This window comes from Nocardia sp. FBN12, from assembly GCF_050320175.1.
In the GTDB taxonomy this organism is placed as follows: domain Bacteria; phylum Actinomycetota; class Actinomycetes; order Mycobacteriales; family Mycobacteriaceae; genus Nocardia.
This window is the reverse complement of the sequence record NZ_CP190048.1, coordinates 2329493-2386084: the sequence shown is the minus strand read 5'-3', so window position 1 is coordinate 2386084 and position 56592 is coordinate 2329493. Positions and strand designations below refer to the sequence as shown.

Sequence of the window (56592 nt, the reverse complement as noted above, 5' to 3'; positions counted from 1 at the left end):
TGGCCACGGCCGGGCGCACCGTGCTGTTCTCCGCGGGCATCATCGCGTTGAGTCTGGGTGCGCTGTTCATCTTCCCGAACGGGGTGCTGCGGTCGGTGCCCTACGGTGGCATCTCCGCGGTGATGCTGGCCGCGCTGTTGTCGGTGACCGCGCTGCCCGCCGCGTTGAGCATCGCCGGGCACCGGATCGACTGGCTGGGCTGGAAACGCTTCTCGCGCAGCAAGACCGAAGCCCAGATCGATGCCGGGTTCTTCTCCCGGCTCGCGCAGTGGGCGATGCGACGGCCGTGGGCGGTGGTCATCCCCATCGTGCTCGGTCTGCTGGCGCTGAGTATCCCGTTGCGCCACATCGAGTTCGGTGGGATCAGCGAGAAGTATCTGGCCGCCGACAACCCGGCGCGGGTGGCCCAGGAGGACTTCGACCACCTGTTTCCCGGGTTTCGCACCGAACCGTTGAAGCTCATCGTGGTCGGTGCCTCACCGCAGCAGTTGAGTGATATTCGATTCGAAGCCAATCAGGTGCCGGGGCTGACCGGACGGTTCGAACCGGCGGCGGCGACCAAGGACAACGTCAACGTGCTCTCGGCCGGGCTCGGGGACAAACGCGACGCCGACCAGGTGATCGACGCGCTGCGTTCGCTGCCCGCGCCGCCGGGCGTGCAGGTGATGGTCGCGGGCATCCCCGCGCTCGAACGCGACAGCATCAACGGGCTGATCGACGGGCTGCCGCTGCTGTTGGCGATCCTGATCGCGGCGGCACTGGCGTTGATGATCGTGGCCTTCCGGTCGGTGATCCTGGCGGTGAAGGCCGTCGCGATGAGCGCGCTCAGCCTGGTGTCGACCCTGGGGGTGCTGACGTGGATCTTCGTAGAAGGACACGGGTCCGGGGTATTCCAGTTCACCCCGGGACCGTTGATGTTCGCGGTGGTGGCGCTGATCGTGACGGTGATCTTCGGCTTGTCCACCGACTACGAGGTGTTCCTGCTGTCACGAATCGCCGAGAAACGCGCCGCGGGTGCTGACGCCGCCGAGTCGATCCGCTACGGCGTGGCCCACACCGGCGGGGTGATCACCTCGGCGGCCGCGATCCTGATCGTGGTGACCGGGGCGTTCGGCTTCTCCGATCTGGTGCTGATGAAATACATCGCCTACGGGATGATCGTCGCCCTGATCATCGACGCCACGATCATCCGGATGGTGCTCACACCGGCCCTGCTGAAGATCATCTGGAAGTAGCCGCCGCAGAACTGCTGATTGCCGCAATCGCGGAACCCGTTGGTAGCGACCAGGGCGACACCCTTGGTCGCCATCGCGGCGTTCGCCTGGCTCGGAGACGGAGTGCCCGCGAAGACTATGCCCTTGGCGCCCGCCGGTGCGGATTCCGCTGAGCTGACACCGATTCCGGCACTCGCGAGCGTTCCGGCCAGAGCGATGGGGGCGGCGAATTTCGAGGCTGTGGGCATGCGGCTCACGGTAGGAACGGCTCGTACACGACCACATCACTCTCGCGCAGTACCTCGGTCCGATACCGAGGTACTGCGCGAGATGGGTCAGGTGGCCGGGATGGCGCCGCCGTCGATCAGGATCCCGGTGCGGGCGAGGCCGGGTAGACGGTGGGCTACTTGCCGATGATGCCGAAAGGGTTGCCGTCGGTGTCTTCCAGGACACAGATGCGGCTGCCGGGGCTGACTTCGCGAGGGGCGGTTCGTTCGGTCGCGCCCGCGGCGATCGCCGCTGCTCTGGCCTTGTCGACATCGTCGACTCCGGCGTAGGCGACCGGGCCCGCTGCTACGTCACCGCTGGGGTCGAGGCCGATCTGGACGTCGCCTACCGCCCAGCCGACGTAGTACGGCTCGTCGGTGTGGGGGTCGCCGTACAGCGTGGTGTAGACGGCCTTTGTCGCGGCCAGATCGGACACGGGGATGACGACGCTGGCGATGGTGGGGCTCATCGGATCTCCTCTGCGATGGGAGCGGGCCACCTTCGGGGGCGACGAGTAGACCGATCGTCGCGCGACGATGACCGCAATGGACGAACAACCTCGGCGCCCAGCCTACTCAGGCGTGCCTACTCAGGCGTGCTCGGCCGTCCGCCGCCGAATCCGCGTGTCGAGCGAAGGCTGCGTTCGAATCCGGTCCGTCAGTTCTGACCGCGTTCCGGCAGGACGAGTTGGGCGCCGGTTGCCGGATGGTCGAAGACGTCGACGGGGTGGCGGTAGACGGCGGTGAGCAGTTCGCTGGTGAGGATCTCGCGTGGGGGGCCGTCGGCGGCGACGCGGCCCGCGTCCAGGACGGTGACGCGGTCGGCGTAGGCGGCGGCCACACCGAGGTCGTGCACGACGACGACCACGGCAGTGCCCTCGGCGGCGCGTCTGACGGCCAGGCGGAGGACGGCTTCCTGATGGCCGAGGTCGAGAGCGGCGGTCGGCTCGTCCAGCAGGAGGGTCGCGGTGTCTTGGGCCAAGACGCGAGCCAGGGCCACGCGGGCGCGTTCGCCGCCCGACAGCGACGGGAACACCCGCGTGGCGAGGTGGGTGACGTCGGTGGCGGCCAAGGCCGAGGCGATGAGCGAGTCGTCGTTGTCGGCGGCGGGCGTGTGCAGCCAGGGGGCGCGGCCCATGGCGACGACGTCGCGCGCGGTGAAGGGGAAGCCGACGGCATGGGATTGGGGCAGGACCGCGCGACGGCGGGCCATGTCGGCGTGGGTCCAGTGGGACAGCGCGTGGCCTTCGAGCTTCACGGTGCCCGCGCTCGGTTCCAGTTCACCGGCGAGGGCGGCGAGCAGGCTGGATTTGCCCGCGCCGTTCGGACCGACCAGCGCGACGATTTCGCCTGCCGCCACCTGGAAATCGACCGCTTCGAGAACGGTGCGGGTGCCGCGCCGCACGGTGAGCCCGGTGGCGCGCAGGGTGACCGTGCCGGGTTCGGGACGCGTCGGCACGTCCGGCGTTCGGGCGAACAGTGAACGCCAGGAGGTGCGGCGACGGGCTTGGTCGTCCCTGTCGTCGGTACCCGGTGTGACGACGGCGTGATCGCGGGTGCGGATCATCCCCAGCCTCCCGCGCGGGCTCGCGTTCGGCGGAGCAGCCAGAAGAAGAACGGCCCGCCGATCAGGGAGGTGAGCATGCCCAGCGGTAGGTCGGCGTTGCGGACCAGGGTGCGGGCGACGACGTCGGCGCCGAGCAGTACGACCGCGCCGAGGATCGCACTCAGTGGGACGAGTACCCGGTGGCCGGGGCCGACCATCATGCGCACGAGGTGGGGCACGATCAGGCCGACGAACAAGATGATGCCGCTGAACGCCACACCCGCGGCGGTGAGCACGGCGACCACCACGATCACCTGCCTGCGCAGCCGTTCCACATCGACACCGAGGTGGCGGGCCGCGGAATCGCCGAGTGCGAGCAGATCCAGGCGTGGTGCGATGAGGATGGCGGCCAGGATGCCGACCGCCGCCAGCACTGCCACGACCGCCACCGACGGCCAGGTGGCGCCGTTGAGGCTGCCGAGCTGCCAGAACACGATCTGATCCCGTGCGGCGGGGGTGGCGACGAACAGCAGCAGCGCGATCAATCCGCCCGCGAAGGCGTTGATCGCGACACCGGTGAGGATCAGCGTCACCACTTCGGTGCGCCCGCCCGACCTCGACAGCACGTAGACCAGCGCGGTGGTGATCAAACCGGCGACGAACGCGGCCGCGGCCACCGACCAGGAGGCGACGAACGCGCCACCGACCACGATGACGGTGCCCGCCCCGACCGCGGCACCCGCCGACACCCCGATAACGCCGGGTTCGGCCAGCGGATTCGCGAACACCCCCTGCAGCAAGGCGCCCGCTGTCGCGAGCGAAGCCCCGACGAGCACGGCCAGGGCGACACGGGGAAACCGCACCTCCCACAGCGTCACCTCACCGGCCGGATGCGCGGGCATGGGCCCGATGTCAAGACCGATCCGGTGCGCCACGCTGCCCAGTACCTCGGCGGCGGTCGTCGGCACCTGTCCGAGCACCGCCGACACCACGGCCAGCGCGACCAGTGCCAGCAGCGCGACAGTGAACACGACGGTGACGCGCGTGCCGCGGTGCGTGGTGGGTGGCAGGGGATCGGGGGTGGCGTCGGTGATCCGCGAGGTTTCCGTGGACGTCGTCAGGTCGGGCGCATCGCTCATGCGGATTTTCCGTAGACGGCGTCGGACAAGGCGGACACGACGCGGCCGGTGTTGGGGCCGAAGCTGAGGATCACCGCGTCGGACATGTCGACCACGCGTCGGCTGCGACCCGCCGGAGTCTGGGCGATGCCGGGCACCTTCTCCAGTCCGTCGACGCCACCGACCGATTTCAGTCCGTCCGACATCACCAGCAGTACATCGGGGGAGGCGGCGATCATCGCCTCACTGGTGATGGTGACGAAAGGTTCGTTGACGCCGGCAGCGGTGCCCGCGTCCACTCCGCCGATCGCGGCGATCAGCGAATCGGCACCCGAACCGCGGCCGGCGATCATGGTGATCGCGGTACTGCGCAGGTACAGGAACGCGATCTTGGGCTGCGGATCCTGCTCGGGCACCCGTGCTGTCGCGGTGGCGATCTCCGCGCTGGTGCGCGCGCCGAGCTGCTTACCCGCTTCCGGTACACCCAGCGCGGTGGCCACCGCCTCGATCTGCGGGACGACACCGTCCATGCTGCGATCCGGGTCGAAATACACGACGGTCACCCCGGCTGCCCGCAACTGCTCACGCACGGCGGGTGCCGCGCTGGTGGTATCGGTGAGGAACACCGATGGACGCAGATTCAGCACCGCTTCGACGCTGAGGCTGCCATTGCCACCAGCCACGTTGGGCACCGCCGCGACGGCGGGAAACGAGGCGGACGTGCTGCGGCCGACCAGATTCGCGCCAAGACCCAGCGCCCACACCGTCTGGGCGAGGGTGCCGTACCGGTCGACGGCGATGATCCGCGAAGTGTCGGCGATCGTCACGTCGGAGCCGTCATGGGACTTCACCGTCACCGGCAACCGCGACGTCGGCGCGGGCCCGATCGGCACGGGGTCGAGGTCGGCGAGCTGGGCAGTCACCGGCCCGCCCGAATTGGCAGTCGATGCAGGATTGCTTCCGGTGCAAGCGACGGCGCCGGTCAGCACCGTCGCCGCGAGCATCGCCATCAGCACACCACGCGGTCTCATGCAGGTAAGGCTAGCCATCATTCGGAACGGGCGCTCACATCGTCCAGTGCCGCCGCGATCGCCCGCGGCAACTCGAGGGTCTCGGCGGCCAGCACACCGGTGAGCTGGCCGATATCGCGGGCACCGACGATCATGCTCGCGATGCCCGGCCGGTCACGGATCCAGGCCAACGCCACCGCCAGCGGCGACGTGCCGAGCCCGTCCGCGGCCGTGACCAGCGCATCGACCACCCGGGTCGCGCGATCGTCGTCGAGCCTGCGCCGGATCTCGGCCGCCGTCGACTCATCGGCGCCCCGCGAATCCGCGGGAACACCGTCGCGGTACTTGCCGGTCAGGATTCCCCCCGCCAGCGGTGCCGACGCGATGATGCCGACCCCGTGGTGGCGGGCGGCGGGAATCACATCGTTCTCGGTGCCGCGCGCGAGCAGCGAGTACGGGGTCTGCGCCGCCGAGATGGGCGCGATCGCGGCCAGACTCGCCAGCTGCCAGGCCGCGAAGCCGCGCACACCCGCGTACCGGGTGCGGCCGGTCCGCACCGCGGTGTCCAGGGTGGCCGCGACCTCATCGAGGGGCGTGTACGGATCCCAGGCGGCGATGCTCCAGATGTCGAGATGGTCGGTGCCGAGTTCGAGCAGAGTCCGGTCGAGTTGTTTGAGCAGCGTGCGCCGCGACGCGTCGACCACGGGGCCCACCGCCGCCGGCGCGGGCACCGAATCGCCGACCCCGGCACCGGGCGCGTGCATCACCACACCGGCACTGCCACTGAGCACCAATTCGTCACGCGACACCAGATCGCCGAGCAGATCCGCCAGGATCCGCTGCGCCGCACCCTCGCCGTAGACGGGGGAGAGGTCGACGAGCGTGCCACCGGCCTCGGTGAACGCCGCCAACTGCACCGATGCCTCGTCGGCATCGGTATGTGTTCCCCAGGTATGGGTCGCCAACCCGATTCGCGACACCCGAAGTCCGCTGCGTCCCACCGTTCGCTGTTCCATCACCGCGCCCGCGCATTCGTCACGGCGACAGCCTAATGCGCGCACCAGCACAACCTCGTTCGGCGACCCGCGCCGCGGCGCGGCGCAACCCGATCTCGGTGACGCCGACGGCGACGACCGAGGGCGACGACGGGTAGGGTCGCTGCGAGATCGTGGCCGTGATGGCCGGATATGAAGCAAAAGCCCAGGAGGACGCCGTCTTTCGGGCGCGAGTCAGCAGGAGGACGCGGTGGGCGAGGCGATGACCTGGTTCCAGGCATTGGTACTCGGATTAGTGCAGGGACTCACCGAGTTCCTGCCGATCTCGTCCTCGGCGCACCTGCGCATCGTGTCGGGCGTGTTCTTCGGCGACGACGCGGGCGCGTCGTTCACCGCGGTCACCCAGCTCGGCACCGAGGCCGCGGTGCTGGTGTATTTCGCCAAGGACATCTGGCGCATCCTCATCGCCTGGTTCACCACGCTCGGGATGCGCTGGCGGGAACGTTCCCAGCGCGAGGTCGCGGTGGGCGACCGGGTCACCACGAAGCTGCCGGTGATGGATCGCAGTGCCCGTGACGCCCACGAACGCGACACCCAGCGCGAACTCGACTACCGCATCGGCTGGTACGTGATCATCGCCACCATCCCGATCGGGGTGCTGGGCTACCTGTTCAAGGACGAGATCCGCACCGGGGCCCGCAATCTGTGGCTGGTGTCGTTCATGCTGGTCGCGTTCGCGCTGGTGATCGCGGCGGGTGAGCATTTCGGCAAGAAGGAGCGTTCGATCGAGCAGCTCACCACCCGCGACGGCATCATCATGGGTCTGTCGCAGTGTCTGGCGCTGATCCCCGGTGTCTCGCGTTCCGGTGCCACCTCGACCGCGGGTCTGTTCCTCGGCCTCGAGCGCGAAGCGGCCGTGCGGTTCTCGTTCCTGCTCGCCATCCCCGCGGTGACGGCATCGGGCCTGTTCAGCCTGCCCGACGCGTTCGAACCGGCCGGTGAGGGACTCAATGCCAGCGGGCCACAGTTGCTGGTCGCCACCATTGTGGCGTTCGCCGTCGGGTACGCCTCGGTGGCCTGGCTGTTGAAGTTCGTCGGCAAGCATTCGTTCTACTGGTTCGTCGGCTACCGGATCATCCTCGGCGTGACGATGCTGGCCCTGTTGTCGGCCGGCGTCGTCTCCGCGACCTGAGGATGACGCTCTTCCATGGTTAGGCTGGTCCCATGACGGTGATCCTGCTCCGGCACGGAGTGTCCACCTCCAACACCGCGCGCACCCTCGCGGGCCGCGCCCCCGGCGTCGAACTCACCGAGCGCGGCACCGAACAGGCCGCCGCGGTGGCCGACCGGCTCGCGATGCTGCCGATCGAACACATCGCCAGCTCACCGCTGCTGCGCTGCCAGCGCACGGTGGCGCCGCTGGCCGAGAAACTCGGTCTCGAACCCGATCACGACGAACGTCTCATCGAGGTCGACTACGGCGACTGGACCGGGCGCCCGATCGCCGAGCTGGTCACCGAACCGCTGTGGCGGGTCGTGCAGGGCCACGCCTCGGGTGCGGTGTTCCCCGGCGGGGAAGGGCTGGCCCAGGTTCAGCAGCGGGCGGTCGCCGCGATCCGCGATATCGAACGCACACTGGCCGAGAAGGCGGGCCGGGATGTGCTGTGGGTGGCGTGCGCGCACGGCGACGTCATCAAATCGATCCTGGCCGACGCACTCGGTCTGCACCTGGACAGTTTTCAGCGGATCGCGGTGGAACCGGCCTCGATCAGCGTCGTCCGCTACAGCCCGCACGGGCCGTCGGTGTGGAAGTTCAACGACACGGGCTCCGACCTTTCCGCGCTGGCCGCGAGCGCACCGCCGACACCGACACCCGGTGGAGAGGTGCCGACGGACACAAACGCGGATAATGGGAATGCGGGGCACCGCGATTCTCCTTAGAGGAGTGTGTTCGTGAGTGTCGATCAGGGTCACGTATCAGGAGGTGCATGTGTCACGCGCAATCCATGTATTTCGCACCCCCGATCGTTTCGTCGCCGGGACCGTCGGTGAACCGGGCGATCGTTCGTTCTACCTGCAGGCCGTGCAGGAGCCGCTGGTGGTGAGTGTGCTGCTGGAGAAGCAGCAGGTGAAGGTGCTCGCGGACCGGATGGGTTTGCTGCTCGACGAGGTAGCGCGCCGCTTCGGCGCCGAGGTGCCACCCGAGGGGGAGGACGTGCGCGATGTCGCGCCGCTGGTCACCCCCATCGACACCGAATTCCGGGTCGGCACCATGGGTCTGGGCTGGGATTCCGACGCCAACGCCGTTGTGGTCGAGTTGCTCGCGATCACCGAGACCGAGGTCGACGAGTCGGTGGTGCTCGACGACACCGACGAAGGCCCCGACGCGGTGCGGGTGTTCCTGACCCCGATCCAGGCACGCGAGTTCGCGTTGCGGTCGGCGCGGGTGATCGCGGCGGGGCGCCCACCGTGCCCGCTGTGCGGGGAACCGCTGTCCTCGCGCGGGCACATGTGTGTGCGCACCAACGGGTACAAGCGCGGCGAGATCTTCGGTGCTGCCGAGCTCGAAGAGGAGTGATCGCGTGCCGGTGATCACCGAAGGCGAACTCGACATCGTCGGGCGGATCGGCGTCGCCAGCAATCTCACGCTGGTCTGTGAGATCGCCGCACCCGAACCCGACGGTGCCCCGCTGCGGGTGGTCTACAAGCCGGTGCGTGGCGAACGACCGCTGTGGGACTTCCCGGACGGCACCCTCGCGGGCCGCGAAGTCGCGTCGTACCTGATCTCCGAACACCTCGGCTGGGGTGTCATCCCCGAAACCGTGCTGCGCGACGGGCCGTTGGGGCCGGGCATGGTGCAGCGCTGGGTCACCTCGGTCGACAACCGCACCGACAACCGGCAACGCCTCGACCTGGTCGACCTGTGCACGCCGGGGACCGTGCCCGAGGGATTCTGCGAAGTGCTGCGCGCGCTCGACGAACAGGGCAACGAGGTCTCGCTCATCCACGCCGACGATCCGCGCCTGCAACGCATGGCGGTGCTGGATCTGTTGCTCAACAACGCCGATCGCAAAGGCGGTCACGCGCTCGAAGGTGTCGACGGTCAGGTCTACGGCGTCGACCACGGCATCTGCCTGCACACCGAACCGAAACTGCGCACCGTGCTGTGGGGCTGGGCGGGGCGACCGGTGCACGAGTCACTGATCCCTGACATCACCACCTTCGCCGCGAATCTGCCCGGTGCCGTTGCCGATTCGCTGGCCATCCACATCACCGACGCCGAGATCACCGCACTCACCGAACGCGCGAAAGCGTTGCTCGACCATCCCGTGATGCCGATCCCGAACTCCTCGCGCCCGATTCCCTGGCCCGCCTTCTGAGCGCAGGGTCGGCAACGAAAATCGGTCGTGCTCGCACCGGTGCGGTTGCTACCGTTCAGCTATGAAGGTCGATTCACGTATCGCCGCCGCGGCCGCACGAGCTCCCCGCTCGCCGGTCGCTGCCGCCTGACCTTCTCTCCCACGCCGGCGACCGGAAACGGTCCGCTGGCGCGCGTCGGTACAGTCGCGTTCGTCATGGTCGCCGCTTCCGGTCGATGTCACATCGATGGAGCAACCACCATGATCACCACAGACCAGACCGTTCAGACCTTCCTCGACTTCTTCGGCGAACGCGGGCACGAACTCACGCCGGGCGGAACGCTCATCCCCTCGCCGGCGGATCCGGTGCTGTTCACCACCTCCGGCATGCACCCGCTGACCCCGTATCTGATGGGCCGACCCCACCCGCTCGGCCGCAGGCTCACCGGTTCGCAGCGATGCTTGCGCACCACCGACCTCGACGAAGTCGGCGACGACACCCACCTCACCGTGTTCGAGATGCTCGGGTCGTGGTCACTCGGCGACTACGGCGGATCGCGCAGCCTACGGTGGGGATTCGAACTGCTGCGCGACGGCTTCGGCATCGACCCTGGGCGGATGCACGTCACGGTGTTCGGCGGTGACGACCACGTCGAGCCCGACCACGAGTCGTGGCGCACCTGGGAGGAACTGGGTGTGCCGGTCGAACCGACCACCGACGAGAACTGGTGGGACAACGGCCCGACCGGGCTCTGCGGGCCCGACTCCGAGATCTTCGTCTGGACGGGCGACGAACTACCGCGGGGCACACCGACATCCGAGGAACGGTGGGTCGAGGTGTGGAATCACGTCATGATGCGCTACGTCCGGCATCCCGACGGCAGCCTCGAACCGATGCGACAACCCTGCATCGACACCGGCATGGGGCTGGAACGACTGGTACGGATCCTGCAGAACACACAGTCCGTCTTCGAGATCGATATTCTCCGGCCCTGGCTGTCCACCCTGTCCCGCATCTGGGGTCCGCTCGACGAGCGGTCGCTGCGACTGCTGTCGGACCATCTGCGATCGAGCATCGTTGTCCTCGGCGACCGGGTCACGCCGTCCCCGTCCGGCCGCGGTCACATCCTACGGCGCTTGATCCGGCGCACCCTGACCACATTGTGGCGCGACGATCCGACCCGGACCCTGTTGGACCTGCCGATCGAGCTGGTGGACCACACCCTCGGGCACTTCCGGCAATCCGTGCCCTCCCGGGACGTGCGCACCCTCTTGCTCGCGGAGGAACGCAAATTCGATCTGCTCCTGCAGCGCGGTCGAAAGGTCTTGTCCCACCGCCGTTTCAGTGGACCCTTGACCGGCGACGACTATCACTACCTGCACGACACCCACGGCCTGCCCCGCGATCTCGTGGTGTATCTGACCACCGACGCCGAGCGGTAGCAGCTTTTCGGAAGCACAAGGGTGTCACGGGTGCGAGGATCGCGGGACATCGATGCGAGGAGAGCAGATGCTGGTCCGGCTTCGTTATCCGGTGAGGTCCGATGAGTTTCGAACGCGAAAGGGGTCTACACGGTTATGAGGAAACTGATCTACGGATTCGGCGTGTCCCTCGACGGTTACGTCAACGACCGAGACGGCTCCATCGACTGGACCGACCCGGACGACGAGCTGCACCAATTCCACAACGACCGGTTCCGCGGGCTCGAGGTCGCGTTGAACGGTCGCCGGCTCTACGAGCTGATGGCCGAGTACTGGCCGCACGTGCCCGCGGACGCCCCGCCTATCCAGCGCGAGTTCGGCGAACTGTGGACGGCCAAGCCCAAGGTCGTGTTCTCCCGGACACTCACCGAAGTGCAGTGGAACAGCACCCTGGTCAGCGAGAACGCGGTCGAGGAGGTCCGCAGGCTCAAGTCCGAAGGCGATGGCGTGATGGAGGTGGGTGGTGCCAGCCTCGCGGCCTCGCTGATGCCGCACGGGCTCATCGACGAGTATCAGGTGTTCGTCTCGCCCATCGTGCTCGGCGGCGGCACCCCGATGTTCCCGGCACTGGACAAGCGCATCGGGCTCCGACTGGTCGAAACGAGGCGCTTCGAGACCGCGGTGCTGCTGCGTTACCTCGTCGACTGAGGCCTGTTCGGAGTGCAGCGGCGATCGCGATATCCGTGCTCGCTGCGGATCTCTCGCGATCGCCGCGGCTCTGTTGCCTGGTCAGCGCCGGTGCTAGTGTGCTCCAAGCACTTTCGTTGTCCCCGCGAGATCTGAGGAACCACATGTCGACCCGTTCTATCGTTACCGCGTCCGCTGCCGCGTTGCTGCTCACCGGTGCCGCCGCCGCGATCGCCGCGCCCGCGCAGGCGTTTCCCGCCGGTTGGTTCGGGGAGAAGACCTTCGTCTGCTCCTCCACCGACCACGCCGGTGCGCCGCTGCCCGACCTGACCGTGAAGGCGGGCAACGAGGTCGGCGCCGCGTTCTACGCGACGCAGCAGCTCCCCGCTGCCGCGCAGATGCAGTGCCGCCCGCTCTGATGTGATCGTTTTCGGTGTCGCCGCACGTCGGGGAGCGGTGGCGCCGACGTTTCAGTCGGCCTGCGTCCGGACGAATTCCCGCACTGCCGCAGTCTGATTCAGCAGAGCGTGTCCGACGCCGGGAAGCACACGGACCTCGCCTCGCGGGAAAGCACCGCGGGCGCGTTCGGCGGTGCCTGCCGAGTCGAACAGGGCGTCGCGTTCGCCGACGATTACCAGGACCGGGATGTCCACTTCGCGTAGTTGTTCGTCGCGGAAAACAGGCAGCTTTCCGGGGCGGGGCGAGAAATGCGTGAAGGTCAGTTCGATGTCATCGATGATCGAGTCCGCTTCCGCCCCATTCACACCCAGACCGGTGCGCGCCATATCGCGCACGCTGTGCCTGCCGATCATCCGCAGGCCGATCGCCTTCACCAGCCAGCCGTATCGATGCTTGCCCAGCCCGCCCGGGCACAACAGGACCAGTGTCGTGACCCGTCCCGGCCTGCGCTGCACGTAATCGAGCGCGGTCCACCCGCCCAGTGACATGCCGACCATGGCCACGGTGTCGAGGCCGAGTCCGTCGATGACCTCATCGAGCCAGTTCGCGGTCGCGTCGCTGTCCAAAGCGAGCCGGGTGGGGGCGCTGAATCCCGGTTCGCCGGGCAGGTCCACTGCGTACACGCGGAAACTTCGCGACCAGTCGGCGATGTCGCCGCGCCAGGTGCTCGCGTTGGCGCCCGAGCCGTGCAGCACGACCAGCGGCGGTGCGTCCGCGGGCCCGGAGACCACGACGAACGTTTCGCCGACTCCGGTGTCGATCCGCAGTTCCTCATGCGGGACCGGCCACGCGTCGAGATGCTCGCGGTAGCGCTGTTCGACGAGCCGTCGGCCTTCGTCGGACTTGTAGATCATGAGCTGAGGATTCCGTCCAGGTAGTCGAGCAGGCGGGAACTGTCGGCCAGGCTGCCGAGCAGGATCACTTTGAGGCGATGACGGGCCGGGTCGTAGCTGGTCTCCACGCGCATGCGCTGACCGCCCGCGCCTCGGGTGCCTGCGGTGGCGGTGAGCAGGGTGGTGATCCGGTCGACGGTGGCGCGGTCGATGTCGTCGATCTCGACGATGCAGGACGACTCGGCATGCCGATGGGGTGCTGTCCGCGGTGTCGTGATCGGCAGTCCGGTGAACGTCTCGAGGTCTTCGTGGGTGATGCGGTACTGCTTGCCGATGCGGGCGGCGGGGAGTTTGCCGTCGCGCACATAACTGCGCACGGTGCGGACATGCAGCCCGAGCAGTTCGGCGACTTGCTCCACCGAATAGAGACGATCTGTCATGAAACAACCGTAAACGAACGTACCTATAAGTATCAATAGGTACTCACAGGGAGTTGTGGACTGTGACAATGATCGCGATGGCAACCGTTCGCCCAGGTCGGAGCACACACTGGGCACAACACGACCGATTCGCCCCGTTATCCCTGTGACCAGGGGATCTGCTCGAGCGCAAACCTTGACGAAGGCGCCCGAACACGTTTGTGTGCAGGTAGCGGGCCGTGCCGCGACACCGCGAGCAACCCCATGAGCCGGGCCGCGAGCCGAGCACATCGACAGGGGCTCTACCCTCGAAGACATGCAGTCCTGGTCCGATATCGCCCTGCCGACCGTCCCCGGAACAGGGCCCCCGTTGCGTTTGTACGACACCGCCGATCGACAGATCCGCCCGGTCACCCCCGGTGCGACCGCGAAGATGTACGTCTGCGGCATCACCCCCTACGACGCCACCCACCTCGGGCACGCCGCCACCTACCTCACGTTCGACCTGGTCAACCGGATCTGGCGCGACGCGGGCCACGACGTGCACTACGTCCAGAACGTCACCGATGTGGACGACCCGCTGTTCGAACGCGCCGAACGCGACGGCATCGACTGGCGCGACCTCGGCAGCCGCGAGATCGAGCTGTTCCGTGCGGACATGACCGCGCTGCAGGTACTCCCGCCGCGGCACTACATCGGTGCCATCGAGTCGGTCGAGGAGGTGGTGGAGCTGGTGCAGAAGCTCGTCGCCGCCGGCGCCGCGTACACCGTCGACGATGCCGAGTACCCCGACATCTACTTCCGCACCGACGCCACCGAGCAGTTCGGGTACGAATCCGGGTATGACCGCGCGACCATGGAGACGCTGTTCGCCGAACGCGGCGGCGATCCGGACCGCGCGGGTAAACGCGACACCATCGACGCCCTGTTGTGGCGTGCCGAACGCCCCGGTGAGCCGTCCTGGCAGGCGCCCTTCGGCGCGGGCAGGCCCGGCTGGCACATCGAGTGTGCGGCGATCGCGCTCAACCGCATCGGCGCCGAATTCGACATCCAGGGCGGCGGCTCGGACCTGATGTACCCGCACCACGAATACTCCGCCGCGCACGCCGAGGCGATCACCGGCGCCCGCCGCTTCGCCCGCCACTACGTGCACGCCGGTCTGATCGGCCTCGACGGCGAGAAGATGTCGAAGTCCAAAGGCAACCTCGTGCTGGTGTCGAAGCTGCGCCGCTCCGGTGTCGACCCCGCCGCGATCCGCCTCGGCCTGCTCGCCGGGCACTACCGGTCCGATCGCATGTGGACCGACGAGGTGCTCGCCGCCGCCCAGACCCGCCTCGACCGCTGGCGTGAAGCCGTATCGCTCACCACGGGCCCCTCGGCCACCGACACCGTCGCCCGGTTGCGTCAGCACCTGGCCGACGACCTCGACACCCCGAAGGCCCTCGACGCGATCGACAACTGGGCCGAACAGGCCATCGCCTACGGCGGCACCGACACCGACGCCCCCGCCCTGATCCGCACCGCCGTCGACGCGCTGCTGGGCGTCAGCCTCTGACACGATCGCCGTCACCGCGGCGTCGGGTCTTCCTGACACCGCGGTGACCTGCGCCGACTCGTCACCGGCCGCCGGTAGAGTCGCTGGGAAGTAGCGCGGGGCGCTGTCGCGTCGGGCGCACGACCGGCGACAGGAGCGGCGATGCCCGACCCGCAGGATCAACCGATCTCCGCGACGACCGTCCTGCACGTGGGCGGGCAACTGCGCGCCAGCTCCCACGGTGTACTCACCAACGGGTTGCGCCACCGACCCGGCGTGCTCGCTGTCGACCCGAATCCGGTCGCCCAAACCGCCACTGTCACTTACGATCCCACCCGAACATCGGTGGCCGACCTGCGCACCTGGGTCCGCGACTGTGGCTACCACTGCGCGGGGCGCTCCGTCCCGACCCACGTCTGCGACCCGACGAGCGAGCCGACGGCCCACACTCGGCGCGCCACGCACGGTGCCGAATCCACCACCTCACCCGAACATTCCACCGCTTCCGTGGTCGGCCACGCGCCGCCAGCCATGCCAGCGCACGCTGAGTCCTCGCGTCATCCCGCGCCTGCGCACGATCAGCCGCGAGCCGCGCACGGTGGTGGGCACACGCACAGCGGGCACGCGTCGATGTCGATGGACGACATGGCTCGCGACATGCGCAACCGGTTCCTCGTCGCGCTGGTCTTCTCCACCCTGGTGATGCTCTGGTCACCGATGGCCACCCACATGCTCGGTCTGCATCTGCCCACACCCTTCGGGATGCGCGCCGACATCTGGATGCTGATCCTGAGCGTGCCGGTGATCTTCTACTCCGCGACGATCTTCTTCACCGGGGCGTGGCAGGCGCTGAAGGCCCACACCCTCGACATGATGGTGCTGGTCGCGGTGGGTATCGGGACGGGCTGGCTGTATTCGCTGTATGTGACGTTCACCGGTGGCGGTGAGGTCTTCTACGAGGCCTCCACGATGCTGGCGACGTTCGTGCTGCTGGGGCACTGGTTGGAGATGCGGGCCCGCAGCGGGGCGGGGGACGCGGTGACGAGCCTGCTGGATCTGTCGCCACCGAAAGCCGTTGTGCTCCACGACGGCGAGGAAACCGAGGTGCCGACCGCCGACGTGCGGGTCGGTGACGTGCTGCTGGTGCGGCCCGGCTCGAAGATCGCCGTCGACGGCACCGTGCTGGACGGGTCGAGCGACGTCGACGAGTCGATGGTGACCGGTGAGAGCATGCCGGTGCCTAAACAGCCGGGCGCGGCGGTGATCGGCGCGACCATCAACACCACCGGCAGCCTGCGGGTGCGGGCCACCAAGGTCGGGTCCGATACCGCCCTGGCCCAGATCGTCGAATTGGTGCAGCAGGCACAGAATTCCAAGGCTCCCGGTCAGCGGCTGGCCGACCGGGCCGCGTTCTGGCTGACCCTGGTCGCGCTGCTGGGCAGCCTGACCACGCTGATGGTGTGGTTGCTCGTCGGGGCGTCGCTGAGCACGGCGCTGCTGTTCGCGATCACCGTGGTGGTGGTGACCTGCCCGGACGCGTTGGGACTGGCGACGCCGACGGCGATCATGGTCGGCACCGGTCTCGGCGCGAAACGTGGTGTGCTGTTCAAGAACGCGACCGCACTCGAGGATTCCGCCCGTATCGACGTGGTCGTCATGGACAAGACCGGCACGCTCACCAAGGGCAAACCCGAAGTCGCCGACGTGCTCACCGCGCGCGGCGTCGACGCCGACAGCGTGCTGGCGCTGGCCGCGGCGGTGGAACTCGAGTCCGAACATCCTCTCGCCCGAGCGATTGTCGATTACGCGAAAGACCGTGGTGCGCAGATTGTCTCGGCTACCGATTTCCAGAATGTGGCTGGTCGCGGCGCACAGGCCACCGTCGAGGGGCAGCACGTGATGGTGGGCAGCCGAGGGTTGCTCGATGCCGAACACATCGAACTGGGCGAGCTGGCGAAACACCGTGACGAGCTGGCCGCCGCGGGCTACACCGCCGTCCTGGTCGCCGTCGACGGACACGCGCGAGCGGTGATCGCGCTGGCCGACGCCGCACGCCCGACCGCCGTCGACGCCGTGCGCGCGCTGCACGAACTCGGCGTCGACGTGGTCATGCTGACCGGCGACAACTCGGGCACGGCCGAACGCATCGCGCACGACCTCGGTATCGACACGGTGATCGCCGACGTCCTGCCCGAGGACAAGGCCGACCGGATCGCCGATCTGCAGCGCACCGGCAAGAAGGTGGCGATGGTCGGCGACGGCGTCAACGACGCGCCTGCCCTGGCCCGCGCCGATCTCGGCATCGCCATCGGCGCAGGCACCGACGTCGCCATCGAGACCGCCGACGTGGTACTCATGCGCTCGGACCCGTACGCGGTGTCGACCGCTCTGCGCATCGGCCGCGGCACCGTCCACAAAGAACACCAGAATCTGGGTTGGGCTGTCGGTTACAACGGCATCGCCCTCCCGATCGCGGCCGGAGTCTTCGCCCACTGGGGTCTGACCATGCGCCCGGAGATCGCCGCGATGGCCATGTCGGGATCGAGCCTGATCGTCGCCCTCAACGCCCTGCACCTCAAACGTTTGCCGCTGCCCTCGGCGCCACCACACCGGTAGCACGCCGGCGTGGACCCGCACAACCGTGCCGGTTGCCCGCAGTGTGCTGCGCTTATACTGTGGGCCACAGCGCAGCTGACCTGCCGTCGATCGGAGAGCGTCACATGGGTTGCTACCAGCGCATCATCGTGGGAACCAACGGCTCGGAGTCCGCGCAGACGGCGGTAGCGGTGGCGGGGGAGCTCGCGGGGCGCCTCGGCGTCCCGGTCGCCGCGGTGAGTGTGTGGAGCGCGGGGCGCAAATCGGGCACCGATGTCGAGTGGGCCGCGGAGAACACCCGCGCGGCCGCCGAAGCGCTGCTCGAGGCCGGTGTGGCCGAGGTCGTCCGCATCGAACTCGACGGCACGGCAGGTGCGTTACTGCTCGAGACCGCCGAGCGTGAACCGGGCACATTGCTCGTGATCGCGGGTGGCAGCTTGGGCAGTTCCAAAGCCCGCCTGCTCGGTTCGACGGCCAATCACGTGTCCCATCACAGCCAGACCGACGTCGTGTTCACCCGCAAGATCCCCAAACGCTGGACCACCGTCGGCCTCACCACCGACGGCTCGACGAGTTCGCTGACCGCGGTCTGTCGCGGCTACGACGTCGCCGTGGCGCTCGGTGCGCGCCCGTTCCTGGTGACCTCCGCCAAGACCGACGACGACGGCGTCGACACGCTGATCGAGGTGGAAGGCCAGATCGCCGTGGAGGACCCGGAACTGTTCGGTCGCGACGTCCTCACCGGCGTCCCCGCCGCGGAGGCGATCTGCAACTCGGCTTGGAAATACGACCTCGTCGTGATCGGAAACCGCGGAATGAGCGGTCCCGCACGACTTTTGGGCTCGGTAGCCAACAAGGTCACCCACGACATCGACACCAATCTGCTGCTGGTCAACACCACGCACTGACCGGCGTTCATCGTCCGCGCGGGCTCGGCGAGACTCTCACGTCCGGCCTTGATCCGGTGTTTGCTCCGGTATAGCGGGTAGCGGCGGAAGTGCCCGGACCAGCGGGTTCGTTCGCCTATGATGGCTCTACGCGCGATGTTCGCCACACAACGGAGTGGACGCCGGATGAATGCTGGGATCGAGGCGGCGGGTTTCTTCGGCCTGCTGGACTGGGAGAAGACGACCGGTCTGAGCAAGTTCTGGGTCGACATGATCACCATCCCGATCTTCAGCGCGATGGCCGGTCTGATCACCAACTGGACCGGGGTGATCATGCTGTTCGCGCCGGTCCGCTTCACCGGCTTCTACGTACCGGGCCTGAAAACGATCTTCCCGCTGCTGCCGCGCAAAGTGCAGATCCTGCCGACCTTCGCCCCCGGCGGCATCCTCGGCTTCCAGGGGTTCATCCCGGCCCGCTCGGAGAAGATGGCGAGCCTGATGGTCGACAACGCCGTCGCCAAGATCGGCACCGCCAAGGACTTCTTCGACCAGATGGATCCGCGCAAGATCTCCGCGCAGGTCGCGCTGGTGGCGCTGCCGAACGTGCGCTCGATGGTCGACTCGATCATGGTCGCCGAGCACCCGCGGCTGTGGGCCGACATGCCCCCGCGCGCACGCGAAGCCGTGTACACGCGGGTCGAGGCCGAACTGCCCGCGGTCACCGATCGCGCGTTCGACTTCATCGGCGCGAACATCGACCAGCTCCTCGATGTGAAACTGATGGTCGTCGGCTATCTGCGCCGACGGCCCGAACTGCTCAAGGACGTGATCTACGGGCTCGGTGCGCCGGAATTGCGGTTCATGGTCCGCAGCGGGGTGCTGGGGTTCCCGTTCGGGGTGATCGTGGCGCTGTGGTTGTCGCTGCTGCACTACAGCACACCGCACGGCGACACCCCGGCGATGATCTCGCTGCCCGGCTGGCTCTACGGCATCCTGCATTTCCTGCCGGCGTGGGCGTGGGTGCTCGCCGGTGGCGCGGCGGTGGGTGTGCTGGTCAACATCATCGCGATCAAAGTGGTGTTCGAACCCGCCGTGCCGCAGCCGCGCTACCGATATCCGTGGGGGGTCGCGAAATTCGCGAAACGGCAGTACCAGGCCGCGGCCGATCTGGGGCATGCGATCGGGTATCAGATCGTCACCCTCGACGTCGTCACCGAGCAACTGCTGGACGGGCCGAGCGGTGACAAGACCCGCGCGGTCATCGCGCATTTCCTCCAGGTCGAGATCGACCGGATCCTCGGCCCGTTGCGCTCGGTGACCCGGCTCGCGATCGGGCCATCGCATTTCGACGCCATCCAGGCCACCGCCGGCGCGAGCCTGGCCACCGAGATGAAGCCGTGGCTGGTCGACGACGTCGAGTTCTCCCAGACCACCGCGGCCAGCGTCGACCGGCTCGCCACCGAGAAACTGCGCGAACTGCCGCCGGAGGAGTTCGTCGAAATGCTGTACACCGCCATCGAACAGGACGCCTGGCTGCTGTATCTGCACGGTGGTCTGCTCGGCGCCGTCATCGGCGCACTGCACCTGCTGATCTTCGGAGCGTGAACATGGAACCCGACCCTGATCGCGAACCCGGAATCCCCACCGATCTGCTCGGTTTGGCACGCATCGCCGGACTGTCGTTGCGCCACATCGTCGCAGCGGTGACCAAGGGTGCTGTGCACACCGCCACCGACCTCGTCGACGATCTCCGCGCGGGCGAGCCGATGTCGCAGATCTTCGACGAACGGATGGATGTGTTGCGCCGCACCGCGTTGAGCGCGCTCGGCCTCACCAGCACCGCCACCGGCGTCTACGGTCCGGTCGAAACCAAGGTCGACGCTGCCGATCTCAAGGCGATGGGCGACGCGATGATCACCGAGGGCTGGGATTGCGCGCAACAGCCACGCGAGCTGCATCCCTCGTTCGTGCCGATCCTGCACGACCTGACACCGGACGAAGCGCGGATCCTGCGCTTCCTCGCGGTCGCCGGACCGCAGCCCGCGATCGACATCCGCACCAAGGCCCCGTTCGGGATCGGCTCGCAACGGCTGGCCGACGGCATCAACATGATCGCCGCCATGGCCGGGTGTGCGCTGCCCGACCGTGACCACCATTACCTGGGGAACCTGAGTCGCTTAGGGCTGGTTCGGTTTTCGACCGAGCCGGTCGCCGACTTCCGCCGCTACGCGTTCCTCGAAGCGCAACCACCGGCACAGGCCGCCTACAAGTCGGTGAAGATGCGGGCGATCAGCTCCTATCGCAGCATCTACCTCACCGTGTTCGGCAAGCAGTTCTGCGATGCGTGTTTCGTGCTGGGCGACTACACCGGGGGCGGCTGGGCAGGCGATGACCGTGGTGACATCTACCTGGGCAAGGGCCCCCGGCTGCCCTGATCAGTCCCGGTTGCGCAGCGCGTCGAGGACGTCGGCGAACATGACGGATTTGATCGCCGTCATCGTGGTCTGGTCCTTGCCACCCAGCGGTGCGACCAATGCCAGTGCGGCATCGAGAACTTCGCCTTCGGCGGCGGTGGCGTCGACCAGATCCAGTGCCAGCGCGTCGGGGCCACCGAAGCGGCGGGCCGTGGTCATGCTCGCGACGGCGGTCTTGGGAGTCGTCTTGGCTTGGATGAGCGCGGCCATGCCGTTGGTGAACGGGATGCGGATGTCGGCTTCGGGGAAGCAGAAGTAGCCGCGGTCGGCGCGCATCACCCGGTAGTCGTGCGCCATGGCGACCATCGCACCCGCACCGAAGGCGTGTCCGCCGATCGCGGCGACCGTCGGCATCGGCAAGGTGAGGACCCGGGCGAACAGGGTGTGGACCGCCGCGACGTATTCGGCGGCCCGGTCGCCGTTGGCCGAGAGCCAGTCCAGGTCGAGACCGTTGGAGTAGATCTTGCCGGTGGCGGTGGTCACCAGCGCGGACGCGCCCTCGGCGACGACCGTGTCGAGGTGGGTGTTCATGTCGTCGAGGAACTCGGGGGAGAAGCGGTTCTCGCCGTCGCCGAGGTCGAGCACGGCGATCGAATCGTGGTGGCGCAGTGTGGGCATGGGTTTCCTTTTCAGTGGGGACCGAGGTCGAGGACGGCACGCACGGCAGCACGCAGCTGGGCGCGGGCCAGGGGGTCGGTGAGCCGTTCGCGGCGCAGCAGCAGCGCGGTGGGCAGGTCGACCAGGCAGGTGGTGACGGTGGCGACGCCACGTCGGTCGGCGCGACCCCACAGGGCGCGCGCGAGCCGGTTGAGGGCGGCGAGGAGCGCCTTCTCGGTGTCGGCGATCTCCTGCGCCAAAGCCGGTGGGATATCGCCGGCGAGCAGTTCGGCGCGGTCGACGATCAGCAGCAGGCGCGCCGAGTCGGGGTGAACCTCGGCCAGGCGCGCCGGTGCCTCGGCCGCGTCGAGAACCGCATCGATACGGGTGTCGGGGTCGGACGCCTTGACGGCCCGGTCGATGCCGGCGTTCTGGAGGGCGAGGAATCGGTGCGCGGCGCGTAACCAGGTGCGCGCCAGCACAACCTGTCGAGACTGAAATGTGTGATAGAGCGCGCCGTTGGATACTCCGGTAGCGGCGGCGACCGCGCGCACCGTGACAGCGGCGGGTCCGGAACTGGCCGCGAGGTTCTCGGCGGCGTCCAGAACCGTCTGCGGGTCGTGGGTGCGCGGTCTCGGCATGAACAAAAGTTTACAGAGCGTCTGCTCTGCTATTCCATTCGGATGGGCTTTTGGGCTGTTGTGCACGTATTTCGTTCCGCCACTTGGTATTTCGTTGCCCATATGGCCGATTCGAGCACAGCGTAGACAACGTTACGTTCGCGCGGGGGCTCGATACGATGGGGTACTGTTCGCATTCTTCGGCCCTGCCCGCACGAACAGAACGGCATCGCGATGTCCCGAGTGGTCACCAAGGAGCAGTACTTCGACACCGCGGTGGCGGTGCTCGCCGAGTTCGGTTTCAAAGGTCTCAACATCGGGGTGCTCTGCCGTCGCCTCGGCGTCACCAGCGGCTCGTTCTATCACCACTTCGGCTCGTGGCAGGGCTTCGTCGACACCCTCCTCGAACACTGGGAGAACCGTCAGATGGTCGAGCTACGCGCGCTCGACGTCGGCCACGGCGACGCCGACGCCGACGTACGCGCCATGTCGGTGCTGGCCAGCGGACTCGAACACGGTGCCGAAGCCGCGCTGCGCGCCTGGGCGGCCAACGACGAATCGGTGCACGTCACCGTCAAGCGGGTCGACGAGTCACGTCGGCGCACCGTGCACCGCGTGATCGACGGCGTCGTCGACGACACGGCGACCGCCACCGTCGTCACCGAGTTCGGGATGGCGATGATCATCGGCTACCAACAGCTAGCTGCCGCAGGCGAATCCACCGAACTCGACCACCTGCTCGCCGAGTACGCCCGCCTGATCTACTCCCACCGCGGGTAGCCGGGCCGCTGCTCGGAGTCCGGAGTCATCCGAGCAATTGGTCGACGTAGCACCAGCGCCAGGCTTCGCCGGGCTCCACGCTGCGCATCACCGGGTGCGCCGAGTTCCGGTAATGGGCGCTCGCGTGGTCGCCGATCGAGGACTCGCAACAGCCGATGTTCCCGCAGGCGGTGCACATTCGCAGATGCACCCAGCGCAGACCCTCGTCCAGACACGTCTGGCACACCAGTTCACCGGCGGGTTCCGCCAGTAGCGGCGCGTCGTCCAGATGCGCGCACCCCCGCGCACCGGCCGCGGTCGAGAGCGGTTCGGCGCGGCGCTCGTCGTCGCTCTCGTCGAACCGGTCGATCATCGACTCCTCGAGATCGAGCCGGGCCAGCACATGTTGGAGCACTTCGTAATCCACTGCCCCCGCGTCGCGAACCTTCAGCACCGCGTCACGTTCGGCGGCGAGCATCGCCAGCCGGAGCCGCCGGTACTCCGCGGTCGGTGTCACCAGTTCGGCTTCCGGGCGGCCCAACCGTTCCCACGCGGCGTTGGAACGCCAGATCAGTCGCTGGCGCAGCGACTCGATCACCGGTTCCGGGGTGTCGGGTCCGATCCCGCGGTCGAGTTCGGCCAGACCGGCGGTCGAAGCCTGTTGCAGCAGATCGGCTTTCGCGAGCGCGTCCTCCTCCCGGCTCGGCCCACGCAACCGCAGCAACCGCACCAGCCAGGGCAACGAACTGCCCTGCACCAGCAGCGTGCCACCGACCACCACCAGGGCGAGCAGTTCCAGCACCGGCAACTGCGGCGTCGAGTCGGGCAGCAACAACACCGCCGCCAACGTCACCACCCCGCGCATCCCCGCCCACGACACCACCGCCGCATGACTCAACGGCTCGCTCGCGCGCCCGAACAGCCTGGCCACCAGCACCGGCGTGAACACCCACACCGGGCGTGCCAGCATCACCGCGGCCAGCACACCCACCGCCGTGACGACGAGAGTGCCGTGGTCCAACCCGCTGTCCCAAGCGCCCTCCACGATCCAGCGCACCTGCAACCCGATGATCAAGAACACCGCGCTCTCCAGGATGAACTGGATGGTGCGCCAATTGGTGGTTTCGGCGACGCGTGAGGCGGCCCCCTGCCACCGTTGCGCGCCGTGACCGAGGATCATCCCGCACGTCACGACCGCGATCACGCCCGAGGCGTGAAAATGCTCGGCAGGCAGATACGCCACGAACGGGGCGAGCAGCGACACCGAGGTATCCAGCACCGGATCGGTGATCCGCCTGCGCACCATCGCCAATGCTGCCGCCACCACGGCCCCGATGACCCCGCCACCGACGGCGGCGAGCAGGAAATCGCCACCGATCTGCCATGCGGTCACGGCACCGGCCATCGCCGCGATCGCCGACCGCAACGCCACCAGCGCGGTCGCGTCGTTGAACAGCGACTCGTCCTCGAGCACCGTCACGATGCTGCGCGGCATCCCGGTGCGCCGGGCAACCGCGGTCGCGGCGACCGCGTCCGGGGGAGCGACCACCGCACCCAACGCGACCGCCGCCGCGAACGGCACCGGCAGCAACCACCACACCACCAGTGCGACCGCGAACGTGCTGAACAGCACCAGACCCACCGACAGCGACGCGATGGTGCGCAGGTTGTCCTTGAAATCGACCAGCGACGTGCGCAGCGCGGCGGTGTAGAGCAGCGGCGGCAGCAACCCGAGCAGCACCACTTCCGGTTCGAGGTGCACCTGCGGCACCATCGGCAGATACGACGCGGCCACCCCGGCCAACGTCAGCACCAGCGGTTCGGACACCCCGAATCGCCGCGCCAGCGCCGCCAGTGCCGTCGCCGAGCCGATGAGGACAACCAGACCGATCGCGACATCCACCCGCGCATTCTCCCACCGACAGACCGGTCAGTCCGTCGCCGCCGCCCACCGGCAGCCGCGCCGACCACAGGTACACCCCGGAGCTCGCACCGAGACCGAGCCGGGCACCGCGTCGCCGATCGCACCGACCACCACGCGCCACCCCCATGAGGACTCAACCAGTCTGTTCGCCCAGTGCCAGATGGTCGACCGAACCCCACACCCGCAACGCCAGCCGCGGACCCTCGCGCCGCCATTGTGACACCGACGCGTTGGGCACCGGCTCGAGCGAATCCGGGACGGGCGCACCGAGTCCGTCGAGGATGTAGCGCAACGACACCACCACCGCGTCATGGGTCAGCACCAGGACCTGCTCGCCCGCGGCCACCACATCCAGTTCGTCGAGGAAGCTGCGTACCCGCAACGCCACATCGGCCAGCGATTCCCCGCCTGGCGGTCGATACACCCAGTTGCCGACCTGTTCACGGCGTAGGCCCTCCTCGGGGGCGCGGCGCCGGATCGCCCGGTACGGATGCAGTTCGAACACGCCCATCTCCCGATCGCGCAACCGTTCGTCGACCAGTGTGCGGATCGGGCTCAGGTGCCGGTTGCGGGTGGCGGCGGCCTCGGCCATCACCGCCCAGGTGACCCTGGTGCGCAAGTAGGGAGAGCAGACCACCAGCGTGGGTCGTTGCACACCGGCCAACCCCGCGAGCCAGTCGCCGAGGCGTCGCGCCTGCCATTGCCCGTGCTCGGTCAACTCCACCGCGGCATCGGTGCCCGGCATCGGCCGCTGCCCGGTCGCCGGGTCGGCGAACCACACATTGGCCGCACTCTGCGCGTGCCGCACCGCCCACAATCCGCCCAGCGCGCGCGGCACCACCAGTCCTTCAGGCACCTGCACCCACCCCCTCCGCTGCTCGAACCCCATCGATGTCCTTCGTGCTCGTCCCGTCGTGCCCGGACGCGCCAGGGAATAGCGGCTTCGTAGCCGGCGTTGTACTCCCCGAATTCGAACGCCTGTCCAGATCTGTTCGGCGGACCGCCGCCGCACCCTCGATGCGCCGCAGGAGGCCCGCTTGTCCACCAGAGTAGAGATCTGGACCGACATCAACTGCCCGTTCTGCTACCTGGGCAAGGCCCGCTTCGAAGAAGCGCTGGCCGGCTTCGCGCACCGCGACGACGTCGAGGTGGTGCACCGGTCCTTCGAACTCGATCCGACTCTGCCCGCCGGTTCCACCCGCCCGGTCATTCCGGCGATCGCCCAGAAGTACGGCATCACCGTCGACCAGGCCGCCGCCAACGAACGCGGCATCGGCGCCCAAGCCGCGGCGATTGGCCTGCCCTACCAAACCTCGGGACGCGATTCCGGCAACAGCTTCGACATGCACCGACTCCTGCACTACGCCCTCGACCAGGGCAAACAGGAAGCCATGCTCGACGCCCTCTACGCAGGCAACTTCGCCGAGCCCGAACCCGTCTTCGGCGACACCGAACGTCTCGTGGCCTTGGCTGTGCGCGCGGGCCTGGACGAGAACTCGGTACGCACGGTGCTGGCCGACCCTGATGCCTACGCCGACGCGGTTCGCCGCGACGAAGCCGAAGCCGCCGCGCTCGGTGCCACCGGTGTCCCGTTCTTCGTCTTCGACGGCAAATACGCGGTCTCGGGCGCCCAACCCGCTGAAACGTTCACCCGCGCGCTGAACACCGCCTGGAACGACCGCCCCACCCTCCAGCCCATCGCCGAGGGCGACACCTGCGGCCCCGACGGCTGCGCGGTCCCCACGACCGAGTCCGCGGCCGCCGACCTGCGGTAGTCAGGCCAGGTCGATGACGACCTTGATATCGGACCCGCCCGCGGCGAACGCCTCGGTCGCCTGCTCGAGCGGCAGTCGCCGGGTGATCAACCGTTCCAGCCACTGCGGGTCCGCCTTCGCCAGCGACTGGGCCGCCAGCTCGTAGTGGTGGCGGTTCGCGTTCACCGAACCGAACACCAGCGCGTTGTCGAGCACGATGTTGCGATTGAGCGCGCCCACGTCGACCTCGGCCTCGTTGCCCGGGGTCGACACCCCGGTCAGGCAGACGATCACGCCCGGATTGTTGATCTCCGCTGCCTGCAGCGCGACCGCGGGCGCGCCGGTCGCCTCGATCACGACATCCGGGTCGATCTTCGCCGCCACCTCCGCCGCCGAACCGGTGTGGAAGGTGCCGCCGAGATCGGCGACCAACCCGGGCTTGGGGCCCTCGGTCGACCGATCGAGCACATGCACGTCGAGCCCACGCTGAACACCGAGCAGGGCCGCCAACAAGCCGATCGGTCCCGCGCCGGTGATCAGCGCTGTCTTCGGCTCGAACCAGGCACGCTGATTGATCCGCTCGATCTGATCCCACGCCTTGGCAACCACCGTCGTCGGCTCCATCAGCACCCCGACCCGCTCCAGCGACGGATCCAGCTTCACCGCGTAATCGGCGAGCACCACCCACTGACTCGACCCGAACCCGTCGATCTGTTTGATCCCGCGCTCCACGTACTGCCCGTTGCGGCACATGTCGAACTCGCCGCGCGCGCACGCACCACACGGCACCGGATCAGGCCTGCGCACGATCCCGACGACGAGATCGCCTGCGGCGAAGCCACTTCCGTCCGGTGCTGTCCGTACCCGGCCGAGCGACTCGTGCCCGAGAATCAGGCGCTCGCGCCCGGGCGGTGCCCACCCGTAGGTGCCGGTGGCGATCTCGCGATCGGTACCGCAGATACCCAGCGAGATGCCGTCGACGAGAAGCTCGTCCGGTCCAGGGACGGGATCGGGCACGTCCTGAATGCTCAACGATCCGGCCTGATACGGAACAACGGTCAAAGCACGCATGTCGGTTTCCCTTCCGCCGAAACGGACGTCGGTGTCGGAACCTGCACGAGCGACCTCTTCGCGAATTCACCGCGAACTACCTGCGACAACGGTACGGGAAACGGCATCGATCGCACAGCATCACCGAGGTCGCGAATCACTTGCGATCCGGTCCTGCGGTGCTGCGGTGCTGTCGGACTCGTCGGCTACGGTGGAAGCCGTTCGCACCGATCGACCCTGGCCTGCTGGAGGCGTCTTGCGCATCATCGTCCGGATCTTGCTCGTGCTCGCCGCGCTCTTGTGCGCGCTCGCACCGGCCTCGGCCGCCCCGGCCGTCGACGACGCCTCCGCCCGCAAGATCGACGAACTGCTCACCGTGCGCGCCGAAGCGGGCACCCTCGGACGTGGCGAGCTCATCGAACGTCTCTCCGCGCGCCTGCTCGGCACCCCCTACGGTGCGAACATGCTGGTCGGCTCCGCCACCGAACCCGAACGGCTCGTCGTGGACCTGCGCCGCGTCGACTGCTTCACCTACCTCGACTACATCGACGCCGCCTCCCGCTCCACCGATCGCGACCAGTTCCTCACCAACCTGGTCACCACCCGCTACATCGACGGGCGGGTCGAATTCGCCCAGCGCAAGCACTTCTTCACCGACTGGGCCAGCCGCGAACGCCTGGCGGCCACCGACATCACCGCGAGCCTGAGCCCTGCCGCCGTCACCACCACCAAACACCTCAACGCGAAAGCCGACGGCGGGTTGTATCTGCCCGGCGTCCCCGTGGTCGACCGCGTCATCACCCATATCCCCTCGGCTGCCGTCGACGCGGGAGTGTCGGCTGCGCTTCGCACCGGCGACTACCTCGGCGCCTACACCCCCGATGCCGGCCTCGACGTCACCCACGTCGGCTTCATCGTCCAAACCCCCACCGGCCCCGTCTTCCGCAACGCCTCCTCCCTCGCCGCGAACAACCAGGTCGTCGACACGCCGTTGACCGACTACCTGCGGACCGTCCCCGGCATCGTCGTCCTGCGCCCACGCTGACCGCTTCGAAGGATCCGACATGACCACGCTGCCCGAGCGTCCGAACACCGCACTGCTCGTCGTCGATGTGCAAAACGGTGTCGTCGACGAAGCGCCCCGCCGCGACGTGATCGTCGCCAATATCGCCGCCCTGGTCGACCGTGCCCGCATCGCCGAGATGCCGATCATCTGGATCCAGCACTCCGATGACGAGCTGGTCGAAGACAGTGATCCCTGGCGATACGTTCCCGAACTCACCCGCACCGACACCGAACCGCTGGTCCACAAACGCTACGGCGATTCCTTCGAAGACACCCAGCTCGAGGCATTGCTCGCCGCGGTCGGAGTCGGCCATCTGATCGTCACGGGTGCCGAATCCGATGCCTGTGTCCGTTCGACCATCCACGGCGCTTTCGTCCGCGGCTACGACGTCACCCTCGTCGCCGACGCCCACACCACCGGCGACAAATCCCGGTGGGGCGCACCGAAACCCGAAGACGTCATCGCCCACACCAACCTGTACTGGCAGTTCCAGCAAGCGCCCGGTCGCACCGCGGCCGTCCGCCGAACCGAAGAGCTCGACTTCAGGTCGACCTGAACAGGCACGGTGGTTCCATGACCTGCCCCCACTTCCACACCGAACTCGCCCGAGTCCTCGAAACCTGACACGCCCCTGTCTCGCATGCCGCCCGACGTGGGACGATCGGGCAGGTGACCGCGAAACCCGACAACCTGCGCGACCTCGCGCTGCTGCGACGCGTGCGCGACCGCATCGACCGCGAGTACGCCCAACCCCTGGACGTGGAGGCACTCGCCCGCGGGGTACACATGTCGGCCGGTCACCTCAGCCGCCAGTTCCGTCTGGCCTACGGTGAGTCGCCGTATTCCTACCTCATGACCCGCCGCATCGAACGCGCGATGGCACTGCTGCGCCGCGGCGACCTGACCGTCACCGAGGTCTGTTTCGCGGTCGGTTCCTCCTCGCTCGGCACCTTCAGCACCCGCTTCACCGAACTCGTCGGCGTGCCACCCAGTGTCTACAAACAGCAGCAGGACGAACAGACCGCGGGGATGCCGTCGTGCGTGGTCAAGAAGGTGACCAGACCGATCAGGAATCGAGAAGCTTCCGCTCCGACCGGCAATTAGCGTGGTCGGCATGAACCTCACCATTCACCAGACCTACCTGCCGCAGGACGACCCCGACGCCGCCCTCGCCTTCTACCGCGACGCGCTCGGCTTCGAGGTGCGCAACGATGTCGGCTACAACGGGATGCGCTGGATCACCGTCGGCCCCGCCGGCCAGCCCGACACCTCCGTCGTGCTGCACCCGCCTGCCGCCGATCCCGGAATCACCGACGAGGAACGCCGCGTCATCGGCGAGATGATGGCCAAGGGCACCTACGCCGGTATCAATCTCGCCACCGACGACCTCGACGGCCTGTTCGAAAAGCTGCAGGCAGGCGATATCGAGGTCGTCCAGGAGCCCACCGATCAGCCCTACGGCGTGCGTGACTGCGCCTTCCGCGACCCCGCCGGAAATATGGTCCGTATCCAGCAGGCCAAGTAAGCCACCGCGCCGGTAGATTCGATATCCGGCGATGTCGACTGATCGAGGGAGACCCATGAGCACGGCCAAGAAGACCGGCACGACCGTAGAACCTGCGGACAGCCACGATCTGATCCGCGTGCACGGCGCGCGCGTCAACAACCTGCGCGATGTGAGCATCGAAATCCCCAAGCGCAGGCTCACGGTCTTCACCGGTGTGTCCGGATCCGGCAAGAGCTCACTGGTCTTCGGCACCATCGCCGCCGAATCACAGCGCCTGATCAACGAGACCTACAGCGCGTTCGTGCAGGGCTTCATGCCCAGCCAATCGCGCCCCGACGTCGACGTGCTCGAGGGACTGACCACCGCCATCCTGGTCGATCAGTCCCGCCTGGGCGCGAACCCACGCTCCACCGTCGGCACCGTCACCGACGCCAACGCGATGCTGCGAATCCTGTTCAGCCGCCTCGGCGACCCGCACATCGGGTCCTCGCAGGCGTTCTCCTTCAACGTCGCCTCGATCAGCGGCGCCGGTGCGGTCGAAGTCGAGAAGCACGGTGTCACCGTCAAGGAACGCCGCAGCTTCTCCATCACCGGCGGCATGTGTCCCACCTGTGAGGGCAAGGGCCTCGTCAACGACATCGACCTCACCCAGCTCTACGACGAGAACAAGTCACTCGACGAGGGCCCGTTCACCATCCCCGGTTACAGCATGGACGGGTGGATGGGGCGAATCTACAAGGGCAGCGGCTTCTTCGACCCCGCCAAGCCGATCAAGAAGTACACCAAGAAGCAGCTCGCCGACCTCCTCTACAAGGAACCGACCAAGGTCAAGGTCGACGGCATCAACCTCACCTACGAGGGTCTGATCCCCAAGATCCGCAAGTCGATGCTGTCCAAGGACGTCGAAGCACTGCAGCCGCACGTGCGCGCCTTCGTCGAACGCGCCGTCACGTTCGGCACCTGCCCCGACTGCGACGGCACCCGGCTCTCGGCCGAAGCCCGCTCGTCGAAGATCAACGGCATCAGCATCGCCGACGCCTGCGCCATGCAGATCACCGACCTCGCCGAATGGGTCAAGGAGGTCGACGACCCGTCGGTGGCACCGCTGCTGGAATCGCTGCGCCAAACCCTGGACTCGTTCGTCGAGATCGGCCTCGGGTACCTGTCGCTGTCGCGCTCCTCGGGCACTCTGTCCGGTGGTGAAGCGCAGCGCGTCAAGATGATTCGCCATCTCGGCTCCTCCCTCACCGACGTCACCTACGTCTTCGACGAGCCGACCGCTGGCCTGCACCCGCACGACATCCAGCGGATGAACGGGCTGCTGCTGCGCCTGCGCGACAAGGGCAACACCGTGCTCGTCGTCGAGCACAAGCCCGAAACGATCGTCATCGCCGACCACATCGTCGACCTCGGCCCCGCCGCGGGCTCCAAGGGTGGCACCATCTGCTTCGAAGGCAGCGTCGCCGGGCTGCGTGCCAGCGACACCGTCACCGGCCGCCACTTCGACGACCGCGCCTCGGTCAAGGACACGGTGCGAAAGTCCAGCAGCGCCTTGCAGATTCGCGGCGCCACCGCCAACAACCTCGACAAAGTCGATGTCGACATCCCGCTGGGCATCCTGGTCGCGATCACCGGTGTCGCGGGCTCGGGTAAGAGCTCGCTGGTTCACGGTTCGATCCCGATCGACGAAGGCGTCATCAACATCGACCAGGCACCGATCAAGGGCTCGCGGCGCAGCAACCCCGCCACCTACACCGGCCTGCTCGACCACATCCGCAAAGCCTTCGCCAAGGCCACCGGCGCCAAACCCGCCCTGTTCAGCGCCAATTCCGAAGGGGCATGCCCGAACTGCAACGGTGCGGGCGTGGTCTACACCGACCTGGCGATGATGGCAGGCGTCTCCACCATGTGCGAGGTGTGCGAGGGCAAACGCTTCATGGCCGAAGTGCTCGAATACACCTTCGCGGGCAAGAACATCAGCGAAGTGCTCTCGATGCCCGTCGACGAAGCGCGCGAGTTCTTCGGCGAAGGCGAAGCCCGCACCCCCGCCGCCCACAAGATCCTCACCCACCTCGCCGAAGTCGGCCTCGGCTATCTGACCATCGGCCAGCCACTGACCACCCTGTCCGGCGGCGAACGCCAGCGCCTCAAGCTCGCCACCCACATGTCGGACAAGGGCGGGGTCTACATCCTCGACGAACCGACCACCGGGCTGCACCTGGCCGACGTCGAACAACTTCTCGGCCTGCTCGACCGCCTCGTCGAATCCGGCAAGTCCGTCATCGTCGTCGAACACCACCAGGCCGTGATGGCCCACGCCGACTGGATCATCGACCTCGGCCCCGGCGCGGGCCACGACGGCGGCCACATCGTCTTCGAAGGCACCCCCGCCGACCTGGTCCAGGCCCGCTCCACCCTCACCGGCGAACACCTCGCCACCTACGTCGGCGCCTGAGGATCGCTCGGCCGGCGCTCACTTCGAGCGCCGGCACGATCCGCCACATGTGTTGAGCGCTGCCAGGACCCGCTCGGCTAGCGTTGTCCTCGACAGCTCGGGAATCCGCCCGCCTATCCTGGACCGATGCTCGAGATCTCCACCGATCCCGCCGCCGTCGACCTCGACTGGGTTCACGACCGCCTGTCCACCGACGCGTACTGGGCACTCGGCCGCAGTCGCGAGCGCGTCGAACGCCTCGTGGAGAACTCGCTGCCCTACAGCGTGTTCCGCGACGGTTCGCAAATCGCTTTCGCACGCCTGGTCACCGACCGCACTACCTTCGCGTGGCTCGCCGACGTCTATGTGGACCGTTCCCAACGCGGAAAGGGCATCGGCGCATTCCTGCTCGACCGCATCATGGCCGACGTGGACGACTGGGGCTTACGTCGCATGGCCCTGGCAACCGGCGATGCCCACGACCTGTACCGCCGATACGGCTTCACCCCGCACCCGAAACCGGACCTGTGGATGGAGAAGAACTGGCCGTCCAACCCTGCCTGAATGCCACACCCGCCGAACTGCTGGGCTCTGCACCGCTTCAACTAGTTCATCACCTCGGCGAACGGCGCCTGCCCGAGCGCGCACGTCGTGCCGGGATCGGGCACCTCGAGGTCGATGAGATAACGCTGCCGAACGGTGGTGACACATTCACCGGTCGGCTCGTGGCCGTAACCGTCGGTCACCACCACCAACCGGGCCGTGCCCATCGCTTGTGCCGTGCGCCGCGCGGAGCTCTCCGGGGTCACCGGGTCGAAACGGTTGTTCAGCAGCAGGGCAGGTACGGAAGAGCGCTGAGCCCACGGTCCCGTGTAGCGCTGCGGGTAGCCGTCTTCGGGTGCATCCCACGTCGCACAGGGCTGGCGCAGGTAGAGCCAGAACGGTCCGAATACGGGAGCGTTCCGAGCGCTTTCGGCGGCGAATTCCGGCCACCGATGTGGTTGTCGGGCAAAGGAGTTGTCCGCGCACGAGATCGCGACGAACGAATCGAGGAAGCCGCCGGTCAGTCCGACCGCCGCCATGACATCGCGCACCACGTCAGGGTTTCCGGCAGCGCCGAGTTCCAGCTCGGTCAGCAGCGCGGCCAGCGCGGGCCATCCACGCCGCGGGTCGTACAACAGCATGGCGTGCGCCTGGACGATCTGGCTGTGCGTTGCCAAGACCGACTCGGGACCCTGCCCGACCTGAATCGGTGCCAAGGAGGACCGGTCGAGCAGCGCGGTGTCGCGGGCGCGAACTTGTGCCGAATCGTTGCCCGTACCGGCGAAACCGCACCGCGGCGCCCCGGCCTCGGCGCAGAGCCGGAGGAACTCGGCCAGCACCGCTTCGGTGCCCTGCGCGGTGTTCTCGATATCGGTCGGGGTGGCGTTCGTGTAGGACTCGGGGTCGACGATCGAGGAAAGCTGCAGTGCCCGAACACGTTCCGGGAACATCGAGCCGTACACGATGCCGAGGTAGCTGGCGTAGGAACCACCCTCGTAGGTCAGCTTCGGGTCGCCGACGGCTCGCCGCAGCAGGTCGAGATCGCGGGCCGCGTCGGCGGTGGTCAGGTGGTCGATCAACTCGCCGCCGTGTTCGGCGCAACCCGCGGCGAGGCGGCGACTGCTGTCCTCGGTGGCTCGTTGTTGCGCCACATCAGTGGGCGGAACGATCATGTCATCCCAGAATGCTTGCTGTGCAGCCGAATTCGGAAAGCACCGGACAGGGGCGCTGCGCCCGATGCCACGCTGATCGAAGGTGACCACATCGAAGCGCCGACTCAGCTCGCCCGGGAACATCTCGCTGTCAGCGGCCCACCCGATCCCCGAGTTCCCCGGCCCGCCCGCCGCGGTGAACAGGGTTCCGATCCGGCGTGCCGGATCGAGTGCGCGCTGACGGACAACGGCGAGCTCGATGGTCGGCCCGTCGAGGCGGGTGTAGTCGAGCGGAACCGACACCCTCGCACACTCGTATCGCCGCAGCTTGTCCTCCGAGCACGGCACCCACTCGACCCGGGGCGTGGGCACGGCATCGGCCTGGGCAACCAGTTCCTCGACGCCGATGGATGCCGGCGCCGCCCTCTCGTCTGTCCCCACGCAGCCGCTGACGATCAACGACAGACCGACGAGAACGCCGCACCAGCGGGATTTCGGAGTAGCCATGCCCACGATGATGCGGACGCGACCAGCCGGTGTCGTCCCCCTTTCGTAGGAGGCGAACCCTGAGAATCAGTCCGGCAGCCTGGGGCCCGTCGGCCACGATCACCTCACAACAGAATGCCGGCCAGCTGATCGGTCGCTCGGATCAACCAGTCGGGATCGCCATGACGCCGGCCCCAGAGCGCAGCTTTGACCGCCCGCACCTGCGCCCACCCGCGGGCACGATCGCGGTCGATCTCCGCCGCCTCGCAATACAAGTCGAGTCCGCGACGAATACCCGCGGCCGGATCGGGTGCGAACAGTACAGGCGCGAACCGGTAGCTGCGGATAACGGTGATCGCGTCGTACGCGGGGTCGCCGACATACCCCTTCGGGTCGATCGCGAGCCAGGGCTCACGCTCTCCTGCCAGCACATTCGCATCATGGAGGTCACCGTGGACGAGCGTCTGCGGCTGATCAGGACCGAGGTCGCGCAAGGTCTCGACCGCGGCATCCAGCACACGACGGGGGAGTGGGTCGCCCAATTCTACGGCGGTCGTGCAGATCTCGTCAGTCCAGTCGGCTACCACGTCGCTCAAACGCGGTAGCCCGGCCGGAGCATCGACGGCCAGGCGATGTGACAGTCGGCCGAGTATGCCAACGGCCTCGTCGAAGTCGGAGACCTCAGCCAGAGTGCCGCGTGCTGTGCGTTCCAGCAGCATCGCGAAGCGTTCGTCGTCTCGTGCGAACAATCGCACGGCACCCCGCCCGTTCCAGGCTGCGAACGCGTCGGGCTCGAACACGTTGCCCAGGTGCGGAAAAGAGATCTTGACGACCGCGGGCGGCAGGTCCAGATGTCGCACCGGTAGGACGATCCCTACATTGCCGTGCATGATCGGCCCGTCGGGCGTGCACGACCACCGTTGCAGTAGCTCATCCGCCAGCCGGGGCAGTGCCGCGATCCACGCCCGCCCGGGTTCACCTTCGCGACTGATCGTCTCGTGGGCGAACACCTCTGGAATGTCGATCATGATCCGACCCTAGGCGTGCACCTCAGGCCGCGGCCACTACTGCACCCACCGCGGTGCGCTCGCCGCACTGGCACCGCTGAGTCGCGTACTCACCGCCACCCCGTGCCGGTCGCAGCCGCAGAGGTCGACAACTACCGTGCCCTCTTCCCGTACAGCAACCGACCGACCCAGCCGCGCAACGGCCGACCGGTGTCCTCGCCGGACCCAACTGGGCATCCGGCAGGGTCGATGCGCGGATTCGTCAGCTGGGGGAGGGCCGGGGGAACAGACCCAGGGTCAGGTGTCGGACCAGGTCGTCGAGTAGTTGTTCGGAGTCGTAGTCGGCGGTGTAGCCGGAACCGACGAAGGTGGCCAGGCCCTGAAGGGCGGCCAAGGCGGTGACGCCCAAGCGTTTCGGGTCGCCCGCGACGATCTCGCCGGCAGCTTGACCCTCGGCAATCAGGGCGATCGGGACCGCGAAGGCGCGGTCGACGGCTTGCTGGATGTCGGCGGAGGTGGAGTTGTGCCTGCGCGCGAACATCAGCGGCAAGAGCTCGAGGTTGTCGACGGCGAACCTCAGGTAGGCGTAGGCGACTGTCTGCAGACGTGCGGTGATGGGTCCTTCGATCACGGCTTGTTCGAAGCAGGCGCCGAGGCGTTCGAGCCCGGTGACGGCGAGTGCGTCGAGCAGCGCCTGCTTGTCGCGGAAATGCCTGCTCGGCGCCGCATGGCTGACACCGGTGTCGCGGGCAAGCTGACGCAGGGACAGCCCGTCCACACCGGCCTCGCGCAGTGTCGCCTCGGCGCGCGTCAGTAGCGCGGCGCGGAGGTCTCCGTGGTGGTAGGGGGTGTGCAGGGACATGGTACGAGCAGGATATCCGACGACCATCCGAATGTTTGCGTTGACTACTTTGTTGTCGCTGACTACATTGACGATTGCCATGACTGACAACACCGCGCCCACCCGCACACAGCGCAGCATGCCGATCCGTGAATGGCTGGCCCCGATCACCCTGGTCACCATCCTGGCGGCGCTCCTGGGCACCATGTACCTCGGCTACACCGCCGACCCCGAGAAGCACCTGCACGACTTCCCGATCGCCCTGGTCAACCAGGACGTCGGCGACACAGTCGGCGGTAAACCCACCAATATCGGCGAACAGATCACCTCGGCACTGAGCGACAACATCCCCGCCGACAAAATCGACCTGCGCCCCCTCGGCATCAACGAGGCTCAGCAACAGCTGCAGAACGGCGAGGTGTACGGCGCCATCGTCATCCCCGGCGACTTCACCAAGCGCGTCGCCATCCTCGGCGCCGCCTCGATCGTCCCCGGCCAGGTCGAGCAGCCGATCATCTCCGTGCTCACCAACCCGCGGGCGGGCACCCTCGCCGCACAGATCATGAACACCGTCGCCGACCAGGCCATGACCCAGGTGAACAGCACCGTCGGTGCCCAACTCGGTGAGCAGGTCCGCGCCACGGCAGGCGCCACACCGCTCAGCGGCGCGGCGCAACTGCAACTCGCCGAGCCGATCGACGTCGTGGTCACCGCCTACCACCCGCTCCCCGAAGGCACCGGCCAAGGCCTCGCTGCGTTCTTCTACACCCTCGTCCTGCTGATCGTCGGATTCAGCGGCGCGATGATGATCAATTCACTCGTCGACGCCTCACTCGGCTACATCCCCGCCGAATACGGCCCGTGGCACAAGGCCACCGCGCCTGCCCCGATCAGCCGGTGGCACACGCTGCTCGTCAAATGGGGGATAGCCGCGATCAGCGCCCCACTCGCATCGGCGGCGTTCCTCGGTGTCGGCACAGTGCTGGACATGGCTATCGAGCGACCGCTGATGCTGTTTCTCTATGGCACACTGGCGATCGCCGCCATCGCGGTCACCGCCCTGTCGGTGATGGCCGCCTTCGGCACGGCAGGCCTGATGATCAACCTCATCGTGTTCGTGGTGCTCGGAATCCCGTCGTCCTCGGGCACCATCCCGCTCGAAGCGACCCCGCGCTGGATCGCCGACATGGCCACGTTCGAACCCATGCACCAGATCTACCTGGCCGTGCGCGCCATCCTGTTCTTCGACGGACACCTCCAAGCCGGGATGGCACAGGGACTGTGGATGACCCTCGCCGGCCTGGCGATCGGCCTGATCCTCGGCGCCGTCGCCACCAACACCTACGACCTGCGTGGCATGCAGCGCCTCGGCATCGAACACGCCCCCGCGCAGTAACTGATCAATCCATGTGGAAGGGCCCTGTGATGCACGAGTTCGAAACCCCGGCTTCCTACACGATTCCGGAACACGCGAACAACTCCGACAGTGTGTTCCTGCACGCCGAGAACTCGCCCCGCACAGTGCTGTTCAACGTCACGAACGGCAGCGGCGGCCTCACCGACGTCACCGCTGCCGAGTTCGCGCGAACGGTCACCGACGTGGCCAAGGGCCTCATCGCCTCGGGCATCGAACCCGGCGACCGAGTCGCCATCATGGCGCCCACCCGGTACGAGTGGGTCGTGCTCGACCACGCGATCTGGGCCACCGGCGGTTGCACCGTCGCCATCTACGACAGCTCCGCCGCGGAACAGGCCAAGTGGATCCTGCAGGACTCCGCGACGAAACTGCTCATCGTCGACAGCGACAAGCACCGCCGAATCATCGAGGAGATCGACGACCGCGCCCTGCCCGACCTGCGCGAAATCCTGCAGATCGACAAGGGCAGCGTCGAGGAACTGACCACGCGCGGCGCCCATCTCGACGACGAGGCCGTCCACACCCGCCGCGCCGAGGTGGGCGCGAGCTCCCCGGCGACCTTGATCTACACCTCCGGCACCACCGGCCGCCCCAAAGGCGTGATCCTCACTCACGGGAACCTCTACGCCGAGTCGAAATCCGACCGTATCGCGCTGGGGGAGTTCGTCACCCAGGGCAACAAGACACTGATGTTCCTGCCACTGGCCCACGTCTTCGCGCGTGCCGTGACCCTGGCCGCACTCGACGCCAAGGTTGTCGTCGCCTTCAGCTCCGACTGGTCCACGCTCGTCGACCAGTTCGGCAGCTTCCGCCCGCATTTCATCCTCGCGGTGCCGCGCGTGTTCGAGAAGGTCTTCAACGGCGCGAAGCAGCAGGCGCATGCCGGCGGTAAGGGAAAGATCTTCGACCTGGCCACCGAGACCGCCGTCGCCTGGAGCGAATCACTGGACAGCGGCGGCCCGGGTGTAGGCCTCAGGCTGCGCCACGCCCTGTTCGACAAGCTCGTCTACGGCAAGCTCCGGCTCGCGCTCGGCGGACGGTGTGAAGCGGCGGTATCGGGTGGTGGACCGCTCGGTGCGCGGCTCGGCCACTTCTTCCGCGGGGTCGGCATCCCCATCTACGAGGGCTACGGACTCACCGAGACCACCGCGGCGATCACCGTGAACACCCCGACCGATACCCGGGTCGGCACCGTCGGCCGCCCGACCGAAGGCCACGCCGTGAAGATCGCCGACGACGGCGAGCTGATGTTGCGCGGACCGGTCGTATTCCACGAATACTGGGGCAATCCCCAGGCCACCGAAAACGCCTTCACCGACGGCTGGTTCGCGACCGGCGACCTCGGCAGCATCGACCGCGACGGCTACCTCACCATCACCGGCCGTAAGAAGGAAATCATCGTCACCGCAGGCGGAAAGAACGTCTCGCCGGGAATGATGGAGGACTCGCTGCGCGCGCACCCGCTGATCAGCCAGGCGATGGTGGTCGGTGACGGACGCCCGTTCGTCGGTGCCCTGATCACCCTCGACCCCGAAGCGCTGCCGGCATGGAAGAAGAGCCACAACCTACCCGCCGATACCTCGAACGAGGCTCTGATCGAGAATCCGGACCTCACCGCGGAGATCGATGCGGCCCTCACCGACACCAACAAGCAGGTATCGCATGCCGAGGCGATCAAGAAGGTCCGTATTCTGCCGGTCGACTGGACCGAAGCGACCGGCGAACTGACGCCGAAAATGTCGCTCAAGCGAGCAGAGGTCATGAAGAAGTACGCCACCGAGGTGGACAAGATCTACGAACCCGCAGCGTCCGGTAGTCACTGACACCCAATTCCGGACGCCTGCCTGTTACGTCTAACTAAATACCGCATTCCGCTCCGAATCAGCCCCTCGAGTTCGTACTGTCACCTGGACCGCGCCCGGCGCGCGGCACCAGAACAGAGGTTGAACAAAGCAGATGGCTATATCTGACGTCGAGGCGTACACACATCTCTCGCCGACCGACATCGAAGAGTTCGGGCAGCGCCTGGACGCGTTGCGTGGGCAGATCGAATCCAGTTTGGGTGAGCGCGACGCGAAATACATCAAGACCGTCATCCGCGTTCAGCGGGCCTGCGAGATAGCGGCCAGACTGGTCCTGCTCGACTCCGGTCGAAAAGGCAGTTGGTGGTGGGGGACAGGGCTGCTCACCTTGTCGAAGGTGCTCGAGAACATGGAGATCGGGCACAATGTCATGCACGGACAGTGGGATTGGATGAATGATCCGGAAATCCACTCCACCACGTGGGAATGGGATCATTCCATGCCCGCCGCGCACTGGAAAGAGGCGCATAATTACCGCCACCACGTTTATACGAACGTGCTCGGGCTCGACCCCGACGAAGGCTACGGACTGCTCCGGATCACCCGGGACCGACGCTGGCGTCCCTACCACCTGGGCAACTTCGTCTACCTCGTGCCGGTATCGCTGCTGTACGAGCTGGGTATGTGCGTGTACCACCTGGAGATACCACGCGTGCTGGCGGGCAAGAAGGATAAGAAGGCCTTCCTGAAAGCCCGTGACGAAATCGTTCAGAAGGCAGGCAAACAGCTGCTCAAGGACTACGTCGTCTTCCCCGCGATGTCAGGGCGAAACTGGAAATCGACGGTCCGCGCGAACATCACCGCCAATCTCACCAAGAACGTGTGGGAACAGATCATCACCTTCTGCGGGCATTTCCCCGACGGTGCGGAGAAATTCACCAAGCGCGATATCGAGGGCGAGACAAGAGGTGAATGGTATTTGCGCCAATATCTGGGCAGTGCGAATATCGAAGTCGGTCCCCTGATGCGGATACTTTGCGGCACGCTCAGTCATCAGATCGAACATCACTTGTTCCCGGATCTGCCGAGCAATCGCCTCCCCGAAATCCAACGTGAAGTTCGCAAACTCGCGGCCGAATATCGCCTGCCGTACACCACTGGCAGCCTGGTCCGCCAATACGCACTGACATTGCGTACCATCGCAAAACTCTCACTGCCCGACAAGTACCTCACCGCCGACGCCGACAACGCACCGGAAACCAGCTCCGAAAAAGCTACCGAATCCCGCCGCCTCGTCCCAGTCCCCGCCTGATGGTCACCGTGCACCGCATTGCCGGCGTAAAGGCAATGCGGTGCACCATCCAGACACTCCCGATAGTTTCGTCACAGTGACGAACTGGGGTCGGGGAAGTGGGAGGGGGAGTGTCAACCTCCAGGGGCCCGATCCGGTTTGCCGAGGACGCAGGCCCAAATTTGCCCGATCAGTACATTCAGTACGAGCGGTCATCAATCGACCAATCCGAGAATTGCCCGGTTTTCGTGAATTTCCCCGAGCGTCCCAAAGATGTCGTTGGTCGAGTACGTAAGGCGACAGAGCGTGCAAACGGCAGCGTGGACAGAGCAGCAGTGAACGCTGGTCGGCACGCCGTGCAGCTCGGCAAGCACTGCAAACACGTGCAAAACCCCTCCTGACGGGCCGCCTTCAAACGCCGATAATGCACATTATGTCAACTAACCCTGGTCGATCGGTCAGCGGGGCGTCAGCGTGATGGCGCCGATCTCCAGTCCACCGAAGTACGCCGGGCCCCTGTACCCGCCGTGTCCGTCGCTGATCAGTACGACTCGGTGGCCGGGAAACAGGTCCACGTAACCACCGTCGGGCGTCGAATGAATTGGGTAACGACCTATCAGAACCAGTTCCCCGCCCTCGACGCGCGCGTCGCGTTGCAGGAGCACGACGCCGCCCGACCACGTCGTGGACGTGTAGGGGCCGGGTTCGACGTCGGCGACTGCTTGACCGGCCGCGCCGAAAAGCGTGGTGGCACCAACGGCCGCGGCGATCGCAGCAGTCCGAACTATCGCTGGTCTGGCGCGTGTGGACATCATCGACTCCTGTCCCCCCGGGTTATCAACTTTACGCCTGCCAACTCCCGTTTGAACTGATCCGCTCGGGTTCACGGATCAGCGGCAAGCACTGCAGTGAGACCTTCTTGTAGGTCTTTGACGAAGCACTCGGCCTCAATTGGATGGGTAACCATGCCAGCGATACGCGGCACGGCGCAGCGACCTGGCGTCGCTGTATCCGATCCTGGCTGCGACGGAATGCGTGGTCAGATCGCTGTCGTGGAGTAGCCTCGCGGTCGTTTCCCGGCGGAGGTTATCGACTTCGGCACGCCAGGTAGTGCCGTGTTCGGCGAGCCGACGCTGCAGGGTTCGCGGTGCGATCGCGAGCATTGCCGCGACGGTGGACAGGCTGACATCGTTGTCGCGCATAGCCTTTCCCAGCTCGTTTCGGAATCTGTCATGCCACGTAGGCGCAGCAGTTGCTGTGCTCATGGCCAGATCGGCGTACTGGCGCAGAACCGCACCGAGACCGGGCCGCGGATCGGGCAGCGCGGCGGCGAGATCGGTAGTGAGGAAGGTGACCGCATTGACATCCGCGTCGAAGTCGAGGTTCCGGGTGTCGAGCAGGTCGACACGGGAACGCGGTGCACCGTGGGCGAATTGAGCGCGCACGGGAACGATCCATCTGCCGGTTGCGCGACGGAGGTGGTTCAGAACCAAGCTGACAACGAATTCCTGCAGCACAGCCTGGACATCCGGTTCGTATTCGGTGAGAGTCGCGTGCCGGACGATGGTCATGCCGCCGTCTTCGATCAGCTCGAGCGCCTCGCGCCGTGGGTCGGCGATGGTCGGGAAGTAGTGGCAGGCATCGCGCAGGCCGTCCACCGCGGTTTCGCCGCCGCCGAACAGCTGGGTCCACAGGCCGAGGCCCTCATCGGGTAGCGAGGTGAGGAGATGCCGGGCAGTCCCGCTGCCGATGGCATCGGAGGGCAGTGACATCCACAGCTCGTCGCAGACCGAGGTCGGCAACCGGATGAGGTCGTTGGTGAGCTCGTCGTGCGATAGGTCGGTCGTGGTGCTCAGGCGTGGTTCCCGGCCGTGCACGCGAACGCCCGCTGTCAGCAACCGGATGATCCGGGTCGACACAGTCCCTTCGAGCACTTGCCGAGGTTAGTCGGTCAGATCGATTCTCCCCCAATCGAATATTCGCGGATGCGCGCGGTTGGCGCGTTCGGTCCGCTGGGCGGCGCGTTCGGTCCGCCGCGCGCCCGCCGCTCGGGCCTAGCGTTTTCTGCAGGGCGTAGGGCCTCCGAAGGAGTGAGGCACACCCTCCGAATTAATGGGAATACAGTTCCATTAGTACGTGTTGAAGGAGATAGTCCCCAGCGTTGGGGTTCCACAGGCTCATCGATTGGGCTGTTGAGAGGATAGAAAATGCTGCACAACACTGCGCGTATCCGGCTTGCCGCAGCTGCCGCCGTTGCCGTACTCGGTGCGCTCGCTGCCTGCTCCACCGCCGAACCGGCACCGGGATGGGACACCGGGTGGATGGCTGCCCCGCAGTTGCCCAGCATCGGATTCGAGCCGAACTGGGCCCAGGACGGTTTCGACAACCACACCGTGCGTCAGGTGGTCCGGGTGACCGACGGTGGCACCGCCGCCAGGATCACGTTGTCCAACCAATACGGCACCGCGCCGCTACGCGTGGACAACGTCACGATCGGGCGGATTGCCGAAGGCGCGGAGGTGGAACCGAATTCCCTGCGGCAGTTGACCTTCGACGGCGACGCGGCCACCGCGATCCCCGCCGGCGCGACCCTGACCAGCGATGTCGTCGACCTCGATCTCGATGCAATGGATTCGGCGGCGGTCACCCTCTACCTGCCGGAACGCACCGGCCCGGCCACCTTTCACTCGCAGGCCTATGCCACCACGTATCGCGCCGCGGGCGACCACGCTGCCGACCCGTCAGCTGGGTCGTTCACCGAATCGACGCACTCCTGGTACTACCTGACCGACGTTCAAGTGTCGGGCGACGCTGTCGACGAGGGCGGCACCGTCGTCACGATGGGCGACTCGATCACCGACGGATACGGGTCCGGCTACGACGCCAACACCCGATACCCGGACTGGCTCGCGCAGCGGCTCGCCGACGCGGGCACCCCAAGGCCGGTCCTGAACGCGGGTATCGGCGGCAATCTGATCCTCAACGACTCGTCCTGGTTCGGTGAGGCCGCAGTTCGCCGATTCGAACGGGACGTGCTGACCAAGCCCGACGTCACCAGCGTGATCGTCTTCGGCGGCCTCAACGACATCGGCTTCTCCGAAATCGATCTGCCGACCTACAAGCCGAATCCGCAGGTCTCGGTGGCGCAACTGATCGCTGGTCACCGGGAATTGATCGCCGCCGCGCACCGGGCCGGGATCCGGGTCACCGGCGCGACGCTGCTGCCGATGAAGGGCGCCGAGTACTACAACGACGTCTCGGCGGCGAAGATCCGGGAGTTCAACCAGTGGATGCGAACCAGCGGGGAATACGACGCGGTGGTCGATTTCCACGCCGCGGTCGCTGATCCGGTGGATCCCGAAGCCCTGAATCCGGTCTTCGATTCCGGCGACCACAAGCACCCCAACGCGGCCGGCTACCGCGCCATGGCGGACAAGATCGACCTGGCGACCCTCTGAAGATCGAGCTCAGGGGCGGTCGACGTCAGGGATGATCGTCTCGGGCTTGAAGATCACCTTGTACTGGTAGCGGCTCACCTCGGCGGGCTCGAGCTGTTCGACGAAGTAGCTCACGTTGTCGGAGAGTCCGAGAAAGTGCTTCTTGTACTCGTTGTCACCGGTTTTGCACGTGACTTCGAGTTGGTTGTTCTCGTCTTTGATCGAGCATTTGCCCTCGATGGAGAGCAGGTACTTGTCGGTGATCCCGTTGAAGAACACCACGCGACGGTCGATTTTGAACTGATCCGATTCTTTGGACAGGTTCTCGGAGACCACGTCGGCGTCGCTCGAGCACCCGGCCAGTGCTGTGACAGCCGCGGCCAGGGCCGCGGCGACAGCGATGAGCTTCTTGTTCATTCCCCCACCTCAGTTCGTCGTGCTTCTGACCATCATGAACGTCCGCCGTCGAGACCGCCACCGTCCGAGGGAATCCCGCTGGTCCCCTCGGGCGGTGGTCTCCCGGTGGGTGGACACTCCCCCGTCCGGTATGTGCGAAAACTTCTAGCGTGCCCTAACACAGCGGATGGGAGTTGGAATGAGCACACATACGGTGGCGCCGGTCGATGCGGGCGATGTCGACCATGTCGACTACGAGACCGACGTTCTGATCATCGGTTACGGGTGTGCGGGTGCGGCCGCGGCGCTCGAGTCGGCGGCCGCGGGCGCTGAGGTCATCGTCCTGGAGAAGCTGGGTGGTGGGGGTGGGTCGTCGGCGCTGTCCGGGGGGGAGATGTATCTGGGCGGCGGCACCGAGATCCAGCAGGCATGCGGGTTCGAGGACACCGCACAGGACATGGAAGCGTTCCTGCTTGCCGCGCTGGGACCGGATGCCGATAAGGAGAAGGTCGGGCTCTACAGCCGCGGGAGCGCACGCCACTACCAGTGGCTCGTCGACCACGGTGTTCCGTTCAAACCCTCGCTGTGGGACTCCCCCACCTGGGTGCCGCCCACCGACGACGGTCTGATGTGGATGGGCGAAAAGGCTTGGCCCTTCGCGGATCTCGCGAAGCCGTCGCCGCGTGGACACCGGGTCACCTCCGACGGGTTCGGTGGCAAGGTGCTGATGCAGAAGTTGTTCGAGGCTGTCGCCGCGACCAGTGTCGCGGTGCACACCGATACCAATGCGATCCGGCTCGTCACCGACGCCGGACGTGTTGTCGGGGTCGTCGCCAAGCAGTTCGGCAGGTATTACACCTATCGCGCTCGACGTGGTGTCGTCCTGACGACGGGCGGTTTCGCCGACAATGCCGCGATGGTGGCCCAGCACGCTCCACAACTGGTGGGGCTCGGCGTCAACAGTGACGGCGGCGACGACGGGCGCGGCATCGTGATGGCGCAGGCCGCGGGCGCCGCGGTGCGGCACATGTCCGCCGCTCAGGTCGGGATCTCGCTGATTCCGGGCATGATGGTGCGCGGCATGATCGTCGACGATATCGGCAGGCGTTTCATCAACGAGGATGTCTATCCCGGGCTCGTCGGCCAGGCCGCGCTGTTCAAGCACGGCTTGAAGGTGTGGGTGATCCTGGACGAGCAGGCCTACGAGGAAGTGCCGGAGAACGAACGGTGGGGTGTGCAGCCGCATTTCGTGGCGGAGACCCTGGACGATCTGGAACAGCAGATCGGTATGCCACCCGGTGCGCTGCAGACGACGGTCGCCGAATACAACCGGTTCGCGGCCGACGGGCAGGACCCCTACTTCCACAAGGACGCGCAGTGGCTGCGGCCGCTGCGGTCGCCGTTCGCCGCGATCGATGTTCAGCGCGGCATCGCCCCGCCCGAGTACGGCGAAGCGGGGCGCGGCGGTGCGGAGGTGTTCACCATCGGCGGATTGCACACCACGGTCGACGGCAACGTCCTCGACTTGGACGGTGCGCCGATCCCGGGCCTGTTCGCCGCGGGCAGGGCCACGTCGGGCCTGCACTCGTGGGGTTACATCAGCGGTACGTCCCTCGGTGACGGCACGTTCTTCGGCCGTCGCGCCGGCGTCGCCGCCGCACAATCCGGTCCGTCCTGAGTTGAGCCGGCCGCGCGACCCCTTGATGCTGTGCTGGTGGCCCGGTTGCGGCACTCGCAGCAATGTGCGCGAGTACGAGCTGGATCGGCTGGTCGTCGACGATCATTGTGTGGTGACCGTGGGTTTCCTGAAACAGATCTATCCGGGTGCGTATGCCGCGCAGATCGGTGTCCCCGTCGACGATCCGGCTGCCGATTATCTGGTGGTGTTCCGTCAGCTGCTGCTGTGGCCGATCGATGCCGAGGTCCGCACATCGACCTTCGGCGAATCGCCGCGCGAGTACATCGAACTCGTGCATCCGGGCGCATGAGCGTGGACGGAATCGCGGGCGTGCGCCGGGCGGATATCGCGACCATGCTGCTGGATCGGGTCGGCGACCAGCAACTCGGGTTGCGCACTCGCGACACCGACTGGACCTGGGACGCGGTTGTCCGGGAGTCGGCTGCCCGTGCGGAGCTGGCCCGCACGCTGCGCCGGGACGGCCCGTTCCACATCGGGGTGCTGTTGGACAATGTGCCCGACTTCGTCTTCTGGCTGGGCGCGGCGGCGTTGTCCGGTGCGACGGTGGCGGGTCTCAACCCGACCCGGGGCGACGCGCAGCTGGCCGCCGATGTTCGGTATGTGGACTGTCAGCTGATCGTCACCGATGCCGCGGGGATGGCGCGTCTGCGACAGTTGGATCTCGGTCTCGGTGAGGATCGGTTCCTGCTCGTCGACGATCCCGGCTACGTCGCCCGGCTCGATGCCTGCCGCGTGCAACCGTCGGCAGTGGCCGGTCCGGACGCGTTACTGCTGTTGCTGTTCACCTCCGGCACCACCGGTACGTCGAAGGCGGTGCGGTGTACCCAGCGCCGCCTTGCGGTGGTCGCGTACGCGGCGGCGGCGAAGTTCGGGCATGTCCGCGACGATGTGGATTACTGCTGTATGCCGCTGTTTCACGGCAATGCCATCATGGCGTTGTGGGCGCCCGCGTTGTCGGTCGGCGCGACGGTGTGCCTGACCCCGAAATTCTCGGCGTCGCAATTTCTTCCGGATGTTCGGTACTTCGGCGCGACCTTCTTCACCTACGTCGGTAAGGCGCTGGGGTATCTGCTTGCCACGCCCGAAGACTCGACGGATTCCGATAATCCGCTCGTGCGCGGGTTCGGCACCGAGGCGTCGGTGGCCGATCAGGACGAGTTCCGCCGTCGCTTCGACGCGAAGCTGTTCGAGGGGTACGGCTCCAGCGAGGGTCCGAACCTGGCTGTCCTCGACCCGGCCGCGCCGCCCGCCGCTCTCGGCAGGCCCGCGCATCCCGGTGTGGCGGTGGTGCATCCGGATTCGCTGCGCGAGTGTGCGCGGGCCGAACTAGACGAGCACGGCCGGGTTCGCAATCCCGACGAGGCCATCGGGGAGATGATCGACAAGGCAGGCGCGTTGGCGTTCGAGGGCTACTACAAGAACGAGGTCGCCGATGCGGACCGTCTCCGCAACGGCTGGTACTGGACCGGGGATCTCGGCTACATCGATACCGCCGGATACCTGTATTTCGCCGGCCGCAAGGGCGATTGGATCCGGGTGGACGGTGAGAACACCTCGGCGCTGATGATCGAACAGGTGCTGCGCCGTCATCCCGGTGTCATCGCGGCCGCGGTGTTCGGGGTTCCCGATCCGCGCTCGGGTGATCAGGTCATGGCCGCTGTCGAGGTCACCGATCCGGTCGGCTTCGATGTCGAGGCGTTCACCGAATTCCTCTGTGCGCAGTCGGATCTCGGCAGTAAAGGTCTCCCCCGGCTGCTGCGTGTCTCGGCGAATCTGCCGGTGACGGGGTCGAACAAGGTGCTCAAACGTGAACTGCAGGAACAGGCTTGGCGCACCGGGGAACCAGTTTATCGGTGGGTGGGGCGTGGCCGACCGGTCTACGGTCGCATGACCGAGGCGGACCGGCAGAGGTTGGAGTCGGAGTTCGCCGCGCACGGCAGGCAGCGAATGCTGTGATCTTCTGTCCGCGCGAGACCTCAGGTCAGTAGGCGGATCAGGCCACCTGCCAGGTAGGTGACCTGGTCGTCGAAGAACTGGTCCAGGTCGTCGGCGGTGGGGACCGCGCCGCGCCGGTGGTTCCATTCGTCTGCTCGGCTCAATGCCTGGAGGAAGACCATGAGCGCGGTCGCCCAGCGCTGTTCGAGCCGGACGGGGTCGGTGTCGGGAAAGGCGCGGCGGACCTGGTGCAACAGGACCGCGCGCAGGTCCTGTTCGGCGGCGTCGAGCGCGGGATGGTTCTGTGCCGACATCTGGGCGACGATAGCGATCCAGCGCAGGCCGCGGGTGCGATGGCGGGACAGCAGTTCCCGATACGGGTCGGTGACGGCGTCGACGAGCTCGTCGACGGTCGGTGGCTGCTCGCGGTCGGCCAGCGCGTCCACGTCGGCGCGAATACGGTCGCGCACACCGGTTCCGAGGTCCAGCAGCACCGCGGCCAGCAGGTCGTCTTTCGTGCCGAAGTGGTAGTTGACCGAGGCGGGGCCCAGTCCGGCGGCGGCGTTGACCGCCCGGACCGAGACCGCGTCGACGCCGTGTGTGGCGAAGAGTCGTTCGGCGGTCTTCACCAGACGAGCGCGGGTCGCGTTTCCCTGGCGATTGGCGCTGGGGGTCGTCGGATTCGCGTCGACCGTGTCTGTCACAGCGACTGCCATCGGCAGTGTGCGCGGACGCTCAACCCGGACTCGTCGAACCAGCCTTGGGCCAGGGCATAGTCGAGCATGGCGGTGAATCGCTCCCGCCACGTCAGGTCCGAGCCGAAGTGGTCGCCGAGTTCGTCTTCCAGGCGCTGCGTGCTCAGCCACACGTGGGTGCCGTCGAACTCGCCCCAGCCGAGGAGCACATCCGGTAGCCGAACGGTCTGCGGCTCCGCGCGGACGAGCACCGACAGCGAGTCGAAGTCCGCGGATTCCGCCAGCGTGACCGGTGGCTCCCGTCGCGGGTCGATGTCGAGAAACATGGTCGGGACTCCTCGCGAATCGGCGCTGATGACCGCCGGAAAATCGGATCAGGTGATCCAATCATCGACACCTGATCCTGCCGATGTCAACACTGGGGACTGCTGTTTCCTCGGTGGATTGCGTGTCTCCCGCTGAACGGGACGCCCACTTCTGGATCAGGTGATCCAAGTCGAAGCTGAGGACGACGCCGTGAGCCCGCTCACCGCACCGTTTCGATGAGGAGACGCACCATGTGGAGCCCCAGTTCGATCAGATTCGGCGCCTTCCTGGCCCCGTATCACCCACTCGACGCCGACCCAGCCTTGCAGCTGCGTCGCGATCTCGACCTGATGGAGCACCTCGACCATCTCGGTTTCGAGGAAGCGTGGATGGGTGAGCACCATTCGACCGGCGCCGAGATCGTGCCGGCGCCGGATCTGTTCATCGCCGCGGCGGCCGAACGCACCCACCGCATCCGGTTCGGCACCGGGGTGGTGTCGCTGCCGTACCATCACCCGCTGGTCACCGTCGACCGCATCACCCAACTCGACCTGCAGACCCGCGGCCGGGTCATCTTCGGTACCGGGCCGGGCAAAATTCCGCTCGACGCCCACATGATGGGCATCAACCCGTCCGACCAGCGCCGTCGCCAAGGCGAAGCGCTCGAGGCGATCCTGCGGCTGCTTCGCGGCGAGGTCGTCGATATGCAGACGGACTGGTTCACGCTGCGTGATGCCCGTGCCCAGCTGCCCACGTATGACCCGGCAGGTATCGAGGTGGCCACCGCCTCCACCATCTCGCCGAACGGGTCGGTACTTGCGGGCACGCACGGACTGTCGCTGCTGTCGCTGGCGGCCGGTTCACCCACCGGTTTCGCCGCGCTCGACCGTAATTGGGGCGTGTACGAGAAGACCTGCGTCGAGCACGGCCATCTCGCCGATCGGGCGAACTGGCGACTGGTCACCCCGATGTTCCTGGCCGATACGCGCGCCGAGGCCGAGCGCGCGGTCTCGCGCAGGATCGGGTCCATGGCGGCCTACGTCAACCGGCAGACGGGGCAGCGGCCGGAGTGGGCGCAGACGTCCCACGGCATTGTCGAGCAGTGGCGCAATGACACGCTCGGTGAGTTCGGGCAGGCCATCATCGGCACCCCGGACGAGGCCATCGCGCAGATCCAGCGATTGATCGACAAGACCGGCGGTTTCGGCACATTGCTGGTCCTGCACGTGGACATGGCCGATTGGGAGGACACCAAACGCAGCTACGAGCTGTTCGCCTCCGAGGTCGTCCCCCATTTCAAGAATCGCAATGCCGGCCGCCAGGCCAGCCTCCAGTTCGCCGAGGACAACCGCGAGCTGCTGATCGGTCAGCTGGTCACCGCGATCACCAAGGCCCACACCGACTACTACGGCACCGACGCCGTGACGGGAGCATGACCATGCGTGCTGCGCGATTCCTCGACGGCGAGTTCACCGTCGGCGATGTGCCCGACCTGCCCCCGGCCGGGCCCGGCCAGGTTCGCATCGCGGTGGCCGCCTGCGGCATCTGCGGCAGCGACCTGTCGGTGTCCAAAGACGCCTGCCGGTTCGTCGACGTCGCCCAGGCGGGTGGCTATCCGCTGGCCTGCTTCGACGCCGAGCGGCCGGTGGTCCTCGGGCACGAGTATGCCGGGGTGATCACCGAACTCGGTGCGGGCGTTACCGAGTTCGCGGTGGGCGACCGGGTCGCGGGCGTCGGGCTGGCCACCGATGCCGCCACCGGAATCCCCACCATCATCGGCTATTCCAACACCTATCACGGGGCGTTCGGTGAGGCGATCGTCGTCGACGCCTACTGGGTGCGCAAAGTCCCCGACGGTCTGCGGCTGGATCACGCCACCCTCGCCGAACCGCTGCACGTGGGTGAGATGCATGTCCAGCAGTCGGGGCTCACCGGCGCGGACTCGGCACTGGTGATCGGTTGTGGCACCATCGGTTTGGGCGCCATCGTCGCGGCGAAGGCCCGCGGCGCGAAGACGGTGATCGCTTCTGAGCCCTCGCCTCGACGCCGGGAACTGGCCGCGCTCATGGGCGCTGACATCGTCGTCGACCCCACCGTGCAGAACCCCATCGAGGTGTGGAATGCCCTGATCGCCGATGGGAACTCCGTCGTCGGCGCGGCCGAGAACGGAATCCTGATCGCTTACGAATGCAGCGGTCGCGCCGGGATTCTGAACGAGCTCACCCACCAGATGCCGTTCAATTCGCGTATCCAGGTGCTCGCCGCCGGGTTCACGGCCGAGACCATTACGCCGGTCGTGCCCCAATTCCGGCGCATCGCCATCAATTTCGGGCACGGGCCGTACGAGGATGCCTACGACATCACGCTGCGGCGACTGTCGGACGGGTCGATCGATGCGGAGGCGCTCATCACCGGCCGCGTCGACCTCGACGGTGTCGCTGACGCTTTCACGACCCTGCGTACCCCGCAGGAACACGTGAAGATCATCGTTCGGCCCGGTCTCTCGGCGGACTGATCCCCCGGCTGCGTGGCTCCCGCACACCGGGAGCCACGGAGGCGGCGACTACCCGTGCAGGTCGACGACCGGTGGCCCTGCGGTCCATCCGCCGTCGACGGCGATCTCGGCGCCGGTCGTGTAGGTCGCCGCGTCGCTGAGCAGGTACGTCACCACACCGGCCAGTTCCTCGGGACGGCCCACCCTGCCCATCGGCGCGTTCGGGAACCCGCCCTCCGCCGTGCTGATGCCGGTCGGCGCGGTCATCGGCGTGAGCACCATGCCGGGGTGAACGGAGTTCACCCGGATTCGATCGCGCGCGAGCTCGACCGCGGCGACCTTGGTGAGCCCGCGCACGCCCCACTTGGCAGCGCCGTAGGCACCGGTGTGCGCGAGGCCGACCAGTCCGGCAGCCGAGGAGATGTTGACGATGGAGCCACCCCCCGCTGCCCGCAGTGCGGGGACCACCGCGTGGATGCCGATGTTCACCGCCACCAGATTCACCTGGATCACCCGCTGAAAGGTCTCGAGCGGTTCCTCCACCAGCGGCACACCCGATGCGGTCATCCCGGCATTGTTGACCAGTCCGGTCAACGACCCGAAGGCGTCGACCGCGGTGTCGACCGCGTGCTGCCACGCCGCGGGATCGGTGACATCGAGGTGCGCGAACCGGGCGCGCTCGCCCAGCTCGTGCGCGACGGCCGCGCCGTCCTCGTCCAACAGGTCACCGATCACGACACTGCCGCCCGCGGCCACGATCCCGCGGGCGAAGGCCGCCCCGAGACCGCGCGCACCACCGGTGACCAGAACGACTTTCCCTGAAAGTTCCATCACAGACCCGCCGACTGTGAGATTCCGGCGTCACCGAGTGGGCGGGTGATCGCCCACAGCTGGTGGAACGTGCAGGTCGCGATCTTCCAGCGACCGTCTTCCACCCGGTATTCGTCGGCGTACTCGCCGGTCGCGACGGTTTCGGTGCCTTCGATCAGGTTGACCTGGCGGAAGCGCAGCGTCCATCGGCCGCTCGCGGTGCCGTCCTCGCGCACGGTGATGTCGGGGTGCATGCCGTGATGCATGTCGAGGATCACGTGCTTGCCGTCCACCAGCTGCAGGGCGATCGACGCGAAGACCGCGGCCATGCCGTCGGCATCCATCGCGCCGAGCTCGCCGTAGTCCAGCGCCGAGCCGACCGCGACGAAACAGTCGCGGAAGCCCACCGGGTCCTTGGCGTCACAGGCGCGGAAGTAGCGGTGCTTGAGCGCGGTGATCGATTCGATCGCCGCCAGCCGCGCGAGGTGGCGGGCCGGGTCGTCGGAGTGCGCGGGTGCGGACATGAAGCTCCTTCGTCGAAATGACCGGTGCGCGTCACCGTACGGCCGAGGCGATGTCGGTGCTCGCTGGTCTTCCCGCTCATCGGGAACGCCCGACCTACTCCGCAGCGTCCCAGGCTGCCCGCGAGGAGGATCTCCGACAGCGGCGAGCAGGCGATCCGATGCGTCGCCGGTGCCTGTGCGGGCTGCACAAACCACCGGGACTCAGATCGGCCGGGTCAGGACGTGGCGGTACCAGCGGCAGATTCCCAGGGCGAAGCGCAGCTCGAAGGTGTTGGCGTCCAGGGTGATTCCGTATCGGCCGGTGATCCGCTGGATGCGGTACTGGACGGTGTTGCGGTGGACGTCGAGGATGCGGGCGGTGCGCGAGTAGCTGGCTCCCTCGGCGAGGAAGACGTCGAGGGTGTTGCGCAGCATCGCCATCTTGGTTCCCTCGGTGGCCAGCGGGCCGAGGGTGCGGCGGACGAGGTCGGCCAGTTCGCCGGGGTCGTCGGAGAGGAGAGCGAAGGGTGCGATGGTGTCGTAGTCGATGACGGTGGGTGCGGACTCTCCCGCCGACACCGCCAGCGCTTTGGCCCGTGCCGCGCTGCGGGCCGTGCGCCGAAATCCCTGTAGCCCTTCGCCGATCGTGCCGAGCGCGACCCGCACCGGTAGCCCGGATGCCGCGATCTCGGCGGTGAGTTCGTCCAGCGTGTATTCCGCGGCGGGAAACCAGATGCACAGGGCGCGGTCTCCCGCGGCGGTCACCAGTTCGCTGGGTATCGCCGCGGACAACAGGCTTCGCGTCTGCTCGAGCACCCGCACGGCATCGGTGCCGGTCGCCCATACTTCGACCGCGCGGTGGCGCTGATCGATGCGGTAGTCGAGCGCTTTCCCGGCCGCCACGGTATCGACATCGTCGGAGTCGAGCAGCCGCGCGATCCACTGCTGCCGCGCCGCCTGCCTGCTGCTGAGCCACCGATCCCGTTCCGCCTCGTAGATCCGGCCCATCGACGAATTGAGCCGGTCGAGATAGGTCCCCGCGAACCTGAGCAGCTCCGCGATCCGCGCGGCCTGGTCGGGTCCGGGAACCGCGAGAACCAACCCGATCGCCGCGTCGAGGATCCGGTACTGCCCCAGCCCGTAGGCGCGCAGCAGAATCGTCAGCGGCACACCGCGCCTGGCCAGGCGCTGAGCGTAGGCGGCGGCACCGGGGGGCGGGGCGACGGTGGCGGGGTCGATATTGTTCGCCAGTACGTACTGCACCGCGGCGATGTTCTCCGCGATGCTGGCCGCCCGCATCTCGGTCAGGTCGGCGGCGATGTCGTTGAGCGGAATCATCTGTTCGGTCACCCGGATGAGGTCCGCGGTGATGGCGTCGACCCGCGGCCCGAGCGCTTGACCGACCCACACCAATGATCCGTATGCCGCCAAGACCGCTTCCGTCCGTTGCCCAAAAACCCTCGACAGTATTGTGCCATCAGCACAAATTTCGGGGGAAATCGGTCGCGACCTGGTTGAACAAACCGTTCGTGTGGTCGTGACACCGTGACATGTGATGTCATGGTCGCCGAACGCCCCGATATCGACTCCTTCATGCTTGTTCGACACTGGTCCGCCCCGGTAGACCGAATCCGACACAGGGTTCGTGGGTCATCGCAGAGCTGTGGGCCGGATTGCTGAAGGATGTTGTACCCGCATGCGTGAAGTGGATCACCCGTCGAGCACCTCTCGACGGGAAGCGCGTCGTGCGCCACGTGGTCGAGGCAATCGAAAGTCGAGTGCTCCTCTTTTCACGCAACTGCTGACGGCAGCGGTCGACACCGCGGGCGACACCGTCGCCGTGTCCTACTCCGTCGACGGGGTTCGCCGCGAGCTCACCTACACCCAACTCGACGAGCACTCCTCGCGCCTGGCCAGAGACCTCCTCGAACGCGGGATCGGCCCCGGCGACGTCGTCGCGCTCGGGTTCACCCGTTCGATCGAGTCGGTGGCGGCCGTGTGGGCCGTGGCCAAGACCGGTGCCGCCTACGTTCCCGTCGACCCGGCGCTGCCCGCGGAGCGCATCGCCTATCTCCTCGAGGACTCGGGCACGACCCTTGGCCTGACCGCCACATCACATCGGGACAAGCTGGGCGATTCCGTCGAGTGGCTCGATATCGTCGCCGACCACGACCGCATCGCCGCGCACCCGGCCCACCCGATCTCCTACCTCGACCGTGTCCGCCCGCTGACCGATCAGCACCCGGCCTACGTCATCTACACCTCCGGTTCGACCGGCCGACCCAAAGGCGTCGTCGTCACCCACACCGGTCTGGGCGCCTTGGTCGCCGCGGCCGGAGAACGCTATTCGGTCGACGCGGGCGACCGCGTTCTGCACGTCTGCTCGCCGAACTTCGACGTCTCGGTCCTCGAACTCCTGCTGGCCTTCAATTCCGGCGCCACCCTGGTGATCTCGCCTTCGACCGTCTTCGGTGGCCCGGAACTGGCCGGCCTGCTCCACGCCGAACGGGTGACCCACCTGCTCATCACCCCGGCGGCCCTGGAATCTGTCGACCCGCACGACCTCGACGACCTGCGTGTCGTGGTCGTGGCGGGCGACGCGTTCGGCCCGGCGCTGGTCGACCGCTGGGCGGTGAACCGTGCCTTCTTCAACGGCTACGGCCCGACCGAGGCGACCATCCTGGCCACCGGCACCACCGAACTCCTTCCGGGCGAACCGATCACCATCGGCTCGGCGTTCGCGGGAGTCGGTGTGACAGTGCTGGATTCGCGGTTGCGCCCGGTCCCCGCGGGCGTGGCGGGTGAGCTGTATCTGTCGGGTCCCGCGCTGGCTCAGAGCTACCAGGGCAGGCCCGGTCTCACCGCGGAACGATTCGTCGCCTCGCCTTTCGGCGGCTCGCGCATGTATCGGACCGGCGACCTGGTGCGCCGCACCGCGGACGGCGAACTCGAGTACCTGGGCCGCTCCGATTTCCAGGTGAAGATCCGCGGATTCCGTGTCGAACTCGGCGAGATCGACGCCGCCCTGACCGCTCACCCCGACATCGAGTACGCCGTCACCCTCGGTACGAAAGCGGACTCGGGCGCGACCGTGCTGGTGGCGTATGTGCTGGCTCGCCACGGTGTTTCGATCGACACCGACGACGTGGCCCGTTTCGTCGGCAACTCCCTGCCCGGCCACATGATCCCCACCGTCCTGATGACACTGGACGAGATCCCGCTGACCCCCAACGGCAAGCTGGACCGAAAA

Annotated in this window: 54 protein-coding genes and 1 pseudogene (2 of these 55 only partly in view); 31 read left to right on the top strand and 24 right to left on the bottom strand. The window is 67.1% G+C overall.

From position 1 onward, the window contains the following. A protein-coding gene (locus ACQHI0_RS11555) for an MMPL family transporter (protein WP_427907932.1) crosses the window boundary here: on the top strand, positions 1 to 1235 show its 3' portion. The gene continues 844 nt to the left of window position 1, outside the view; the window shows 1235 of its 2079 coding nt (coding positions 845–2079); its start codon lies off the left edge, out of view; the stop codon is at positions 1233 to 1235. Here the strand turns inward: ACQHI0_RS11555 and ACQHI0_RS11550 are convergent. The 6 genes from ACQHI0_RS11550 to ACQHI0_RS11525 form a co-directional block, all read right to left on the bottom strand. Next, positions 1148 to 1462 (bottom strand): hypothetical protein, encoded by a 315-nt coding sequence (locus tag ACQHI0_RS11550; RefSeq protein WP_427907931.1) that lies wholly within the window; start codon positions 1460 to 1462, stop codon positions 1148 to 1150. The genes ACQHI0_RS11555 and ACQHI0_RS11550 overlap by 88 nt on opposite strands. Positions 1463 to 1617: 155 nt before the next feature. Then, entirely contained in the window at positions 1618 to 1950 is a 333-nt protein-coding gene (locus ACQHI0_RS11545) for a VOC family protein (protein ID WP_427907930.1), read from the bottom strand. A 188-nt stretch (positions 1951 to 2138) separates the two neighbouring features. After that, the gene (locus ACQHI0_RS11540; RefSeq protein ID WP_427907929.1) at positions 2139 to 3047 is read right to left on the bottom strand and encodes a heme ABC transporter ATP-binding protein; all 909 of its coding nucleotides are present in this window, start codon (positions 3045 to 3047) and stop codon (positions 2139 to 2141) included. Beyond that, positions 3044 to 4165 (bottom strand): FecCD family ABC transporter permease, encoded by a 1122-nt coding sequence (locus tag ACQHI0_RS11535; protein WP_427907928.1) that lies wholly within the window; start codon positions 4163 to 4165, stop codon positions 3044 to 3046. The genes ACQHI0_RS11540 and ACQHI0_RS11535 overlap by 4 nt, the downstream gene beginning before the upstream one ends. Further along, positions 4162 to 5175, bottom strand: coding sequence for a heme/hemin ABC transporter substrate-binding protein (locus ACQHI0_RS11530; protein WP_427907927.1), 1014 nt, complete (start codon positions 5173 to 5175; stop codon positions 4162 to 4164). Before ACQHI0_RS11530 ends, ACQHI0_RS11535 begins: the two co-directional genes overlap by 4 nt. Before the next feature lie 17 nt (positions 5176 to 5192). Then, entirely contained in the window at positions 5193 to 6170 is a 978-nt protein-coding gene (locus ACQHI0_RS11525) for an aldo/keto reductase (RefSeq protein WP_427909137.1), read from the bottom strand. Positions 6171 to 6399: 229 nt separating this feature from the next. Between ACQHI0_RS11525 and ACQHI0_RS11520 the strand changes: the two genes are divergently transcribed. From ACQHI0_RS11520 to ACQHI0_RS11490, 7 genes are all read left to right on the top strand, one after another. After that, positions 6400 to 7341, top strand: a complete 942-nt coding sequence (locus tag ACQHI0_RS11520; protein WP_427907926.1) for an undecaprenyl-diphosphate phosphatase — start codon at positions 6400 to 6402, stop codon at positions 7339 to 7341. A gap of 32 nt (positions 7342 to 7373) precedes the next feature. Continuing rightward, entirely contained in the window at positions 7374 to 8090 is a 717-nt protein-coding gene (locus ACQHI0_RS11515) for a histidine phosphatase family protein (protein ID WP_427907925.1), read from the top strand. A 49-nt stretch (positions 8091 to 8139) separates the two neighbouring features. After that, complete coding sequence (locus tag ACQHI0_RS11510) at positions 8140 to 8727, top strand: DUF3090 domain-containing protein (protein WP_056820470.1); 588 nt, start codon at positions 8140 to 8142, stop codon at positions 8725 to 8727. A 4-nt stretch (positions 8728 to 8731) separates the two neighbouring features. Then, positions 8732 to 9529, top strand: a complete 798-nt coding sequence (locus ACQHI0_RS11505; protein WP_427907924.1) for an SCO1664 family protein — start codon at positions 8732 to 8734, stop codon at positions 9527 to 9529. A gap of 240 nt (positions 9530 to 9769) precedes the next feature. After that, positions 9770 to 10951, top strand: a complete 1182-nt coding sequence (locus ACQHI0_RS11500) for an alanine--tRNA ligase-related protein (protein WP_427907923.1) — start codon at positions 9770 to 9772, stop codon at positions 10949 to 10951. Positions 10952 to 11086: 135 nt separating this feature from the next. Then, positions 11087 to 11638: a dihydrofolate reductase family protein gene (locus ACQHI0_RS11495; RefSeq protein ID WP_427907922.1), complete on the top strand. Its 552-nt coding sequence runs from the start codon at positions 11087 to 11089 to the stop codon at positions 11636 to 11638. 143 nt (positions 11639 to 11781) lie between these two features. Continuing rightward, positions 11782 to 12036 carry a hypothetical protein gene (locus tag ACQHI0_RS11490; RefSeq protein ID WP_427907921.1) on the top strand — a complete coding sequence of 85 codons (255 nt, stop codon included), beginning with the start codon at positions 11782 to 11784 and terminating at the stop codon, positions 12034 to 12036. Between the two features lie 51 nt (positions 12037 to 12087). On the opposite strand, the gene ACQHI0_RS11485 is transcribed toward ACQHI0_RS11490, so the two are convergent. Continuing rightward, the gene (locus ACQHI0_RS11485) at positions 12088 to 12930 is read right to left on the bottom strand and encodes an alpha/beta fold hydrolase (RefSeq protein WP_427907920.1); all 843 of its coding nucleotides are present in this window, start codon (positions 12928 to 12930) and stop codon (positions 12088 to 12090) included. Beyond that, a complete protein-coding gene (locus ACQHI0_RS11480; RefSeq protein ID WP_427907919.1) occupies positions 12927 to 13349 on the bottom strand; it encodes a helix-turn-helix domain-containing protein in 423 nt (140 codons plus the stop codon). Before ACQHI0_RS11480 ends, ACQHI0_RS11485 begins: the two co-directional genes overlap by 4 nt. Before the next feature lie 295 nt (positions 13350 to 13644). Between ACQHI0_RS11480 and mshC the strand changes: the two genes are divergently transcribed. The 5 genes from mshC to ACQHI0_RS11455 all read left to right on the top strand — a co-directional run bounded on the left by mshC (position 13645) and on the right by ACQHI0_RS11455 (position 20779). Next, positions 13645 to 14883, top strand: coding sequence for a cysteine--1-D-myo-inosityl 2-amino-2-deoxy-alpha-D-glucopyranoside ligase (gene mshC, locus ACQHI0_RS11475; RefSeq protein ID WP_427907918.1), 1239 nt, complete (start codon positions 13645 to 13647; stop codon positions 14881 to 14883). A 141-nt stretch (positions 14884 to 15024) separates the two neighbouring features. Beyond that, complete coding sequence (locus ACQHI0_RS11470) at positions 15025 to 17478, top strand: heavy metal translocating P-type ATPase (RefSeq protein ID WP_427907917.1); 2454 nt, start codon at positions 15025 to 15027, stop codon at positions 17476 to 17478. A 104-nt stretch (positions 17479 to 17582) separates the two neighbouring features. Next, positions 17583 to 18365: a universal stress protein gene (locus tag ACQHI0_RS11465; RefSeq protein WP_427907916.1), complete on the top strand. Its 783-nt coding sequence runs from the start codon at positions 17583 to 17585 to the stop codon at positions 18363 to 18365. A 165-nt stretch (positions 18366 to 18530) separates the two neighbouring features. Further along, positions 18531 to 19949, top strand: coding sequence for a hypothetical protein (locus ACQHI0_RS11460; protein ID WP_427907915.1), 1419 nt, complete (start codon positions 18531 to 18533; stop codon positions 19947 to 19949). A 2-nt stretch (positions 19950 to 19951) separates the two neighbouring features. Next, positions 19952 to 20779, top strand: coding sequence for an Abi-alpha family protein (locus ACQHI0_RS11455; RefSeq protein ID WP_427907914.1), 828 nt, complete (start codon positions 19952 to 19954; stop codon positions 20777 to 20779). On the opposite strand, the gene ACQHI0_RS11450 is transcribed toward ACQHI0_RS11455, so the two are convergent. Both ACQHI0_RS11450 and ACQHI0_RS11445 read right to left on the bottom strand, forming a co-directional pair. Next, the gene (locus ACQHI0_RS11450) at positions 20780 to 21436 is read right to left on the bottom strand and encodes an enoyl-CoA hydratase-related protein (protein WP_427907913.1); all 657 of its coding nucleotides are present in this window, start codon (positions 21434 to 21436) and stop codon (positions 20780 to 20782) included. Positions 21437 to 21447: 11 nt separating this feature from the next. Beyond that, on the bottom strand, positions 21448 to 22056 hold the full coding sequence (locus ACQHI0_RS11445; protein WP_427907912.1) for a TetR family transcriptional regulator: 609 nt from the start codon (positions 22054 to 22056) through the stop codon (positions 21448 to 21450). Between the two features lie 213 nt (positions 22057 to 22269). On the opposite strand from ACQHI0_RS11445, the gene ACQHI0_RS11440 reads away from it, so the two are divergent. After that, complete coding sequence (locus tag ACQHI0_RS11440; RefSeq protein WP_378629092.1) at positions 22270 to 22815, top strand: TetR/AcrR family transcriptional regulator; 546 nt, start codon at positions 22270 to 22272, stop codon at positions 22813 to 22815. Positions 22816 to 22840: 25 nt separating this feature from the next. On the opposite strand, the gene ACQHI0_RS11435 is transcribed toward ACQHI0_RS11440, so the two are convergent. Both ACQHI0_RS11435 and ACQHI0_RS11430 read right to left on the bottom strand, forming a co-directional pair. Then, positions 22841 to 24697, bottom strand: coding sequence for a Na+/H+ antiporter (locus ACQHI0_RS11435; RefSeq protein WP_427907911.1), 1857 nt, complete (start codon positions 24695 to 24697; stop codon positions 22841 to 22843). A gap of 154 nt (positions 24698 to 24851) precedes the next feature. Next, entirely contained in the window at positions 24852 to 25574 is a 723-nt protein-coding gene (locus ACQHI0_RS11430) for a histidine phosphatase family protein (protein WP_427907910.1), read from the bottom strand. Positions 25575 to 25755: 181 nt separating this feature from the next. On the opposite strand from ACQHI0_RS11430, the gene ACQHI0_RS11425 reads away from it, so the two are divergent. Continuing rightward, positions 25756 to 26493, top strand: coding sequence for a DsbA family oxidoreductase (locus ACQHI0_RS11425; protein WP_427907909.1), 738 nt, complete (start codon positions 25756 to 25758; stop codon positions 26491 to 26493). Here the strand turns inward: ACQHI0_RS11425 and ACQHI0_RS11420 are convergent, their stop codons facing one another. Beyond that, positions 26494 to 27543, bottom strand: coding sequence for a glucose 1-dehydrogenase (locus ACQHI0_RS11420; RefSeq protein WP_427907908.1), 1050 nt, complete (start codon positions 27541 to 27543; stop codon positions 26494 to 26496). A 235-nt stretch (positions 27544 to 27778) separates the two neighbouring features. Between ACQHI0_RS11420 and ACQHI0_RS11415 the strand changes: the two genes are divergently transcribed. From ACQHI0_RS11415 to ACQHI0_RS11390, 6 genes are all read left to right on the top strand, one after another. Next, positions 27779 to 28567, top strand: a complete 789-nt coding sequence (locus tag ACQHI0_RS11415; RefSeq protein ID WP_427907907.1) for a DUF1460 domain-containing protein — start codon at positions 27779 to 27781, stop codon at positions 28565 to 28567. A gap of 19 nt (positions 28568 to 28586) precedes the next feature. Next, complete coding sequence (locus tag ACQHI0_RS11410) at positions 28587 to 29144, top strand: isochorismatase family protein (RefSeq protein ID WP_427907906.1); 558 nt, start codon at positions 28587 to 28589, stop codon at positions 29142 to 29144. Positions 29145 to 29248: 104 nt separating this feature from the next. Further along, positions 29249 to 29692 carry a helix-turn-helix transcriptional regulator gene (locus ACQHI0_RS11405; protein ID WP_427909136.1) on the top strand — a complete coding sequence of 148 codons (444 nt, stop codon included), beginning with the start codon at positions 29249 to 29251 and terminating at the stop codon, positions 29690 to 29692. A gap of 10 nt (positions 29693 to 29702) precedes the next feature. Next, on the top strand, positions 29703 to 30113 hold the full coding sequence (locus ACQHI0_RS11400; protein ID WP_427907905.1) for a VOC family protein: 411 nt from the start codon (positions 29703 to 29705) through the stop codon (positions 30111 to 30113). Between the two features lie 55 nt (positions 30114 to 30168). Then, positions 30169 to 32550, top strand: a complete 2382-nt coding sequence (locus ACQHI0_RS11395) for an ATP-binding cassette domain-containing protein (RefSeq protein ID WP_427907904.1) — start codon at positions 30169 to 30171, stop codon at positions 32548 to 32550. A gap of 126 nt (positions 32551 to 32676) precedes the next feature. Beyond that, entirely contained in the window at positions 32677 to 33093 is a 417-nt protein-coding gene (locus ACQHI0_RS11390; RefSeq protein ID WP_427907903.1) for a GNAT family N-acetyltransferase, read from the top strand. A 41-nt stretch (positions 33094 to 33134) separates the two neighbouring features. Here ACQHI0_RS11390 and ACQHI0_RS11385 read toward each other — a convergent pair whose 3' ends face one another. The 3 genes from ACQHI0_RS11385 to ACQHI0_RS11375 all read right to left on the bottom strand — a co-directional run bounded on the left by ACQHI0_RS11385 (position 33135) and on the right by ACQHI0_RS11375 (position 36578). Next, positions 33135 to 34730 (bottom strand): alpha/beta hydrolase, encoded by a 1596-nt coding sequence (locus ACQHI0_RS11385; RefSeq protein WP_427907902.1) that lies wholly within the window; start codon positions 34728 to 34730, stop codon positions 33135 to 33137. 104 nt (positions 34731 to 34834) lie between these two features. After that, a complete protein-coding gene (locus tag ACQHI0_RS11380; RefSeq protein WP_427907901.1) occupies positions 34835 to 35737 on the bottom strand; it encodes an aminoglycoside phosphotransferase family protein in 903 nt (300 codons plus the stop codon). 241 nt (positions 35738 to 35978) lie between these two features. Beyond that, positions 35979 to 36578, bottom strand: a complete 600-nt coding sequence (locus ACQHI0_RS11375) for a TetR/AcrR family transcriptional regulator (RefSeq protein WP_427907900.1) — start codon at positions 36576 to 36578, stop codon at positions 35979 to 35981. A gap of 79 nt (positions 36579 to 36657) precedes the next feature. Here ACQHI0_RS11375 and ACQHI0_RS11370 point away from each other — a divergent pair, with 79 nt between their 5' ends. From ACQHI0_RS11370 to ACQHI0_RS11360, 3 genes are all read left to right on the top strand, one after another. Further along, positions 36658 to 37953: a DUF3533 domain-containing protein gene (locus ACQHI0_RS11370; RefSeq protein WP_427907899.1), complete on the top strand. Its 1296-nt coding sequence runs from the start codon at positions 36658 to 36660 to the stop codon at positions 37951 to 37953. 29 nt (positions 37954 to 37982) lie between these two features. Next, complete coding sequence (locus ACQHI0_RS11365) at positions 37983 to 39797, top strand: AMP-dependent synthetase/ligase (RefSeq protein ID WP_427907898.1); 1815 nt, start codon at positions 37983 to 37985, stop codon at positions 39795 to 39797. 133 nt (positions 39798 to 39930) lie between these two features. Beyond that, positions 39931 to 41088 carry a fatty acid desaturase family protein gene (locus ACQHI0_RS11360; protein WP_427907897.1) on the top strand — a complete coding sequence of 386 codons (1158 nt, stop codon included), beginning with the start codon at positions 39931 to 39933 and terminating at the stop codon, positions 41086 to 41088. Between the two features lie 437 nt (positions 41089 to 41525). Here ACQHI0_RS11360 and ACQHI0_RS11355 read toward each other — a convergent pair whose 3' ends face one another. Together ACQHI0_RS11355 and ACQHI0_RS11350 are read right to left on the bottom strand one after the other, a co-directional pair. After that, positions 41526 to 41879 (bottom strand): hypothetical protein, encoded by a 354-nt coding sequence (locus ACQHI0_RS11355; RefSeq protein ID WP_427907896.1) that lies wholly within the window; start codon positions 41877 to 41879, stop codon positions 41526 to 41528. A 135-nt stretch (positions 41880 to 42014) separates the two neighbouring features. Then, positions 42015 to 43001 carry a helix-turn-helix domain-containing protein gene (locus ACQHI0_RS11350; RefSeq protein ID WP_427907895.1) on the bottom strand — a complete coding sequence of 329 codons (987 nt, stop codon included), beginning with the start codon at positions 42999 to 43001 and terminating at the stop codon, positions 42015 to 42017. A gap of 273 nt (positions 43002 to 43274) precedes the next feature. On the opposite strand from ACQHI0_RS11350, the gene ACQHI0_RS11345 reads away from it, so the two are divergent. Next, a complete protein-coding gene (locus ACQHI0_RS11345; RefSeq protein WP_427907894.1) occupies positions 43275 to 44525 on the top strand; it encodes an SGNH/GDSL hydrolase family protein in 1251 nt (416 codons plus the stop codon). Positions 44526 to 44534: 9 nt separating this feature from the next. Here ACQHI0_RS11345 and ACQHI0_RS11340 read toward each other — a convergent pair whose 3' ends face one another. Continuing rightward, entirely contained in the window at positions 44535 to 44921 is a 387-nt protein-coding gene (locus ACQHI0_RS11340; protein WP_427907893.1) for a hypothetical protein, read from the bottom strand. Between the two features lie 178 nt (positions 44922 to 45099). On the opposite strand from ACQHI0_RS11340, the gene ACQHI0_RS11335 reads away from it, so the two are divergent. From ACQHI0_RS11335 to ACQHI0_RS11325, 3 genes and pseudogenes are all read left to right on the top strand, one after another. Continuing rightward, on the top strand, positions 45100 to 46578 hold the full coding sequence (locus ACQHI0_RS11335; RefSeq protein ID WP_427907892.1) for an FAD-dependent oxidoreductase: 1479 nt from the start codon (positions 45100 to 45102) through the stop codon (positions 46576 to 46578). A gap of 55 nt (positions 46579 to 46633) precedes the next feature. Further along, positions 46634 to 46888: pseudogene (locus ACQHI0_RS11330) on the top strand (nuclear transport factor 2 family protein); the annotation flags it as partial. Continuing rightward, on the top strand, positions 46885 to 48555 hold the full coding sequence (locus tag ACQHI0_RS11325) for an AMP-binding protein (RefSeq protein ID WP_427907891.1): 1671 nt from the start codon (positions 46885 to 46887) through the stop codon (positions 48553 to 48555). The pseudogene ACQHI0_RS11330 and the gene ACQHI0_RS11325, both read left to right, overlap by 4 nt. 20 nt (positions 48556 to 48575) lie before the next feature. Here the strand turns inward: ACQHI0_RS11325 and ACQHI0_RS11320 are convergent, their stop codons facing one another. Both ACQHI0_RS11320 and ACQHI0_RS11315 read right to left on the bottom strand, forming a co-directional pair. After that, positions 48576 to 49238 (bottom strand): TetR/AcrR family transcriptional regulator, encoded by a 663-nt coding sequence (locus ACQHI0_RS11320; RefSeq protein ID WP_427907890.1) that lies wholly within the window; start codon positions 49236 to 49238, stop codon positions 48576 to 48578. Continuing rightward, positions 49235 to 49555, bottom strand: a complete 321-nt coding sequence (locus ACQHI0_RS11315) for a hypothetical protein (RefSeq protein WP_427907889.1) — start codon at positions 49553 to 49555, stop codon at positions 49235 to 49237. The genes ACQHI0_RS11320 and ACQHI0_RS11315 overlap by 4 nt, the downstream gene beginning before the upstream one ends. Positions 49556 to 49786: 231 nt before the next feature. On the opposite strand from ACQHI0_RS11315, the gene ACQHI0_RS11310 reads away from it, so the two are divergent. Beyond that, positions 49787 to 50971 carry an LLM class flavin-dependent oxidoreductase gene (locus ACQHI0_RS11310; protein ID WP_427907888.1) on the top strand — a complete coding sequence of 395 codons (1185 nt, stop codon included), beginning with the start codon at positions 49787 to 49789 and terminating at the stop codon, positions 50969 to 50971. A gap of 2 nt (positions 50972 to 50973) precedes the next feature. After that, positions 50974 to 52050, top strand: a complete 1077-nt coding sequence (locus ACQHI0_RS11305) for an alcohol dehydrogenase catalytic domain-containing protein (RefSeq protein WP_427907887.1) — start codon at positions 50974 to 50976, stop codon at positions 52048 to 52050. A 48-nt stretch (positions 52051 to 52098) separates the two neighbouring features. Here ACQHI0_RS11305 and ACQHI0_RS11300 read toward each other — a convergent pair whose 3' ends face one another. The 3 genes from ACQHI0_RS11300 to ACQHI0_RS11290 all read right to left on the bottom strand — a co-directional run bounded on the left by ACQHI0_RS11300 (position 52099) and on the right by ACQHI0_RS11290 (position 54752). After that, positions 52099 to 52860 (bottom strand): glucose 1-dehydrogenase, encoded by a 762-nt coding sequence (locus ACQHI0_RS11300; protein WP_427907886.1) that lies wholly within the window; start codon positions 52858 to 52860, stop codon positions 52099 to 52101. Next, positions 52860 to 53363 (bottom strand): nuclear transport factor 2 family protein, encoded by a 504-nt coding sequence (locus tag ACQHI0_RS11295; protein WP_427907885.1) that lies wholly within the window; start codon positions 53361 to 53363, stop codon positions 52860 to 52862. The genes ACQHI0_RS11300 and ACQHI0_RS11295 overlap by 1 nt, the downstream gene beginning before the upstream one ends. Before the next feature lie 201 nt (positions 53364 to 53564). After that, a complete protein-coding gene (locus ACQHI0_RS11290) occupies positions 53565 to 54752 on the bottom strand; it encodes a PucR family transcriptional regulator (RefSeq protein WP_427907884.1) in 1188 nt (395 codons plus the stop codon). A 286-nt stretch (positions 54753 to 55038) separates the two neighbouring features. Here ACQHI0_RS11290 and ACQHI0_RS11285 point away from each other — a divergent pair, with 286 nt between their 5' ends. Further along, positions 55039 to 56592, top strand: partial view of an amino acid adenylation domain-containing protein gene (locus ACQHI0_RS11285; RefSeq protein WP_427907883.1) — the start only. It continues 15306 nt past the right edge of the window; the window shows 1554 of its 16860 coding nt (coding positions 1–1554); it begins with the start codon at positions 55039 to 55041; its stop codon lies beyond the right edge, outside the window.

Bases quoted from the DNA above. Each gene is read 5' to 3' on its own strand.
- ACQHI0_RS11550 (WP_427907931.1), bottom strand. From the start codon at position 1,462: ATGCCCACAGCCTCGAAATTCGCCGCCCCCATCGCTCTGGCCGGAACG.
- ACQHI0_RS11545 (WP_427907930.1), bottom strand. From the start codon at position 1,950: ATGAGCCCCACCATCGCCAGCGTCGTCATCCCCGTGTCCGATCTGGCC.
- ACQHI0_RS11540 (WP_427907929.1), bottom strand. From the start codon at position 3,047: ATGATCCGCACCCGCGATCACGCCGTCGTCACACCGGGTACCGACGAC.
- ACQHI0_RS11535 (WP_427907928.1), bottom strand. From the start codon at position 4,165: ATGAGCGATGCGCCCGACCTGACGACGTCCACGGAAACCTCGCGGATC.
- ACQHI0_RS11530 (WP_427907927.1), bottom strand. From the start codon at position 5,175: ATGAGACCGCGTGGTGTGCTGATGGCGATGCTCGCGGCGACGGTGCTG.
- ACQHI0_RS11525 (WP_427909137.1), bottom strand. From the start codon at position 6,170: ATGGAACAGCGAACGGTGGGACGCAGCGGACTTCGGGTGTCGCGAATC.
- ACQHI0_RS11515 (WP_427907925.1), top strand. From the start codon at position 7,374: ATGACGGTGATCCTGCTCCGGCACGGAGTGTCCACCTCCAACACCGCG.
- ACQHI0_RS11500 (WP_427907923.1), top strand. From the start codon at position 9,770: ATGATCACCACAGACCAGACCGTTCAGACCTTCCTCGACTTCTTCGGC.
- ACQHI0_RS11495 (WP_427907922.1), top strand. From the start codon at position 11,087: ATGAGGAAACTGATCTACGGATTCGGCGTGTCCCTCGACGGTTACGTC.
- ACQHI0_RS11490 (WP_427907921.1), top strand. From the start codon at position 11,782: ATGTCGACCCGTTCTATCGTTACCGCGTCCGCTGCCGCGTTGCTGCTC.
- ACQHI0_RS11485 (WP_427907920.1), bottom strand. From the start codon at position 12,930: ATGATCTACAAGTCCGACGAAGGCCGACGGCTCGTCGAACAGCGCTAC.
- ACQHI0_RS11480 (WP_427907919.1), bottom strand. From the start codon at position 13,349: ATGACAGATCGTCTCTATTCGGTGGAGCAAGTCGCCGAACTGCTCGGG.
- mshC (WP_427907918.1), top strand. From the start codon at position 13,645: ATGCAGTCCTGGTCCGATATCGCCCTGCCGACCGTCCCCGGAACAGGG.
- ACQHI0_RS11470 (WP_427907917.1), top strand. From the start codon at position 15,025: ATGCCCGACCCGCAGGATCAACCGATCTCCGCGACGACCGTCCTGCAC.
- ACQHI0_RS11465 (WP_427907916.1), top strand. From the start codon at position 17,583: ATGGGTTGCTACCAGCGCATCATCGTGGGAACCAACGGCTCGGAGTCC.
- ACQHI0_RS11460 (WP_427907915.1), top strand. From the start codon at position 18,531: ATGAATGCTGGGATCGAGGCGGCGGGTTTCTTCGGCCTGCTGGACTGG.
- ACQHI0_RS11455 (WP_427907914.1), top strand. From the start codon at position 19,952: ATGGAACCCGACCCTGATCGCGAACCCGGAATCCCCACCGATCTGCTC.
- ACQHI0_RS11450 (WP_427907913.1), bottom strand. From the start codon at position 21,436: ATGCCCACACTGCGCCACCACGATTCGATCGCCGTGCTCGACCTCGGC.
- ACQHI0_RS11445 (WP_427907912.1), bottom strand. From the start codon at position 22,056: ATGCCGAGACCGCGCACCCACGACCCGCAGACGGTTCTGGACGCCGCC.
- ACQHI0_RS11440 (WP_378629092.1), top strand. From the start codon at position 22,270: ATGTCCCGAGTGGTCACCAAGGAGCAGTACTTCGACACCGCGGTGGCG.
- ACQHI0_RS11420 (WP_427907908.1), bottom strand. From the start codon at position 27,543: ATGCGTGCTTTGACCGTTGTTCCGTATCAGGCCGGATCGTTGAGCATT.
- ACQHI0_RS11410 (WP_427907906.1), top strand. From the start codon at position 28,587: ATGACCACGCTGCCCGAGCGTCCGAACACCGCACTGCTCGTCGTCGAT.
- ACQHI0_RS11400 (WP_427907905.1), top strand. From the start codon at position 29,703: ATGAACCTCACCATTCACCAGACCTACCTGCCGCAGGACGACCCCGAC.
- ACQHI0_RS11395 (WP_427907904.1), top strand. From the start codon at position 30,169: ATGAGCACGGCCAAGAAGACCGGCACGACCGTAGAACCTGCGGACAGC.
- ACQHI0_RS11390 (WP_427907903.1), top strand. From the start codon at position 32,677: ATGCTCGAGATCTCCACCGATCCCGCCGCCGTCGACCTCGACTGGGTT.
- ACQHI0_RS11385 (WP_427907902.1), bottom strand. From the start codon at position 34,730: ATGGCTACTCCGAAATCCCGCTGGTGCGGCGTTCTCGTCGGTCTGTCG.
- ACQHI0_RS11380 (WP_427907901.1), bottom strand. From the start codon at position 35,737: ATGATCGACATTCCAGAGGTGTTCGCCCACGAGACGATCAGTCGCGAA.
- ACQHI0_RS11375 (WP_427907900.1), bottom strand. From the start codon at position 36,578: ATGTCCCTGCACACCCCCTACCACCACGGAGACCTCCGCGCCGCGCTA.
- ACQHI0_RS11370 (WP_427907899.1), top strand. From the start codon at position 36,658: ATGACTGACAACACCGCGCCCACCCGCACACAGCGCAGCATGCCGATC.
- ACQHI0_RS11365 (WP_427907898.1), top strand. From the start codon at position 37,983: ATGCACGAGTTCGAAACCCCGGCTTCCTACACGATTCCGGAACACGCG.
- ACQHI0_RS11360 (WP_427907897.1), top strand. From the start codon at position 39,931: ATGGCTATATCTGACGTCGAGGCGTACACACATCTCTCGCCGACCGAC.
- ACQHI0_RS11355 (WP_427907896.1), bottom strand. From the start codon at position 41,879: ATGTCCACACGCGCCAGACCAGCGATAGTTCGGACTGCTGCGATCGCC.
- ACQHI0_RS11345 (WP_427907894.1), top strand. From the start codon at position 43,275: ATGCTGCACAACACTGCGCGTATCCGGCTTGCCGCAGCTGCCGCCGTT.
- ACQHI0_RS11340 (WP_427907893.1), bottom strand. From the start codon at position 44,921: ATGAACAAGAAGCTCATCGCTGTCGCCGCGGCCCTGGCCGCGGCTGTC.
- ACQHI0_RS11335 (WP_427907892.1), top strand. From the start codon at position 45,100: ATGAGCACACATACGGTGGCGCCGGTCGATGCGGGCGATGTCGACCAT.
- ACQHI0_RS11325 (WP_427907891.1), top strand. From the start codon at position 46,885: ATGAGCGTGGACGGAATCGCGGGCGTGCGCCGGGCGGATATCGCGACC.
- ACQHI0_RS11315 (WP_427907889.1), bottom strand. From the start codon at position 49,555: ATGTTTCTCGACATCGACCCGCGACGGGAGCCACCGGTCACGCTGGCG.
- ACQHI0_RS11310 (WP_427907888.1), top strand. From the start codon at position 49,787: ATGTGGAGCCCCAGTTCGATCAGATTCGGCGCCTTCCTGGCCCCGTAT.
- ACQHI0_RS11305 (WP_427907887.1), top strand. From the start codon at position 50,974: ATGCGTGCTGCGCGATTCCTCGACGGCGAGTTCACCGTCGGCGATGTG.
- ACQHI0_RS11300 (WP_427907886.1), bottom strand. From the start codon at position 52,860: ATGGAACTTTCAGGGAAAGTCGTTCTGGTCACCGGTGGTGCGCGCGGT.
- ACQHI0_RS11295 (WP_427907885.1), bottom strand. From the start codon at position 53,363: ATGTCCGCACCCGCGCACTCCGACGACCCGGCCCGCCACCTCGCGCGG.